Origin of the sequence: Corynebacterium singulare (assembly GCF_000833575.1) — a bacterium.
In the GTDB taxonomy this organism is placed as follows: domain Bacteria; phylum Actinomycetota; class Actinomycetes; order Mycobacteriales; family Mycobacteriaceae; genus Corynebacterium; species Corynebacterium singulare.
Genome location: NZ_CP010827.1, coordinates 227,652 through 285,322, shown reverse-complemented (window position 1 = coordinate 285,322; position 57,671 = coordinate 227,652). Strand labels below are relative to the sequence as shown.

The window sequence follows — 57,671 nt, the reverse complement described above, 5'->3', positions numbered from 1 at the left end:
TACTTATTGAAATTGCAATTAACTATGCAATTCAAAAGAATCCTCGTTTCAGCAAAGGGCAGAGCCCTTCGACCTTAATGTTGTTGATTTCAGCTAGTACATTAGGAGTTTGTGGTGGAGCCCTCCTTATTGGCAGTACATTTTTAGAGCTCTCGACCATTGCTTTATCGATCATTTTGATTGGTGTTTTTTGTTTGAATCACACGGCTCAAACCTTGGCAACAATAATGGCCTGGCAACTGCAATATGAAAAAGGAGATGACAAAGATCGGTCGTATATAGTTGCCATCTTTTCTATGGCTTCGTCGTTAGGCGTTGGCCTTGCAAATTTTATTGGTGCATCAATCTATGGCGGGTTGAGCCTGTAGCAGTAAATTCTGAGCAAGTCCAAAAATATCCTCACCCAAGATTCCAAGGGGTGGTATTGATACTGGAAGACCGTTGAGTCACCTCTGCTTAGAACGACTACATCGTCGTGGTCTAGTGGCGAAGTTGTAGCAGTTTGGCGGCATTCGTGAGATGCACCCTCAACGACTCGATTTTCGTTAATTCTCTCTAACCCACGGGATTAGGCCCACCGGCGGCATGACCTGTTCTTTAGACAGGAAGCTGAGCGCGCCAACAAGAAATGACTAACCCCCGGCCACGCATGAGTGAGTGGCCGGGGGTTTAGATGGAGCCGCCTGCGAGAATCGAACTCGCGACCTTCTCATTACGAGTGAGATGCTCTACCGACTGAGCTAAGGCGGCACGGCACAACATGTTTATGCACCGCGTGAGAGTTTAGCTTAGCTCACGGCTAAGAAAGAAATCGGGCTACTTACTGCGCCGCACGCGCAGCACACGTGCTGGTTAGCGCGCACCGCAGGCTAGGCGCAGGCGGCCCACCATGCCGTCGAAAGCCACCTGCGGGGTGACATTCTGCGGCAGCTGCTCGCGGCAGGTGCGGATAGCGGATTGGGCGGCCAGCAGGCCGTCCTCGCTCACCCGCTGGGAAAGTTCACCGGCCAGGCCCGCGAAGTCTGGGTGGGTCATCTCCACCTCAGCACCAACCTTGAGCATGAGCGCATCGCGGTAAATACCGGCGAGATCCACCAAGGCGATATCGAGGCCGTCGGCGATGCGTCGCTTAGCGCGCTTCTTATGGAGTTCCTCCAGGTCTTTCAGGGCACTGCGGGCGTCGCGCTGCGCCTTGCTTGCTCCCTTGCCCTTGGCACCGATGCCGAAGGACTGCTCAATCTTGGAGCGCTCCGCCTCCTCAGCTTCCGCATGGGAGTCCTTGGCGTCCTTCTCAATGAACTTCAGCAGCGCAGTGACAGACTGAAAGGCGACGGAACCGTGGAAGACATCCTCGGCCAGGTTGATGGCCATGGCGCGGCGCTTTTGTGCGGCCGGATCCTGCACAAGGTGCCGCGCGCGGCCCACATGCCGCAAGGTGGTCACGGCAGCCAGGCGGGCATCATCTTCACTAGCCCCCTCGGCGACGAGCTGCTTGACGACGCCCTCCACGCTCGGCGCCGGGATATAAAGGTGGCGGCAGCGCGAGCGCAGCGTCACCGAGAAATCCTCCGGATCCTCCGAGGGCGCCACCATGATGATGACGGTGCGCTCCGGCGGCTCCTCCACGGTCTTAAGCAACGCATTGGCAGCCTCGTTGCGCAGGCGGTCGGCTTTGTTAAAGATGACCACGCGCCACGGCGCCACACTGGGCAGGCTTGCCGCGCGCCCGATAACCTCACGGGCCTCGCCCACGGTAATGAACTGTTCCTTCGGGTCCACGTAGACCAAGTCTGTGTGCTCATGACTACCAAGAACACTCTGGCAGGACGGGCAGCGCCCGCAGCCGGGATCGCCATTCTCATCGGCCGAAGTGCACATGAGGGCGGCGGCAAAGCACTGCGCGGCCAGGGAACGGCCAGCCCCGGGAGGTCCGGTGAACAACCAGGAATGGCTCATTGCGCGCGGGTCGCCTTCGCCCCGCGCTGCGCGGGCAGCACTGAGGATGGTGCGGGCGACGGAAGGGGCGTCGGCAAGCCTTTCGGCAACGCTGGAGGTGTTCACTCGCCCTAGCCTACTGGGATAACTAGAGTTGTTAATCATGAACAGACTGATGCGTGGCGCCCGGTGGTTGTGGGGCACCCAATGGCCGATGTACGCCGCGCTTGTCTTGAGCTCCAACATCATCGGTGCCATCGCGATCATGACCTTCGTGGTCTTCTTCCTCCCCATGCCGGAGATTTCGGAGTTCATCTCCGATACACCGCACCTGTGGACTTACGGATCACTGTTCGTCCTCTTCGCCGTCATCATCGGCATTGCGGTGACACTGCGTATCTTCCGGCCGGTGTTGGACTGGCAGCGCGACCCTGACGCCCACGACCCCAACATGGTGCGCAACCTCGTTCTGCGCATCCCCATCTACCAGGCCGGGGTGGCCGCCATGGTGTGGCTGCTCGGCATCCTATTGGCCGTAGTCCTCGCCAGCCAACAGTCGGCACGCCTGGGAATCGTGGTAGGTGTGTCCTCCACGTTGGCCGGTGCGCTCGTGGTGTTGCTCACCTATCTGCAGGCCGAACGCCTTGTGCGGCCCGTAGCGGCACTGGCCGTGGCGCGGCGCTTCGAGGATTCCACGTTGGAACCGCCGATTAAATACCGCCTGATCTCCACGTGGGTGATGACCTCCGGAATCCCACTCATCGGCATCGTTTTGGTCCACGTGGGCCAGAAGATGGGGATGTTCACTAACGATACCTCCGATGTCATCCCCGCCATCATCGCTCTGAGCATTACGGCCCTGGGAACCGGACTCATCGGCACCATGTTCGCCATGATGAGCGTGGTAGACCCCATCATCGAACTGCAGGATGCCATCAACCGTGTGCGTCGTGGAGAAACGGATGTCCAGGTGGATATCTACGATGGCTCCGAGCTCGGCGTGCTGCAGGCCGGTTTTAACGAGATGATGCGTGGTCTGCGCGAGCGCCAGCGCGTGCGCGATATCTTCGGCCGCTATGTCGGTACCGAAGTGGCGCAACGCGCCCTGGAAGAACGCCCGGAACTGGGCGGTGAGGATCGCAAGGTGGCCGTGCTGTTTATCGACGTCATCGGCTCCACCACCTTTGCCGTCAACCACACCCCGGAGGAAGTCGTCGAAGAGCTCAACAAGTTCTTCGAGCACGTCGTCGAGGTGGTGCACCGCAACAAGGGCATCATTAACAAGTTCCAGGGCGATGCCGCGCTAGCCGTCTTCGGTGCCCCGCTTACCGTCTATGACGCTAACTCCATGGCACTCCAGGCCGCGCGCGAGCTGCGTCAGGAACTGCGCGGGCTGCAACTGCAGGCGGGCATCGGTGTGGCCGCGGGCCACGTGGTGGCCGGCCACATTGGTGGCGCTGACCGCTTCGAATACACCGTCATTGGTGACGCCGTCAATGAGGCCGCGCGCCTGACCGAACTGGCCAAGGATACCCCGGGCCAAGTGCTCACCAACTCCGCCACTCTGCGCGGTGCCAACGAGGCCGAGCAGGCACGCTGGACGCTCATGAAGTCCATTGAGCTGCGCGGACGCCGCCGCATGACGCAGCTTGCCCGCCCGATCCGCCCGACGCTGGCGGAGCGCGCCCTTGGATAAATAGAACATTGTGATTCTGGTAGCTTCGGGGCCATGCCCCACCAACCACATCAGCCGCCGAAGCCCCGCCTCCTCGTCCCCGACGTCGCCCGCGGCATAGCCTTGCTGGGCATCGCCCTGGCCAATGTCACCACCGGGTGGATTCTCACCAGCGGTAACGGCCCCGATGCCCACTTCGGCGGCGTCTACACGCTCGCGGACAAGATCTATGTCATCTTCGCCGCCATGTTCGTGCACGTGCGTGGCCTGCCGATGTTCTCCACGTTGCTGGGCTTCGGCGTGGGGCTTATCGCGATGAGCCTGTGGCGCCGCGGCTTCCCGCTGGGTCGCGCGCAGACCATCTTGCTGAAGCGCTACGGGTTGCTTGCCGTGTTTGGCGCCGTGCACTGTCTCTTCCTATTCATGGGAGACATCATGATGCTGTACGGTGCCATGGGCATTCTTATCTCGCTCGTGCTCACAGTGTCCGACAAAACCCTCATGCGCGTGGCCTATGTACTTCTCGGCTTCCAGCTTGTCCTCGGTATCTGCCTTGGAGCGCTTGCAGCTTTCGTTGATACCTCTACGTTCGATATGAGCTCCTCCTCCGCTGAGAGCTACTGGGAACTCCTCGGCGAGCAGGCCATCGGGGTGGGTGCCCAACTCGTCTCCATTCCTTTTACCGGTTTCACGGTTCTGCCCGTCATGCTGGTGGGCTTCGTCTGGGCGCGCCGCGGGACTCTGGCGGGCGGACACCGCCGCGAGCTGTGGATATGGACGTTGATTACCGCAGCCATCATTCTCTTCATCGGCCTGCCGTGGGGCCTTGCCGCCGCCGGGATCATTGATCCAGCCTGGGGCGGGGCTCTCAACCTGGCCAATAGCTCCATCGGCATGCTCACCGGGCCTGGCATCGTAGCGGCGGCAACGCTCGCCTTGGAGCCCCTGCAGCGCCGTGGCGCGCGCCCGTGGTACTTGTGGCCGTTGATTGCTTTGGGCAAGCGCTCCATGACCGGCTACGTGCTGCAATCGGTGTTCTTCCTAGCGCTGGTCTATCCCTTCACGCTCAACATTGGCCCGGATTACAGCGCCGCGGGTCAGGCGGCGGTGGCGGCCGGCGTGTGGCTGGCCACGCTCCTCATCGCCTGCGCGCTGGAGGCCGCAGGTCTACCCGGTCCCTTCGAGTGGGTACACCGCCGCCTGTCCTATGGCCCGACGATGCGCCCGGAATTAGGTGCGGCGCTTAAAAGCGGCCCCGGCGCGCCAACCCATCAACCAACAGCACCAGGCCTACCGTCTGGGCCGCAACCTGGCCCGCGGCCAGGACTCGGCCACGCAGGCCCGTATCCTGGCTCTTACCATCCGGGTTCAGGACCGTCAGCGCCTCAGAGGCCAGCAGAAGGTTAGCGCCGTGGCTTAGCCCCTGTGTAGCCGTGGTGGCGCGCAGGTTGGAGTCACCAGCAAGCGCGGAGAGAGCTGCAGCGGGGACGCCGGCCACAGCAGTAGCGAGTCGCTCGCCTCGGGTACGGGACAAGGCAATGCCCGCGGCCCACGCGCCGGCGCGCAAGCCCCAGCCGGTCGCGTCAGTGCGCGCACCGCGCAGTTCCCAGGTGAAGACTCCGTATTGGGCACTCACGCAGGCCACACCGAATGGCGTCGGCTCGCCGCGCTTGGCGGCTTGCCCCAGCGAGGCAGCGATAAGCCCCACGCGGGTCCCCGTTGAGCAGTCCGGGCGGCAGGCCAGCAAGGCTGGAGCAGCGGCCGTCATCGCCGTGCCAAGCGTGCGCCAGTTGAACAGACGCGACCACGCAGCGCTCTCCCCCGCGGCGAGCGCGCCAAGTGTGGGGTAATCGCGGCCGGAGAAGGCCGGTCCCACCGCGCGAAGGAGAGCCTCGGTGCCCTCCTGGGTACGGGACATCATGTCACCGAGAGCAAGCATGGCGGGTTACTTCTTCCTGGAGCCGGCCTTGACCACGTTCTTCGTGCCGGGCGAGGGTTTCTTTGCGGCCTTCTTCGTGCTCTTCTTCGTAGCCTTCTTCGTCGACTTTTTGGTCGATTTCTTGGCGGCCTTCTTCGTCGACTTCTTGGTCCCACCGTTGGCGGCTTCCTTGGCGCGGCGCTCGGAGAGGAGCTCGTTCGCGCGGGCGTCGGTAAGCTGCTCCGGATCGTCGCCACGGCGCAACGAGGCATTCGTGGTGCCGTCGGTGACGTACGGGCCAAAACGGCCATCCTTGACCGTCATCGGCTTGCCAGAGACGTCATTGTCACCCAGCTGCTTCAGCGGTGGCTGCGCGGCCGCACGGCCACGGCGCTTCGGCTCCGCGTAAATGCGGCGCGCCTCATCCAGGGTAATGGAGAAGATCTGTTCCTCATTAGCCAAGGAGCGTGAGTCCTTGCCCTTCTTCAGGTACGGGCCGTAGCGGCCGTTCTGCGCGGTGATGACCTCACCGTCAACCGGGTCGGTGCCCACCTCACGCGGCAGGCTCAGCAGCTTGAGGGCTTCCTCGAGAGTGACGCTGGCCGGCTCCATGGAGCTGAACAACGAGGCCGTGCCCGGCTTGAGCTTTTCCTCGATGTACTCGGCGATGCGCTTTTCCTTCTGCTTCGCCGCGGTCTTGGTCTCCCAGTTCTTGGCGCGCTTGCCTTCGGCGGCGCGCTCGGCGTCCTCCGCTGCGCGCTCCTGCTTGACCACCTCCTCGGCTTCGGCCTCAGCGGTCTCGCGTTCGTCGTCGCGCACCTGCTCGGTCACGTAGGGGCCGAAGCGGCCTTCCTTGGCCACGATGGTGCGGCCATTCTTCGGGTTCTGACCCAGCTCGCGCCCGCCCTGCGGGGTGGCAAAAAGCTTCTCCGCCAGGGCCTCGTTGAGCTCATCCGGAGTGACGGTTTCGGAGAGGTTGGCGCGCTGGTACTCCACCGTGCCGTCCTCGTTGGTGCCCACGGCGCGCTCGATGTAAGGCCCGTAGCGGCCCACGCGCACGAAGACATCGCGGCCTTCGGCGTCAGTGTAGAGGCGCAGGGAGTTGACCTTGCGGGCGTCGATGGCTTCCAGGTTGATGTCCACCAAGGACTTCAGGCCTCCGTGGCGAGCGATGGACGCCGCCTTCTGGTCACCTACCTCAGTGTTGCCGAAGTAGAAGTTGGTCAGCCACTCCGTGCCGTTCTCGCGGCCGGCAGCGATGGAGTCGAGCTCATCCTCCATGGAGGAGGTGAAGTCATAGTCCACGAGCTCGGTGAAGTTGTTCTCCAGCAGTCCGACGACGGCGAAGGCAACCCAAGAGGGCACCAACGCATTGCCGCGCGAGAGCACGTAGCCGCGGTCCTGGATGGTCTTGATGATGGACGCGTACGTCGACGGACGCCCAATGCCCAGGTCTTCCATCTTCTTGACCAGGCTGGCCTCGGTATAGCGCGCCGGCGGGTTGGTGGTGTGGCCGTCCGCAGTAACCGCGGACGTCGTCAGCGTGTCGCCTTCGTTGAGGTGCGGCAGGCGCGACTCTTCCTTCGAGCCCTTGGCAGCCACATCCTCATAAGCCTTGAGGAAGCCCGGGAAGGTAATGGTGCGGCCGGTGGCGGAGAAGTCCGCATCGCGGCCATCCGCAGTCACGGCGACGGTGACCTTCATCGAGGTTCCCTTGGCATCGGCCATCTGGGAGGCCACGGTGCGCTTCCAAATCAGCTCGTAGAGCTTGTATTCCTCAGCGTCGAGCTGGCCGGCCAGCTGGCCCGGAGTTGCGAAACGCTCACCAGCGGGGCGAATGGCCTCGTGGGCCTCCTGGGAGTTCTTCACCTTACGGTCATAGGTGCGCGGGCCATCGGCGACAAACTCGGCGCCAAAAATGGAGGTCGCTGCCTCGCGCGCCGCGCTCAGGCCCTGCGTGGACAGGGAGGTCGAGTCGGTACGCATATAGGTAATGTGACCGTTCTCGTAAAGACGCTGCGCAATGCGCATGGTGCGCTCCGAGGTGTAGTGCAGGCGGCGGCCGGCCTCCTGCTGCAGCGTCGAGGTCATGAACGGCGCGGCGGGTTTACGTGAGTACGGTTTGTGCTCAACGCTGGCCACGGTCATGGTGGAGCCTTCGAGTGCGCGAGCGAGGGCTTCTGCCTCTGCCTGCTTGACGACGACCACCTCGTCGCTCTTCAGCTGACCCCTATCGTCGAAATCACGGCCCGCCGCGACGCGCTTGCCGTCGAGCGCGCTCAGACGCGCATCGAAGTCCGGGGAGGACGTCAGCGTGGCGGTGAGATCCCAATACTCGGCCGGGATAAACGCCATGCGCTCGCGCTCTCGCTCGACGATGACGCGGGTAGCCACCGACTGCACGCGGCCTGCAGACAAGCGCGGCATAACCTTCTTCCACAGCACCGGGGAGACCTCGTAGCCGTAGAGTCGGTCGAGGATGCGGCGGGTCTCTTGGGCGTCGATAAGATCGGCGTCGAGCTCACGGGTGTTCTCTGCGGCCTCCAGGATTGCGGACTTGGTGATCTCATTGAAGACCATGCGGCGCACCGGCACCTTGGGTTTGAGCACCTCGAGCAGGTGCCAGGCAATGGCCTCACCCTCGCGGTCGGGGTCTGTTGCGAGGTAGAGCTGATCGCACTGCTTCAGCTTGGACTTGAGGTCCGCGACCTTCTTCTTCTTGTCCTGGCTGATGACATACAGCGGCGTGAAGTTATCCTCTGGGTTCACGCCCAGGCGTGCCCAGGATTCCTTCTTGTACTTAGCGGGGACATCGGCAGCTCCGCGGGGAAGGTCGCGGATGTGGCCGACGGAGGCCTCAACGATGTACTTATCGCCGAGGTAAGGCTGGATCTTCTTCGCCTTGGTTGCTGACTCGACGATGACCAGGGTTTTTCCCGGGCCGGAACCTTCTGCCACTTCGACTTCATCCCTTCCGATGGCTAGCCCTCTGCTGGGCAATTGCCCCTAGCGTACACAGGTAAAGGCTTACTGTAGTTATTAGGGCCACTGCGCGCCCACATGTGAGGGGTCTATACTTGCGCTCTGAGAAACCGCCCCACAGCGCGACGCAGGGAGTCAGCATGATCGCTTCTATTACCGCATGGTTCGAGGTCATCATGGCCACCCAGTGGATTTATCCACTGGTGGGTGTCCTGATTTTCCTCGATTGCTTCTTCCCCGTCCTGCCCTCCGAAATTCCCCTCAACATGGTGGGCGCGTGGTCCGGTTCGCAGGGTTTTCCCCACGTGCCCACGATGTTTTTCGTGGCCACGGTGGCCGCGATTCTGGGCGATAACTTGTGTTTCCTTCTGGGCACGCGGCTCATCACCCTTATTAATAGAGCCCAAAAAGGCACAAAGGCCTACGACGCCTTGGCATGGGTTAAGCGCAATATTCGGCGCAGTGGCGGCGCCGCCATCATCATCGCGCGCTTCATCCCGTCGGCCCGCCTCTTCATGACGATTCTGCTGGGCTCCATGCGTTATCCGTGGCCGCTGTTTTTCTTCTTCGACACCTGCGGAGTGCTGCTGTGGGTAGCCCAGGCGCTGGCCATCGGTTACCTCGGCGGCGTGGCCTTTTCTGGCTCACCGGCAATAGCCATGCTGATTTCCATCATCGCCGCAGTCATCATTGGCTTCGGCCTGCAGAAAGGCCAAAACAAGCTCATGGAGTGGTGGGATACCCGCCGCGGCTACGCGGAAACCCCCTAGACGGTTTCAACGTTGGTGGCCTGCGGGCCCTTAGGCCCTTCGCCCACCTCGAAGGAGACGCGCTGGTTGTCTGCCAACGTGCGGAACCCTGATCCCTGGATTTCGGTGTAATGCACGAAGAGGTCGCCGGAGCCGTCCTCCTGCTCAATGAAGCCGTAACCTTTTTCGGCGTTGAAGAATTTGACGGTACCGTATGCCATGATGAGTTGTCCTTTGCGGAAATAAAATGCTCAATCTGTTGCACCAGTGTGCCACGTTTTGGGCACGCGCGGCAGAACAGTGGAGGCGAGCGTGAACGAGAACCCCATGGGCGAGGAGCTCGTCGAGCACCTCGTCGAGCGCTTCGCCGAATCTGAACTGACGCATTCGACGACCCTTCCGGCCCAACCTGCCCAGTATGCGCCGTGGCCCGAGTGGGTCTTGCCGGAGCTCAAGACCGCGTTGGTGGAGCAGGGCGTGTCCCACCTTTATTCCCACCAAGTGGCGGTGGCGAACGCCGCGTGGTCCGGTCAGGACGTGGTGGTGGCCACTGGTACGAGCTCGGGAAAGTCCTTGGGCTACCGCCTGCCTATTCTCACAGCCTTGGCGCAGGACCCGACCGCCTGTGCGCTGTATATCACGCCGACGAAAGCGCTGGGGTCGGACCAGTTGCGCGCGGTTCTGGAACTCACACAGGGCATCGCCGCGCTTCACGACGTCCACCCCGCCCCCTACGACGGCGATACCCCCACCGAAGCGCGTGCCGGCATCCGTGACCACGCACGATTCATCTTCTCTAACCCGGACATGATTCATTCCTCCCTGCTCGGCGCGCATCAGCGCTGGGCACGCGTGCTGCGGCATCTGCGCTTCATCGTCATCGATGAGGCGCATGCTTATCGCGGCGTCTTCGGGGCAAACGTGGCCTTGGTTGTTCGTCGACTACTGCGGCTGTGCGCACACTATGGCTCGCAGCCGGTGATCGTTGCGGCCTCGGCCACGATGCGGGATCCTTCCGCCCACGCTCTGCGCCTAACTGGGCGTGACATGCTGGCCGTCACCGAGGACGGCGCGCCGACGGGTGCGCGGACTGTGGCTTTATGGGAACCCGGGTTCATGGAGGGAATCGAAGGCCAGAATGGTGCCCCAGTGCGCCGCGCCGCCACGACGGAAGCCGCGTGGATGATGGCCGCTCTGGTGGCTCAGGGAGCCCGAACATTGACATTCGTCCGCTCGCGGCGCGCGGCGGAAACCACGGCACTGCGAGCAGCCGAAGAGCTCTCCGGCAAACTAGGCCGCCCAGATTTCGCGCGGCGCATCGCTGCCTACCGCGCCGGTTACCTCGCCGAAGACCGCCGCGCGTTGGAGCAGGCGCTTGATGACGGCTCCCTGCTCGGCGTTGCCACCACCTCTGCATTAGAACTCGGCATCGACGTTGGTGGCCTCGACGCCGTCATCACCGCCGGATTCCCTGGCACCGTCGCCAGCTTCTGGCAGCAGGCTGGTCGTGCGGGTCGCCGTGGCCAGGGCTCGCTGGTGGTCCTCGTGGCTCGCGATGAGCCGATGGACACCTACCTTGTTCACCACCCCGAGGCTCTCTTGGGCCGGCCGGTCGAAGCCAGCGTGTTCAACCCAGCCAACCCCTATATCCTGGGCGGACACGTGTACTGCGCGGCGGTGGAAAAACCGCTCACGGATGCTGACGTTGCCGCCTTCCGTGCCGAAACCGTCGTCCACGATCTGGCCCAGCGAGGCTTCCTGCGCCGCCGCCCCCAAGGCTGGTTTGCTGCTCCCCTGCCTGCCGGATCGGCCGAACTCACCCCGGAGACCGCGCATGCAGCCGTCTCCCTGCGCGGTGGCTCCGGTGAGGAGGTCATGATTGTGGATTCCTCCGACGGCCGCCTGCTGGGCACCATTGATGCCGCCCGTGCCATAAGCCAGGTGCACCCCGGCGCGGTCTACTTGCACCGCGGCGAAAGCTACGTCATCGAGGACCTGCAGCTCAGCGACGACTCCGACCCCGGCGTGGCTCTCGCCGTGCCGAAGACCCCGGACTACACCACGCAGCCAAAGTCCACGACGGACATCCGCATCCTGCGCGAAGCCGATGAACTGGTCAACTACGCACCGGGCCTGTGGGTTGCGAGCTTGGAGGTAGAGGTAACCGACAAGGTAACCGGCTACCAGGTGAAGCTTCCCGATGGCTCCGTGGGTGAGGACATCCCTCTTGACCTTCCGGAGCAGCGCCTGGTGACCCGCGCGGTGGCCTACACCATCGATCCGCTGGCACTAGCAGCGATGGGAGTCACCGCGGGGCAAACACCGGGCACGCTACATGCAGCAGAGCATGCCGCTATTGGCTTACTGCCGCTCATTGCCACGTGTGACCGCTGGGACATCGGCGGTGTATCCACCGCACAGCATGCAGATACCGGCCTGCCCACGGTCTTTGTCTACGACGGCCACCCCGGTGGCGCCGGCTTCGCCGAGGAGGGCTTCCGCCGCTTCCCAGAGTGGATCGAGGCCACCTTCGAAGCCGTGCGCTCGTGTCCCTGCGAATCCGGCTGCCCGTCGTGCGTGCAATCCCCCAAGTGCGGCAACGGCAACAATCCGCTGGATAAGGCCGGCGCTGTGGCCCTCCTCGGCGCGCTGGTCACCATGACGTCTTAGTACAAACGAACTTCAGTAAAGTAAATGAAATTGTCATCGTGTGAAATTTCAAATCCATATTCGAAGGACCCCGTCTTCAGCACAGGAATATCATCAAAGGAATCATCGGAATATACAATGTCGAGAATCGGCCACCTCACGCTTCTCACATGGGTTCTTCCACCATCAAATTCACGAGTGAGTTCACCCGCCCATTCATCACCCACGGTGAAGGATAGCTCAGGCGTATTTTTGTGCTCTCGTGCTGCAAGATTCTCTGCCTTAACACTTGATTTACCGCCTGCTCGCTCAATGAAAGAGCGTGATTGCCGCTCCACGTCTTGAGTAACACGGTCTAGGTCGGCTTCATTGAATCCAAGCCGTTCCTTGAATGAAGGGGTGATGTCAATCTTCCTTGTTCCAACAAAAGTTCTTGTATCGGAAACAACGTTTGGTGCTGTTGACGGGGTGGTCGGCGAAGAAACATGTGAGTCATCAGGGTGCGAACCAGCCCCCTTGCTGCTTCCAGTTGTCACGCCAACGAGGGCACCGACAACAGCGATAGCTGCCAGAATCGCTCCGACTATTTGTTGCATACCGACACGGCCAAAGCCGGGGATCTCAATGCTGGGCATTGCTTAGACCTTTCGAGAGATAAGAGAACGAGAGACTCTTCAAGTATTTACTCTCCATTTGGGCCTGTCAATCACTTTAACCAGCATAAATAGTGAATTCTGTTACGGAATGCACCTCACGTGGACGTAACTCGTTGTTCCACTGGCACCTGTAGCAACGAAACCCCACGCGAGTGCATTTTCCCAACTCTAAATGCGCGGAATCCTCTTAGATTGGGCCGGCGCGGGCGATGGCACTGCGGCCGCGTATCAGCGCGGTGACTTCAACGTCGCGGTCATCAACGGCACAGGAGTCAAGGCGCGCGTTGTTTAAAGCGGCAACCTCCTCAGCTTTCGAGCAGGCGTCCCTGCCCTTGGCCAGATCCCACGCACCGGCCACGGCGGCGAGGTCCGCCGCCACCTGTGCAGTATGGCGTGCGGCAACGGCTGCACCTACTGCTGCGACCGCCAGTAACAGCGAGGTCACCGCGGCGATGATTCCGGCGGTGACGACGGTGGCATAGCCGTCCTCGCCGCCCAGAGGTTTCAAACGCCCGGGCTGACGACGCCTCACCGTCGAACCTCCTCTGCTGTGCCGGCACCCATCTCTGCGGGGAAGACCGCCTGCGCCCGCATGGTACCTAAAGGTGCAGGTACGGCAGCTTCTGCAGTAATAAGGCCGGAGCTTTCAGTGAAGGTGATGTCAACGCCATCGCGGTGATAGTCCACGCCGATGGCGGCGGATCGAGCAGCAGCGCCCGCGGCATCGATGGCAGCGAGGTGGGCAGACAGGGTTGCTATACCGCCCACGATTCCCGCGGCAACGATAACCAGAGAGGCCAACGAGAGGGCTGCTTCGATGGTGACGGAGCCGGCGTCGTCAAGCGCGCGCATTAGACCGGTGTATTGGAGAGCGCGTCAGTAATGATGGAGGTGATAGCGCTGGTGACTTGACCACCATTGACCACGGCGTAGAGCACCGCGGCAAGGGCTGCTGCGGCCAAACTTCCCATGGCGTATTCAATCGTGGACATCCCGTCCTCATTAGCCAATTGCGCCTGGATAGTGCGTGTTTTCTGCATGATTGTACCTAACTTTCGTGTGATATTTGTGCGTTGTGCTTTATAAGAGTTGCTGGCCCAGGCTGATGATGACGGGCACCAGGCCTAAGACCAGGAATGCGGGTAAGAAACAGGCGGCGAGCGGCGCGGCGATGAACACTCCGGCGCGCTCTGCCTGTGCGGTTGCCTGCGCCGAGGCTTCGGCGCGCAGCTGCGCCACCAGACGGTGGCACCCAGTAGCCATGGCAGTGCCGGATTCACCCGAGAGCTGTGCCAGCCGCACGAGCTCCACCAGGTGCGGCTGGCTCGCCAGTGCTTGCAATACGCTTTTCATCGGAACGCCAACCCCCACCAGGGCGGCTGCTTCCTTCCAGGGGGACGAGGCTTCCCCCACTGCCGCGACTGCCGTGCGCAGCGAAAGGCCAGCCTCCAGGCAGGCGGCGAAAAGCTCGAGGTCACTCGCGGCATCGAGCGGGCCATAGTCCGGACCGTCGCGGGGAGTTTTCGGCCGTGGTGTGCCGGTTGTACCCAGGCCCACGCGGCCAGCCGGAGAAGAGGTGGCCACAGCCAGGGCAGCCGCGAGGAGCACAGCAGCTAGGTAGCTAGTCATCGTCGCGCCGCCTTCCGCAGGATGAGGCGAGACCAGGTGAAGCCGATACACACGAGGGCCACGCCGACATCAAGAAGCACCCCGCCTACTCCACCACCCAAGAGGAAGCCGAGGGAATCCGCTCCCATGGCACCACCCATGAGAATTCCCGCCACCGGTAGAAACGCCAGAATCAGTGCTGTGGCCTGCGGCCCTTGCAGGGACGCTGCGGTTTCACGGGCATGCCGCTGTGCCGTATCGAGTTGGCTTTGGGCCTGTTCAATAAGGGAAGCCAGGGCCACACCATGGCGCCCGGAGACATTGAGCAGTGCGGCGAAGCGAGAAAGCTCTGTCGTGGTGAGTGCTGCCCCAGGCGACCCACCTTGAGCTGCCAAACCTGCCGCCGTGCTCAGTGCGCTGCGGAGGTTGTCCGGTGTGGATTCAGGAAGCGAGTCCGCACCGCGGCGCAAGGCACCGCTGGTAGTGGAGCCGGCGCGCAACTCCGCGGCAAGGGTGCCAAAGTAAGTGGCCAAGGCCTGAGCACCGCGGCGCTCACGACGTGAGGCGGCAAGGTCATGGGCAAACCACAGCGCGCACGCCAGGATGCAGCCAACAGCTATCACCACGGTTGGACGCCCAAAGAACACGAAACAGCCCACGGCAAGGAAAAGCACAGCGGGCGCTACTGACCGTGGCTTCGGTGCGCTCAACCGTGCCTTGGAACCCGGCGGCGACAAGAGGCAAGCCGCGGCGAGATACAGCCACATCATGGCTTAACTCCCATTCGTGCACACAGCTCGTCAAACCCAGGGCGTGGCCCATCGTCGGTGGTCCACACCAGCTGGGGTGTCACCGGATTGCCGTCCAGCACACCGATGTGTGCCAAGCGCCGACCTTCGGGGCCTCGTTCCATACCAAGTACCACGTGCACCGCGGCAGCCAGCTGCGAATGCAAGGCCACGCGATCCAGACCGCCGAGGGCAGCCAGCGCTTCCATGCGCGCCGGAACCTCGTCCACGGAGTTGGCGTGGACCGTACCGGCACCGCCATCGTGCCCGGTGTTAAGCGCCGCGAGTAGTTCCACGACTTCCGCACCGCGAATTTCCCCCACCACGATGCGGTCTGGGCGCATGCGCAGCGCCTGGCGCAACAGGAGCGACATCGAAATCTCGCCTCTGCCTTCCGCATTTGCCCGGCGCGACACCAGCGTCACCACGTGCGGATGCGCCGGCGCGAGCTCCGGGGTGTCCTCGATGATAAGCAGGCGCTCTGTCTCCGGGACACAGCCTAAAAGCGCTGCCAACAGCGTGGTCTTTCCTGAACCAGTGCCGCCGGTCACCAAGAAGGACGCGCGCTTATCGACGATCCCCCGAAGCAGCCCTTCCACCGATTTATCAATGCTGCCGTTGGCCACGAGCTGGTCCAGGCTCGTCTGGGCTTGGCGCAGCACTCGCAGGCTGATGCACGTCCCGCTCGCCGAGGGCGGTGCCAACAGCGCATGGAGGCGAATGTGAGTACCGTCAAGGCGGGTCAGGCGGCCATCGGCAAAAGGCTGCGCATCATCGAGCCGCACGCCGGCAACAGCTGCCAGCCGTGTCGCGAGCTGACGTACCTCTGCGTCGTCGGCGAAACCTACCTCCCTGCGCACCAGACCCTGGCCGCAATCCACGAAGCAGGAATCGGGCCCGTTGACCACGACATCGGTCAGCCCCGGCAGCGACAGCACCGGCTCCAGTAATCCCAACCCCAAGGAATCGTGGCGAAGGCGCTGAAGGAGATCGAGCACATCCACATCACTAATCACGCCGGCTTCCTCTCTAATCCGACGGGCCAGCGCCGACGCATCATGCGCTAGCTGTGGCTCCGTGGCCACGATGGTGCGCATCGTATCGATGAGACTCATACCAGCACCTCCCAGACGTCCTTCGCCGCGCGCGAAAGAGGGCGCGGCAGGCGCTGCGGAAGTCCCCCGGTCTCCACCACACGCGTGAGCCCACGTACCGTCGGCAACTCCGTCACAGGGTCAGCGTGCGTGAGCTTGGCGATATCCCCCTCATCAATCCCCGACCACTGCCTGTGCCGCAGCACCACGGAGCACTCCTGGGGCCGCGCGCGCAATTCAGCAACGATTTCCGCGCATGCAGCGGCCGAGCGCACCTCCGCTGCGGTCACCACCACAACGTGGTCCGCGGTATCCGGAATATCCCACGGCGGGCAATCCACCACCACAATGTCCGGATGCGCGCACGCTGCCTGCATAATTGCCGCGCGTCGAGTGGCACTCAGTGCGGTGGCACCGGCACTAGTGGTACGCGCTGCTGAAAGCACGGCAATCCCGTCCGGCGTAGTGGGCAGGGCGCGAGCAAGATCTCCTGGGTCCACCGTTCCTGTTCCTGCAGCAAGATCTGGCCAGCGCGCGCCGGGTTTGTTCTCCACACCAAGTAAGAGATCGAGGCCACCGGAATAGGGCGAGGCATCCACGAGTAGTGCAGCTCCCGCATGGCGCGCCAGCGCTGCTGCCAGTGTGGAGGTGCCTATCCCACCGGCCGAGCCAGTAACCGCAATGGTCAGCCCCGCGGACGCCGTTGGCGTCTCAGGGTGGGTATCGGCTGCTAGGGCTGCCAACAGTTCCTTCGATTGCGCAGGCAGAATAAACGCCGCCGATGCATGACAGCGCAATGCTGCTTCGTAATCAATGGGCCCCGGATCCGGTGCCAGAAAATAGACCCGCGGGTGGCTGCCCACGAGGCTTGCCGTCAGCGAATCTGCCAAGACCGCATCTACTTTGGGCAGGTAGCGCGGAAAATCACGCGGATCTTCGACGCTGCTGACCTCCGCGGTACTGGCCGCAGCGGTCGAGGCGGCTTCGGCGCGCAAAGCTGAGTCTCCGACGGCGATGAGAAGGTGAAATGTGCTCATGCCTGAAGCATGCGCGAGCGCTCTACACGGGTGCTAGGGCCACTTCGCTACCTGTGGATAACTCGTACCAAAACTGCACTTTCTGGTTGCTTTAGTTAGCCCTTCAACAAATACCCTGTGAAACTCGGAGCTCTGGTGGTGACCTAGAGCCCCAAATGAAGCATAAGAAGAGATTGGGGGTCGCGAATGAAAGCCGATCACGTTTCGCACTTTCACTACCTGCCTTTATTCGCCGATTAACCTTCAAAGTGAGAATTAAAGTGCGAAATGTTTAGCAGTTTCGCGCTTTGATCGGCGAAGGCGTCCTCGACGAAGTCGTGCTCCTTACGGGAGGCCTCCCACACTTCCTTGGCTGCGGACAGGTTGATCGCGGCGATGATCGCGCCGACGATGATGTCGAACCAGGCGGTCTCCCACACGAAGGTGAGCAGGCCGGCGGCGATGATGAGGATGTTCGCCAACGCGTCGTTGCGCGCTGCCAGCCAGGCACCAGTGGCGAGTGACGAGCCTTCATTGCGCAGCTGCAGCAGGATCGCGCAGATGACGTTGACAATCAGGGCGCCGATTGCGATACCCGTCAGCCCCTCCGGCGACGGTGCGACCGGGTTCATGATTTTGGCCACCAGGGTGACAATCGCGGCGATGGCCGGGATGAGGATCAGCGCGGCGAGCACGCTTCCCGCCGTGCGACGGCGGGCCGCAGGCCAGGCCACAGCGAAAACACCAGCAAGTTAATCGCGGTGTCTTCGAGGAAGTCCGCGAAATCCGCGAACAGGGACGCGGAGCCAATGGCCACCGAACCGGCGAACTCCACGAAGAAGTAGGCCAGGTTCAGCAGCGTCACAATCAGCACCGCGCGACGGATCTTCTGCGCACCCAACGAATCCGTCACGCCAACTGCTCCTTTTTGCGCTTTATACGGCGGGAAGGCAGCTTAGCCGATGCGCAAAACGCAGGCAGTTCCTGCCGGTTGCCGCGGTTGTCGCGGGCTGCTGACGACCGTCGCCGGTAGCGCCAGAGCGAGCGGCGGGTTCTTCGCACTTTGGCATAGTTCATCACTCGCTATATAGTTCAGCACATGCTGACTATTGCTTCACGCCTCGACGTCATGAACCGGCTCGGCCGGGCCATGGCCGATCCGACGCGTTCCCGAATTCTAATGACCCTACTCGACGGCCCGAGCTACCCGGCCGTGCTTTCGCGCGACTTGGACCTGACCCGCTCGAACGTCTCGAACCACCTGACCTGTCTGCGTGACTGCGGCATCATCGTCGCCGAGCCGGAGGGCCGCAAGACCCGTTACGAAATTGCCGATCCACACCTCACGGCAGCGCTCAACGCGCTGGTAAACGCGACGTTGGCCGTCGACGAAAACGCCCCGTGCATCGACCCTGAGTGCTCGGTGCCCGGATGCGGCGAGAAGGGAGCGGACGCATGAGTTCAGCATGTGGATGCGAACACAAACCCGCCACGGAGATTGACGAGCTCGATCGGCCATGGTGGAAGGACCCTGAGCTACTGCTACCGATCTTCTCCGGGGTAGCCCTCATAACAGGATTGGCGCTGGACTGGTCCGGGCTCGAGACACCCGCGACAGTACTGTTCTGGGTCGGTCTGCTGCTAGGCGCATACACGTTCGCGCCTGGAGCGATCCGAAACCTTGTCACGAAGCGCAAGCTCGGCATTGGTTTGCTGATGACGATCAGCGCGGTCGGCGCGGTAATCCTCGGTTACGTCGGAGAGGCCGCGGCGCTAGCGTTCCTGTACTCGATCGCCGAGGCACTGGAAGACAAGGCGATGGACCGGGCCCAAAGCGGACTGCGGGCACTGTTAAAGCTGGTACCGCAGACCGCGACGGTGTTGCGCGACGGCACAGCGGCCGAGGTCGCAGCGAAGGACCTCGAGGTTGGCGAGCTAATGCTCGTGCGCCCCGGGGAGCGGATCGCCACGGACGGCATCATTCGGTCCGGGCGCTCCAGCCTTGACACCTCAGCGATCACCGGAGAATCCATTCCGGAGGAGGTTGCGCCCGGCGACGAAGTGCCTGCGGGAGCGATCAACTCCGCCGGTTCGCTGGAGGTCGAGACGACCGCAGCTGGAACGGACAACTCGCTGACCACACTCGTGGACCTAGTCGAGCAGGCGCAGGCGGAAAAGGGCGACCGCGCCCGGATCGCCGACCGGATTGCCCGGCCCCTCGTGCCCGGGGTAATGATCCTGGCGGTGCTAGTCGGCGTGATCGGCTCGCTGCTGGGCGACCCTGAGACGTGGATCACCCGTGCGCTGGTAGTCCTGGTCGCAGCGTCGCCGTGCGCGCTGGCGATCTCCGTGCCGCTGACAGTCGTGGCCGCGATCGGGGCAGCCAGCCAGTTCGGCGTGGTCATCAAGTCCGGCGCAGCGTTCGAGCGGCTCGGCGGCATCCGTCACCTAGCGGTGGACAAGACCGGAACCCTCACCCGCAACCAGCCCGAGGTTACCAGCGTGGTCCCGGCAGACGGATTCAATCGGGCGCAGGTGCTTACTTTCGCGGCGGCAGTTGAGCAGCAATCGACGCACCCCCTCGCCGCGGCGATCGCGGCAGCGGGGCCCGAAGCACCCGCTGCCCTGGACATCAGCGAGGAAGCTGGGCATGGCATCGGCGGCACCGTCGAAGGCCGACGGGTGCTGGTGGGCAGCCCCCGATGGATCGACGCTGGACCACTGAAAGCGGACGTTGAGCGCATGGAGTCCGAGGGCCAGACCTGCGTCCTGGTCACCGTCGATGACGCTCTCGCCGGGGCGATCGGGGTCCGCGACGAGTTGCGGCCCGAGGTGCCCGAAGCCGTGAAGGCCCTGCACGACAACGACGTGGAAGTAAGCATGCTCACCGGTGACAACACTCGCACCGCCCGGGCGCTGGCTGAAATCGCCGGAATCGACGACGTGCGCGCCGAGCTGCGACCGGAGGACAAGGCAAGCATCGTCGCCGAACTCTCCTCCAAGACGCCGACGGCGATGATCGGCGACGGCATCAACGACGCGCCGGCACTGGCGGGCGCGACGGTGGGCATAGCGATGGGAGCGACCGGCTCTGACGCCGCGATCGAGTCCGCTGACGTCGCCTTCACCGGCCACGATCTGCGGCTGATCCCCCAGGCGCTGCAGCACGCCCGCCGAGGCAGCAGAATCATCAACCAAAACATCGTGCTGTCTCTGGCCATCATCATCGTGTTGATGCCACTAGCGATAACCGGCGTGCTGGGCCTGGCGGCCGTGGTGTTGGTCCACGAGGTTGCCGAGGTCATCGTGATCTTGAACGGTCTGCGCGCCGCACGAACGAAGCGCTGAGGCTGCGACCGGCGAGTGTTATGGCCTAACCCCGTTGAAAACGGGCAACCGCCGTTTCGGCAGAAATAGGTGATGGCCCGCGCCTCGGGGGGGTGTGCGCGGGCCATCTGTAACCCGGCATCGGGGGGGGTGCGCCGGGGCAGGCCGCACTGTATATCGGGGCCTTGCACCACACATTATGGCACGGCTGGGAAAAGATGACAACAGCACGACGCAATATTCCTTGAGAATCTTCTAAGATCGCCTGCCTTCTCCCTCTGTGCGCTGCTAACTGGCTACGATGAGCAGCGTAATCCGCACGCATATTGGCAGGCATTTCTCCATGATTGAACATCCCGTTACCCCCAGCGATAGCACTCGAATCGCTGCGTTCTTCGACTTGGATAAAACCATCATTGCCACCTCGTCGGCCTATGCCTTCGGCCGCGAGTTCATGCATAACGGTCTCATTACGCACACCGAGGCGCTGCAACTATCGCTCGCCAAGGCCAGTTATATGCTTGCCGGGCACAGCAGTGAGCACATGGATGCCACCCGCGATCAGCTCGCCGCCATGGTGGCCGGATGGTCAGTCAAGGAAGTCCACGACATCGCCGTGGACACCATGCACACGGTGGTCACCCCCGCGATCTACGCCGAAGCACGCGAGCTCATCGCCGCGCACCGGGAGAAGGGACATGAGGTGGTGATCATTTCGGCGTCGGCAAGCGTGCTGGTTGAACCCATCGCACAGGAGCTGGGCATCGAACACGTCGTAGCCACCGAACTTGCCGAAGAAGACGGTCGGTTCACCGGGGAAATACTGTTCTATTGCAAAGGCGGCGCGAAGGCAGAAGCCTTAGCCCGTATGGCCACGAAGCTCAACGTCGACCCCAATGCATCCTTTGCTTACTCCGATTCCGCCACGGATATCCCGATGCTGGAGCAGGTGGGCCACCCCATCGCGGTCAACCCCGACCGTCTGCTCAAGAAACATGCAGCGGACAACGGCTGGGAGACGCGCACCTTTAAACACCCGGTACCGCTATTCACCGCGCCCAGCGCCAAAGAGGTGGGCATCGGCTCAGCGGTCGTGGCCGGGGTGGCAGCGCTCGTGGTGGGTGGCGTGCTGCTGGCGCGGCAACGCGCGGACTAGGTCTGCGCGTCAGACTCAGGCCGCGCGGGCGATACCGTCAGCTTCCTCAGCACCCGCAGTCCACGCGTTGAACAGAAGCGTGAACAGCTCCGCGGGGGTGTCCTCATAGCCCATCAGCGCCTCACGGTACGCGGCGCGATGCCGGTTGAGGTAGGTCTCGGGAACCGCAAACCCTCGCGGATCAAAGCCGGTGTGGATAGCCGCCGCCCGCGCGGCAACGAGGGCGACGACGGTGCTGTTTTCACCGAAGAGCGAGCGCGCGGCAATCTCGGCATGAAGCACCACCGGCAGTAGTCGGTCAAAATCCACGCCGGCGCCGCGCGTGATGAGCTGCGCCAGCGCCTGCGCCACGGCCGAGTCACGTGCGGGACGCCCAGGACCGCCCGCAGCGACGTCGATTCGGGCCAAGACCTGCAGCGGAGCGCGCGCAAAGGTGCGCACGGTGGAGGCCTGCACCTCCGGGGCAAGGAGGGAGTAGGCGCTGACGGTTGGGGGGACTCCGTCACGCGCGAGCGGCGCGCCGTCGATCGCCGCACACGTCCGCGCCCCACGCAGCAAGGACTCTGAGGAGATGACCTCGAACTTGCGCAGACCCGCGGGCCGGCGGTGGACTCGGGCGATGGCATCGACCGCCGCAGCAGCACCCTCCTCTACCCCAGATAGGGTCATCAGCGGGGTCAGCGGGTCAGAACTAGGCATACCCATTACAATAACGCCGTACCCATAATTGCGGGCCGCACCACATGAACTCTGAAAAGTTCATTACTATGGCCGATATAGATTGCGACAAAACAGTAGGAGTTTTTAACCGTGAGCAACGACGGACTATTCACTGACGGGTCCAACCAGTTCGCCCCGAAGGTCGACAGCATCCCCTTGAGCGATGCCGACACCTCCCGCCGCGGCGAAGCATCCATCGGCCAGCTGGTCTCCAATGCCACCGAGCAGATGTCCCAGTTGGTGCGCTCCGAGGTTGAGCTGGCTAAGACTGAGCTCGCTGCGTCCGCCAAGAAGGGCGGCATCGGTGCGGGCATGTTTGGCGTTGCCGGCACCGTGGCGCTGTACAGCTCCTTCTTCTTTTTCTTCTTCCTGGCGGAGCTGCTGGCGAAGTGGCTTGACCGCTGGGCTGCCTTCCTCATTGTCTTCCTGATCATGGTGGTCCTCGCCGCCATCGTGGCCTTTATCGGCTTCAAGCAGATCAAGCAGGTGAAGGCACCGGAGAAGACCATTGAGTCCACGAAGGAACTTAAGAAGCTGGTTCCGGGCAAGGCCGAAAAGTCCATCGAGCGCGGCCTCTACACCTAAATCTTTAGGGTCCTTTCTCTCTCCTCCTCCCCGCCCCAAGCGCACAACCTCGCTGTGGGGCGGATTTCGTCTATAGAAAGGCCTGCGGCAATGACCTCCCTGTCCCCCTCTGTGGTGGAACTCGATGGCCCCTTTGAGCATGAGTTTCTCCACACGCGCGGTATCCGCCTCCACGCGGCAACCGCCGGTGATCCGGACAATCCCCTCGTCGTGCTGTTGCACGGATCCTTCGGCGGATGGTTCGACTTTAGGGAGGTCATCGCACTGCTTGCCGACGCCGGCTTCCACGTCGCCGCCCTCGACATGCGCGGCTTTGGAATGTCAGATAAGCCCCCACTGGAGCCAGGCCAAGACATCCGTGTTGCGGTGGGTGATGTCAGTGGCGCAATCCGAGCGTTGGGGCACGACGACGCTTTCCTCATCGGCGCCGATACCGGCGGCGCGGTGGCTTGGGCGTTGGCCACCGAACGCCCGGAGCGCGTGCGCGGGTTGGTGTCGGTCTCCGCTGCGCACCCGGCAGACCTGCGCCGCGCGGTAGCTGCCCGCCCCTGGGATTTCGGGTGGCTTTTGCTGCGTTCGACGCTGTGCCGCTTGGGTTGGCTGCACGCTCCAAGCCTGCTCATGCGGGAATCCACGTATCGCAGGGAGCTGGACCTCGATGCGCTGGGGTCCTTTGGGGGCGGTGAGCGTGAGGAGACGCTGCGCCTGAGGGTTGCGGCCTCCCAGATTGGTAACGTGCGCCGCGGTATTTTGTGGAACCACCGCCTCCGCACGGCCGCGGTGCCCTTGAGCTGGCTCGATCTGACGGTGAACGCACCGGTTCTGTTTATCCACGCCGATCAGCTGCTGTGGCGCCCGGTGGCACGCCGTGCGGCGCGGCGCTGCCGCGGGGGTTTTACAGCCACGACCATTCCGGGCACAAAGAATCTGCCGTTCCTGGAGAACCCGCGAAGTTTCGTGCACACCCTTACCCACTGGATGCGAAGTACGTAACATACACTCACGAGCAGTGCCCTACCCCACACAGGGGGTGGGGTACTTTTTTATTCTCCGAGGAAAACGCAGGTTGTAGGAAAATATCTAGCGAACTATAGCTTTTATCACAGGACATATTTTCCGATTCCTTGTATATAAGATGCGTCACGCGGTAGCTTCATAGCAAACCAAAACCACAGGTTTTCTACATCTTTCGCACCACGGAGGTCTAAGACCCACATGACGCTCAAGAAGACGCTTGCCGTCCTTTCCGCCGCTTCCCTGCCGCTCACCCTCGCGGCATGCGGTGGCGATGATTCCGGATCCAACTCCGCGTCCGGTTCCGGGGCCGGTGACAACTACGTCATCGTTAACGGCTCCGAGCCGCAGAACCCGCTGATTCCGGCGAACACCAACGAGACCGGCGGCGGCCGTATCGTTGACTCGCTCTACTCCGGTCTCGTCTACTACGACGGCGAGGGCGAAGCACAAAACGAGCTCGCCGAATCCATCGAGCCGAACAAGGACAACACCGAGTTCACCGTCAAGCTCAAGGAGTCCACCTTCTCCGATGGCTCCCCGGTCACCGCGAACAACTTCGTTGATGCGTGGAACTACGCAGTGGCTAACGACCAGCTCAATGCGTCCTTCTTCTCCAACATCAAGGGCTTTAAGGAGGGCGTCGAGAAGCTTGAGGGCCTCAAGGTCGTCGACGATCTCACCTTCACCATCGCCCTCAACAGCCCGGAGCAGGATTTCCCGGCACAGCTGGGCTACAGCGCGTTCTACCCGCTCCACGAGTCTGCGTACGACGACATGGACGCCTACGGCCAGAACCCGATTACCAACGGCCCGTACAAGCTGTCCGAGTGGAACCACAACCAGGACGCCACCGTCGTTCCGAATGAGGAATACAAGGGCGGCCAGACCCCGCAGAACGACGGCATCAAGTTCGTCTTCTACGCATCCCAGGACGCCGGCTACGCAGACCTGCTCTCCGGCAACTTGGACGTCCTCGATGCCGTCCCGGACTCCGCCTTCGACGTCTACGAGACCGACCTCGGCGAGCGCGCAGTCAACCAGCCCACCGCCGTGTTCCAGTCCTTCACCTTGGGCGAGAACCTCGAGCACTTCTCCGGCGAGGAAGGCGCCCTGCGCCGCCAGGCCATCTCCCACGCCATCAACCGCGAGGAGATCACCGAAACCATCTTCAAGGGCACCCGCACCCCAGCCAAGGACTTCACCTCCCCGGTTCTGCCGGGCTACTCCGAGGACATTAAGGGCAACGAGGTCCTTAAGTACGACCCTGAAAAGGCCAAGAAGCTCTGGGCCGAAGCGGACAAGATCAAGAAGTGGGACAACCCGAGCGTGGAAATCGCCTACAACTCCGACGGCGGCCACAAGAGCTGGGTAGACGCCACCGCCAACTCCATCAAGAACACCCTCGGCATCGAAGCCGTTGGCGCTCCGTACCCAGACTTCAAGTCCCTGCGCGATGAAGTCACCAACCGCACCATCAAGACCGCCTTCCGTACCGGTTGGCAGGCAGACTACCCGAGCCAGGGCAACTTCCTTGCCCCGCTGTACAAGACCGGTGGTTCCTCTAACGACGGCGATTACACCAACCCCGAGTTCGACAAGCTGCTCGAGGAAGCTCTGACCGCCAAGTCTGACGATGAGGCCACCAAGAAGTACAACGAGGCCCAGGCCATCCTGTTCAAGGATCTTCCGTCCATCCCGCTGTGGTACTCCAACGCCACCGGCGGTTACTCCGAAAACGTCGACAACGTTGTCTTCTCCTGGAAGTCCCAGCCGGTGTACTACAACATCACCAAGAAGTAACCTCCCGTTTCTTCACACGACCCCCGCGGCCACCGGCAGCGGGGGTCGCCCCGCGTTTTACCCCAGGGTGTGATCCGAAACGCCCTATAGATTTCTCAACGGCATGGATCACACACTAAAATTCTTATGAGCTACGTGGATGCCCTGTTAAGGAGGGCGTCGACAAGCACCTGCCCACAACGAGTAAAGGACCACACTATGCTGCGCTATATCGGGCGCCGAGTGCTCCAGATGATCCCGGTGTTCTTCGGAGCCACCCTGCTCATCTACGCACTCGTCTTCTTGATGCCCGGCGACCCCGTCGAGGCCCTCGGCGGCGACCGCGGCCTCACCGAGGCTGCCCGCGCCCGCATCGAAGCGGAATACAACCTAGACAAGCCGTTCATCATCCAATACCTGCTCTACATCAAGGGCATCTTCATGCTGGACTTCGGCACCACCTTCTCTGGCGTGCCCGTGACCCAGGTGATGGCCAATGCCTTCCCCGTCACCGTCAAGCTCACCATCATGGCGATCATCTTTGAGTCCATCTTTGGCATCTTCTTCGGCGTTGTTGCCGGCATGCGCCGCGGTGGTTTCTTCGATTCCACCGTGCTGGTCATCTCGCTGCTCGTCATCGCCGTGCCGTCTTTCGTCATCGGCTTCGTCTTCCAGTACATCGTGGGCATTAAATGGGGCGTGCTACCGGTGACCGTCGGGGCCAACGCCTCGGTGAAGTCGCTGCTCATGCCCGCCATGGTGCTCGGCGCCCTCTCGCTGGCGTATGTCATCCGCCTGACCCGCCAGTCTGTGGCGGAGAACCTGCGCGCCGATTACGTGCGCACCGCCCGCGCCAAGGGCCTGTCCAACGGCGCGGTGACCCGCCGCCACGTGCTGCGCAACTCCCTCATCCCGGTGGCCACCTTCATCGGCGCCGACATCGGTGCGCTCATGACCGGCGCGATTGTTACCGAAGGCATCTTCGGCATCAACGGCGTCGGCGGCACCATGTACCAGGCCATCTTGCGCGGTGAGCCGACAACGATCGTCTCCTTCACGACGGTTCTGGTGATCATCTACATCATTGCCAACCTGCTTGTTGACCTCCTCTACGCCGTACTTGATCCGAGGATCCGCTATGCCTAACTTCGAGAAAACCACCCATTACCCGGGCCAAGAGCACTTCGTCTCCGAAACCGACGAGACGGGCCTCGGCGCCGTCGACGCCGTCAAGGACGAATCCGCTCCCTCCTCCCAGTGGGGCGAGGCCTGGCGCTACCTGCGCCGCCGCCCACTGTTCTGGATCGCGGCCGTCATGATCCTCGTGGCTGTCCTCATGGCCGTTGTCCCTGGCCTGTTCACCAACACGGATCCTCGCCTGTGCGAGCTGTCCAAGTCCCTCGCCCCTGCAGAGCCAGGCCACCCCTTCGGCTTCAACCGCCAGGGCTGCGACATCTATGCGCGCGTCATTTACGGTGCGCGGGCGTCGGTAGCCGTGGGTGTCCTCACGACGATTCTTGTCGTGATTCTGGGCTCCCTCATCGGTGCTATCGCCGGCTTCTTCGGCGGCTGGATCGACTCCGTCCTCTCCCGTATTACCGATATCTTCTTCGCTATCCCGCTGGTGCTGGCCGCCATCGTGGTGATGCAGATGTTCAAGGAGCACCGCACCATCGTCACGGTGGTCTTGGTCTTGGGCCTGTTCGGCTGGGTGTCCATCGCCCGCATTACGCGCGGTGCGGTGGTCTCCATCAAGAACGAGGAGTTCGTCCAGTCCGCGCGCTCCATCGGTGCATCGAATTGGCACATTCTGTTCAGCCACATCTTGCCGAACGCTGCCGCCCCCATCATTTCCTATGCCACCGTGGCGCTGGGTACCTACATCGTGGCGGAGGCTACCTTGTCCTTCCTGGGTATCGGTTTGCCGCCGACGTTCGTGTCCTGGGGCGGCGACATCTCCGACGCACAGGCGTCCCTGCGCGTGGCCCCGGCAGTCCTGTTCTACCCGGCGGGCGCGTTGGGCCTGACCGTGTTGAGCTTCATCATGATGGGTGACGTCGTCCGCGATGCACTCGATCCGAAGGCGAGGAAGCGTTAATGACTAAGCCACTTCTTGAAATGAAGGACGTCCACATTTCCTTCACCACGTCCACCGGTGTGGTTGAGGCAGTGCGTGGCGTCAACATGTCCATTTACCCGGGCCAGTCCGTGGCCATTGTGGGTGAGTCCGGTTCCGGTAAGTCCACGACTGCCATGTCCATCCTGGGCCTGCTGCCGGGCACCGGTAAGGTCACCGGCGGCCAGATCCTTTTTGAGGGCGAGGACATCACTCACTACAACAACAAGCAATTCGAATCGCTGCGCGGTGACAAGATTGGACTGGTCCCGCAGGATCCGATGTCCAACCTCAACCCAGTGTGGCGCATCGGCACGCAGGTTGAGGAGTCTCTCAAGGCCAACCACGTGGTGGAGGGCTCTAAGCGCCACGAACGCGTGGTGGAGCTTCTGGAGGAAGCCGGGCTTCCCGACGCCGAACGCCGCGCCAAGCAGTACCCCCACGAGTTCTCCGGCGGTATGCGCCAGCGCGCGCTCATCGCTATTGGCCTCGCCGCACGACCGAAGCTGCTCATCGCCGACGAGCCCACCTCCGCCCTCGACGTGACGGTGCAGAAAACCATCCTGGATCACCTAGAGCACCTCACGGAGGAGCTGGGTAACGCGGTGCTCTTCATTACCCATGACCTCGGACTGGCGGCCGAGCGCGCGGAGCACCTCATCGTGATGCACCGCGGCCGCATCGTCGAGTCGGGCCCCTCGCGCGAGATCCTGCGCTCCCCGCAGCATCCGTACACGCGCCGGCTTGTCGACGCCGCCCCCTCCCTCGCCTCTTCCCGCATCCGCGCGGCCAAGAAAGCTGGTGTGAAGGCCAAGGAGCTGAAGTCAGGTGGGGCGATCGGCGCCGCCGTCAAGCAGGGCACCGCAACCGCGGACTCTGCTTCCGCGCAGGCTCCGGTGATTTCGGTCCGCAACCTCACCAAGGAATTCGATATCCGCGGCCAGCGCGGTGGAAAGAAGCTGCTCAAGGCTGTCGACGATGTCTCCTTCGACATCCGCCGCGGCACCACCCTGGCGTTGGTGGGCGAGTCCGGTTCCGGTAAGTCCACGGTGGCCAACATGGTATTGGGCTTGCTGGAGCCGACCTCCGGCACCATCGAGTTCGAAGGCCACGATACTTCGACGCTATCGAAGCAGGAACTGTTCAAGCTCCGCCGCAAGATGCAGGTGGTCTTCCAGAACCCCTATGGCTCGCTGGATCCGATGTATTCGATTTACAAGTGCATCGAGGAACCCATGGCGCTGCACAAGGTGGGCTCGCGCAAGGAGCGCGAGGCTCGCGTGGCCGAGCTTCTCGACATGGTCTCCATGCCCCGCTCCGCCATGCGCCGCTACCCCAACGAGCTTTCCGGCGGCCAGCGCCAGCGTATCGCCATTGCACGTGCGCTGGCGCTGCGCCCGGAGGTCATCGTCCTCGATGAGGCCGTCTCCGCCCTCGACGTGCTGGTGCAGAACCAGATCATCCAGCTCCTCGCGGAGCTGCAGTCAGAGCTCAGCCTGTCCTACCTCTTCATTACCCACGACCTCGCGGTGGTCCGCCAGACCGCCGACGACGTAGTGGTCATGAAGAAGGGACAGGCCGTCGAACAGGGCACCGCCGACGATATCTTCGAAAACGCCCAGCAGGAGTACACCCGCAACCTCATCAACTCGGTTCCGGGCATGCACCTAGAAATCGGTACCGGCCACTAGCTCACGCACCACCCACGCCGACTGACCCGTCAACCGTCCTCCGGTTGGCGGGTCTCGTTCTTTAAGAGCTTAAGAGTCCCGGTACACCCCGCAGCATGTTGTGGCACATTAACCGTGGTCAGGGATCCCCGAAATCCCCGCGTACCTTGTTGTGGTTTGTGGGTGGTGTTGTTTGAAGGATTGAGGTTTGCCCCACGCGATAGCCGCCAAGTGTTGATGGGTCCTTCAATGGGGTGGACGATGGTGGCATAGCCAATTTCGGCAAACTTGTGGGTGAGGAATTCCGCGCCTGTCATGCGCGCACCGTTGGTGAGGTTGAGTTCTATTTCGTCCCCGTCGCCGTTAATGATCTGGTCCAACTCATTCAATGTGATGATGACTTGGGTGCGCACTGCGGGTGTGGAACCAGTGCCTTCTTTGAAGAAGATGTCGTTGGCGGCTTGGAGTAGGTCGGTGGTGTTGGTGGATTCGAGTACTGCGCGCATGTTGGCAATCGTGGTCGCGTCATCGGTAATGGAGAGTGTGTTGGGGCCTTTGGCTCTGTAGGTGATGCGCACTCCTGGTTTGGCGGTTCTTTTAGCACGGAGTTCTTTCAGGCGCGTGGCGGCAACGTGTGGGATGCGGTGTGCGGGTGTGGCGGTGAGTGTGATTCTGAGGTTCCAGGCATCCAGGGTCTTTTTCACCTTGGATGTGTAGGTTTCAATCAGTGTGAGGGTGCCGAGGCTGTGGTGTTGGGCAAGCGCGGATGCACGGGCTGTGCGTTGTTCTGGCGTGGGGCAGCCATCGCATAGAACCATTCGGTGAACGATTGTGCGGGCTGCTCCCACCATTCGTTGTCGAGTGCGTCGTAGCGGCCGCACAAGACTCCGTCGGCGGTGCGCTGCAGGACGGCGTAGTCGTCGCCGTCGATGTACGCAATCGGAAAGAAGTCGCCCAACGTGGGGTACGTATCAAGGAAGTCCACCACCGCTGTCGCATCCTCTGTGGCGTAGAAAACCAAGAAAAACAGCCTCTACGAAACCCGGAGCTTGATACCTGCACAAGTTCATGGTCAGGGCCCTAGGTGGCTGGATGGACTGTGTGATAACGACCATCTTGCACCGTCTAGGGCCTCTTGCTATGCCACGACACCACCAAAACACCCCCTGCCTATCCTTTTGACCCGGCCCAACGACCCCTACCCCCAGCCAGGTAGCTATGTTGCTACGCACTCTAGATTGGGAAGAGCCGTTTTACCCTCTATCTATTGCAACTCATTGCCGCGCAGGGTAGCCTAACCTAAACAGGCCCTAGCTGGCGTTATGTGCTCGCTAAGAAAAGGACATTGAGTGGTTCGCACAGGAGAGACGGCAAGAGTGGGGGTTCTCGGTTCGCATGGCGAAGTAGGCCGCCAAGTAGCCACACTGTTGCGCGCTAGCGGACATATGGTGAACTGCGGGAATCGGTCTCACCACACATCAGATGAGCGCACCGCTATCGTTGACGCTCACGACGAGGAATCTGTCAACAAATTTTCCCGTGACCTTGATGTCGTCGTCAACTGCGCCGGACCGTCATGTCTTCTCAAGACCTCAGTAGCGTCGGCACTACCAGACTCAGTGGGCTATATAGACCCGTTCGGAGCCAACTCATTCGACAACTATCCCACCAACCGTCCGTGCGTGGTCAACGCCGGCGCTACCCCCGGTCTCAGCGGTCTATTACTACGCCACCTGGCGGGCCTAATCGACGACTGTCAATCGGTAACTCTCTACACTGGTGGACGCGACCGGGGCGGGCTGTCGGGTCTGGTCGATGTGGTGCTAAGTACCCACAACTCCTACGGACATCCTGGGAAGATGATTGTCGACGGCGACCTCGTGGCTTACCAACCTGGGAGCATCCACGCTGAAGATCTGGAACCTTTCCCAAGCGATGACGGACTCATAGCAAGCCCGTTCGTCACCAACGAGCTACGCAAGGTGGCCCAAGATTTCTCTATTCCGCGCCTCATAGGGGTCACGGCCATACCGGACCGGGACACCCAGCAGTTACTTTTACGTGCGCTCTCACAAACCGACATATCAGACCCAACCACGCTCATGAATTTGTGCGCAGACATAGCTGCAGCGAAGACCAAACTCGATGCCGGAAAGAACCACTGGTTTGCCATCCAAGCCACTGTCCACGGCACCCTACGGGGCCGCCCTGTTCGCGTCTCAGGCAGTGTCCACGCACCGGACTCCACCTTCATCACCGCTCTTTTTGTTGCGGAAGCGACAAAAAGCGTTATCCGCGACGAACTACTAACCGGGCCGAAATGGGGCTATGAGCTGCCGGCCCCTCAAACTGTCCTCTCGTCACTGGCCTCTTACAACGTCGACATTAAAATCGTCGGCCCTACAGCAACTACCGACGCACCTCAATGGAGTGATGACGACGATGCAGGCTTCATTTAAAACCCCGGTATTTCGGCTCAGAACCTAGAAAGGCCCGTCGCATGAACACTGTACGCGTCGTCGTATGCGGCACAACATTTGGCCGTATATACATCAACGGGATAAAAAAGCTTGCGGATAAATTTTCGCTGGTAGCAATCCTATCTCAGGGCAGCGAACAGTCGCGCCGGCTGGCAGAGCAGCTAGGCGTACCTCTGTGTACCAAGATCGAAGATCTCCCCGCTTTTGATCTTGCCTGTGTGGTGGTCAGATCTAGCGTCGTTGGCGGTTCCGGCACGCAGCTCGCCCTAGAGTTTTTAAGCCGTGGCAAGCATGTAGTGATGGAGCACCCGATCCACAAGAAAGACTCTGTAGATTGCTACCGGATGGCAGCGAAAAATAACGTGCAGTTCAAGCTCAACACCTTCTACCGCTGGAATCCAACCATATCCCGGTACTTGGAAATCACAACAACACTAACCAGGCAGTTCAAAATCATCCACATAGACGCCGAATGTAGCATTCACTTTCTATTCTCAACGCTCGATATCATCGGAAGGATTACCGGCGGTTTTACCCCATGGAGCTTTGATGACGACACCCAAGTTACCGGAATATTCACTACGCTCACCGGTTCGATACGCAAAACCCCGCTCTGCTTGCGCGTGGTTAATCACAACGACCCAGAAAAGCCAGACGATTTCGCTCACGTGGGGCATCGAATAACTGTTTTCACGCACGCCGGAAATCTGGTGCTCACCGAGACTGACGGAACCATCATCTGGCACCCAAACACCCCAATCCCACGAGATCAAGCTGGCTTGCTAAGCACTGCTGCCGATGATCGTTTGAGCACTCTACAGTTGCATGAGAATCTCCTTATCGAGCCGTGCGTTACCCGTGTCGCCCTCTACGACCATACCTGGCCTGCAGGCATTGCGGAGTTTCTGAACGAAGTATATGACAAGTTGGCGTGCTCCAAGAACGAAGCGCAAGAAGCCGAATACCTCCTGGCATTGTGCGCAGTCTGGGCGCGCACCGGACAATTACTGGGTCCCACATGTACCGTCCAAGCAGCTATGCATGCCGAACCACTCAGTCTCGAGAGTCTGATGTGGCCGCTGGGGGAGTCTCATACCTCCCCCATTGAGCGAAACAACCCCAACCACCGGAACACAGGAGAGATAACATGGATGTCACAGCGCTGATTAACGACCTTGAATCCCGCGGTATAGCGCTATGGGTGAACGGCGATCGACTCAACTACCGTTCACCCAAGGGTTCCTTGCGCGAGGAAGACCTCGCGGCCTTAAGGTCAAATAAGGAAAAGGTTTTGGCATGGTTGCGTGAGCGGGAGGCCGTTCCGCATGATGAGCAAGCACGGTTCGCCCCCTTCCCCATGACCGATATTCAGCGCGCATACGCAACCGGTCAGAACGAAGGCTATGATCTGGGTGGCACCGGGTGCCACAGCTACGCCGAAATACGAACGGAACGCCTTGATCGCAGCCGCCTTGAACAGGCCTGGCACGAACTCATCCAGCGCCATGACATGCTCTCTGCAGTGGTCGTTCCACCGGATTCGCTGCAGGTGGTTAAATCTCGCAGTTTGCCGGTGCTACAAGCTGTAGACCTCGCGGGCCACAACCCAGATGTCCCGGACGCCGAGTATCTTCGTCACCGCGCAAAATTGGAAAACCGTAGCTACCCGTTGGGCACCTGGCCACTGCACGAATTCCAGCTTTTGCAATTTGACGAATGCAGCATCCTACAGTTTTCGGTGGACATGATCATCGCCGACTTTGTAAGCGTGAGGGTGATGGTCGAGGAACTTCTAACTCTCTACGCAGGTAACGTTCTACCGGAACTAGAGGACACCACGTTTCGGGATATAATCACCTCCCGTAACCACCACAGCCAGAGTGCCGCTGGCTTCGCTGCACGCACCAATGCAAAAAAGTACTGGTCCGAGATCATCCCCTCGTTGTCCGGCAAACCCTTACTGCCGACGCTGACCTCAGCCGATCGCACATCCGAAATGCCGGTGCGTTTCACCCGGCGTACCTGGCGATGCTCGCCAGCAGCATGGTCAAAGCTCACCGACGCAGCAAGCACTCACGGCGTCACTCCTTCGGCGACGCTACTTACCGCCTACGCCGATGTACTGCGCCGTTGGTCCTCCACAAGTGACTTTTGCGTCAATGTCACTTCGATGAACCGAGATTCTGCCATTGCCGGAATCAACCGTATTATCGGAGACTTTACCGAGATGACCCTACATGCTTGCCATCCGCACACTGGAACCTTTAGTGAGCGCGTGCACGCAACCCAGGAGCAGCTATCCGAAGAGCTATCACACGCTGCGTATTCCGGGGTTGACGTGTTGCGCGATATAGCCCGCACTACCGGGCAGCCCGCGGTAATCCCGGTAGTATTCACCAGCGCGTTGGGTGCAGACACACCGCACAACAATGGTCCGGCCTACAACCTTGTCTCCGGCGTAAGCCGAACGCCGCAGGTATGGATTGACTGTCAGGCATTCCAGGACGGAGGCTCTTGCAACGTCAACTGGGACGTGCGAGAGGACGTCTTTGAACCGGCGTTGATCGACGACATGTGGGAGTCATTTACCGACCTACTCGATCGCCTGGTCGACGACGGTTCGGCGTGGCAGGAAACTGATTCAGTCCACTTGCCCGATAAGACGATCGCCATCCGTAACCGCATTCACAAAACCCACGTACAGCAGACCACCCGATGCCTCCACGACGGGTTTTGGGATAACGTCCAGCAGCACCCACACCAGCCAGCGCTGGTGTGTGGCGGAAAAACCTACAGCTACCAACATCTGGCTGGCTACGTCGGGGCATTACAGCATGAGCTCTCTGATGTCGGTCCCGGAGATTACATTGCCATCGTCCTAGGTAACGGAGTATGGCAAATAGCTGCCGCTGTTGCCGTGGTATCAACTGGTGCAGCCTACGTGCCGATCGATCACGAGCAACCCGCAATCCGCCAACGTTCAATGATAGAAGCGTGTCGTCCTGCCAACGTCATCACTAATTCTCATTTCTCCGAAGAAAATACCGATATCTCCAACATCAACGTCGATACTCTCAGCCCGATACAGTACAGTGGCACCATAGCCTCACCGGTTTCCCCCACCGAAACCGCCTACATCATCTTCACCTCAGGCAGCACCGGAATTCCAAAAGGTGTTGTCGTTACGCACTCGGCTGCAATGAACACCATAGATAGCGTGAACAATCTCCTCGGCCGAAATAAAAGACGCACGGTATTGGGGGTATCGAAGTTATCCTTTGACTTATCCGTGTATGACATCTTCGGTACCTTCGCAAGCGGTGGCACTTTGGTCCTGCCGTTAGACGAGGAATCGCGAAACCCCAGCAAATGGATCGATTTCCTTGTTGATAACAACGTCGATACCTGGAACTCTGTTCCTGCACTGTTCCAAATGCTTGTGCGAGAGGTAGAGGTGACCCGTCACCCGAACATCCTCAGCCTAGACCTGGTTATGCTGTCCGGAGACAGGATCCCGGGCACTCTCCCAGCGCATGCTGCACCCCACTTCCCTAATGCTGAACTCATCAGCCTCGGCGGCGCCACGGAGGGCGGAATATGGTCGATTTTCCACCCGATGACCTGTCACACAAATGAAACTAGCATACCATATGGTACCGCGTTACCCAACCAAGGAATGTGGGTGCTCGACGAGGCCTGCAATGAGTGTCCGGACTGGGTGCGAGGGCAAATCCATATTTCCGGGGAAAGCCTAGCCACCGGTTACCTCAACGATCCAACCTCCACAGCAGAGAAATTTTTCTTTTCCGAAAAGCATGGCACACGTATGTACGATACCGGGGATATAGGAAGCTACCGCCCAGACGGCGTAATCGAGTTTCACGGCCGTCGGGACAATCAACTAAAAATCAACGGCTATCGAGTGGAAACCGGCGAGATAGAAGGAGTCCTCGAATCCAACGACTTCGTCGAACGCGCTATAGTACTCACCCAGGAAACCAGTGACCCAATTAAACTACATGCTTTCGTCACTGATGCACAGAGCGACAAAGATGAGCTCAAGGATGCTGGGCAAATCAGAAACTCGGAGCTCCGTACAATGCTTGAGCAGCGCTGGACACCTGCAGATACGAGCCTTGACACGGGAATATTTGCCACATGGATGCGGCTGGGAAACGAAGCCGCGATGGCTGCTTTGCTCGCGGCTTTCCAACAAGCCGGTGTTTTCCTCGTTGCAGGAAAATACCACACTCTTACGGAAATCACCGCGGCGATCCATCCCTCCGAAGAGTATCGCGAACTCATAACCCGTTGGCTCAATATTCTGACTGGAGAAGGCTTAGCCACTAAGGATGATGAGGGTTGGACTGTCAGCCAACAGACCCTGGACTTCTTCGTGTTCGGAGAGGCCTGGGATCAGTTCGGCAACATGGAAGCGGAAATCAATAACAGTAAGGAATTATTCAATTACCAACGGCACGCAGCTGAGGCGCTTCTTTCCCAGTTGCGCGGAGAGATCAGTCCCACCGAGGTGTTCTTCCCGGAGGGAGATACCCATAACGCCCGCACCATTTACGGCGAAAACCGCATTAGCAAGGCGATGAATGCTGCGGCCGCAGAGGCAGTGATCGGCATTGCCGAGCACCACGCTGATCATCCGGTAAGGATCCTCGAGGTCGGCGCTGGCATAGGTGCTACGACGGAAAAAATTGTTAGCCGACTCCCCGAGAACGTAATCGAATACCGCTTCACCGATATTTCGACATTCTTCCTACATAAAGCCCAAAAAATGTTCGCGCATTGTGGTGCCATGACCTATGGCCTGTTTGATATGAACTCAGACTGCACATCGCAAGATGTAGAGTTCGGCGGTTACGACATCATTTTGTGCGCCAACGTACTGCATAATTCAGTAAATATCGAGGAGTCATTCACCCGCTTAAAGCAGCTGCGCCGCCCCGGGGGCGTGATCGTCATAGTAGAGCCGATCACTGAACTTTACGCAGCCCTTATCTCGGTGTCCATCAAGATGAATCTGGTTGATTTCACGGACCACCGTGCGGAATCACACAAGGTGTTCATCGAGGACGCGCAGTGGGATCAGGTCTTCAGGGATACCCAGATGCACCGCATCGCGGAGTACCCAAACACTAGTGACCCGTTGCGCGAATGCGGGCAACGACTCATCATCGTTGGTGCCGATGACGACGATGTCCCCACGCTCAACAGTGAAGACATTCTGGGCTACCTGCGTGCTCACCTACCGGGTTACATGGTTCCGGCTTCCGTCAATGTACTACCGGAATTGCCGTTAACCTCAAATGGCAAGGTAGACCGCAAGGCCCTAGCGCAACTCTGCTTAGAACCGGTGGGAAGCCCCAACAACCGGATCGATCCTCCACGCAACGAAACGGAAGAGCAGATAGCGACTATCTGGCGCGATGTCCTCGACACCACGGAGGTTGGGCGCAATGATGACTTCTATGCGCTTGGGGGTGACTCACTGCTCATGGCCGAAACGGTAACCCGGCTCCGCCAAGAAATACCTGGCCTACAGCAGCACACGTGGGACGCCCTTATGCGTGGCGTACTCAAGGTGCCAACCATCGCAGGCATTTCCGCGCTAGCACAGGCTGCAGGAAGTAGCTGTCAACCCGAAGCATTAAAAGCCGTTAATTCTGCTAATCATACCTCCCCTGAACTGACTGCTCTGTCTACTGTAGCCAGTGGCTCTCCAACTGGGTCTTCAAATCTGCATGTATACCGATTGCCGAAGGACGCAACGTTCTGCCGCGTGATGATCCACGCTGGCACTGGCCGCCTGAAGGACTACGAGTTCTTGATGCCCGAACTGCTTCAACGCCAGCCAGAGATTGCCCACGTTGGTTTTACCGCTGGTGACGCAGATCGATTCCTGGACTACACAACCCGTACGCTGATCAGGGATCTGGCCCAGAGCTACGCCCAGGAACTTGATGAGTTGGATATGGAATCTTATCAGTTGGTCGGCTACTGCATTGGCGGTATGTTAGCGCTGGAGACCGCGAAGGCGCTCACCGAACTCGGCCGCGACGTGCGCCAGGTAACTTGCATCAGCACCCACCAGTGCCCGCACCGGGTCACTAATGAACTGCTGTGTGAGCTCGCCTATGGGTGCATTTTCAACGCTGACCTAAGTGCAATGGGGGCGAACTTCGACCTCAAAACCCTCGCAGCAGCCCTGGAGCACACCCTTGATGGCATCAACCGCAATATCAGTGACGAAGAACTGTGTACCCTTGAAGGCCCATACGCAGATATCGGGGAATTCTTCCAAAAGATGGCGGTGTTGAGTCCCAGGGCGCGCCGCAAACTCATCTACCGAAGCATCCGTGAATTCGACACAGACTCCGAGTCCACTCGCGGGATGCTGGACATCCTATACGATGTCTTCCGGCATTCGTTACTCGGAACCATCGACTACGTCCCCGATGTCTATTTCGGTGATGTAGTCGTACTGCAGCCTACCGAAGGTGTAACTGGTTTTTACCCGAGCCTAGGCGGAGACATCGATTGGCCAGCGACCGTGCTCGGCAACCTGCAGATACATGCCGTGGCCGGTTCTCATGCCACCTGCCTGCTACAGGAGAACGTACCCTCACTACTTCCGTTCTTCACGGAGAGGGAACAACGAAATGGCTAATGTGGGACACATTATCTATAAAGCAGACGACCTAGAGAACTCAATTAATTACTTCCGTTCGCGCGGCTTTGACGTTGAACCAGGACAACAGAAAAACGCTGCAAGCGCGCTTATTTATTTCTGCGAGGGTCCCTACCTGGAGATACGAGAGCGAGCCGACGTACCACCGTTTTTCCGCCAACTTTTACACCTTACTGGCAATGGAAAATTCGTCGACTCCTATGACAGATTCGCCACCATGTCACAGGGGTACTCACGGGTGGTACTGGAGGCGCAGCGCAAGGAATTTGACCACATAAAGGAGATTTTTGATTCTCATCAAACCAAGAGCCTGACAATCCCGTTCTCCCGCAAGGATCCCGCTGGCAGACGGCTCGCCTGCTGGTGTCTGTCACCCGACGACTGGGCGATCCCGCTTTTCGTGACCCCCTTTGCCATTGATACCCATCGCAGCACCCCGCATCCTAACGGGATTACCCACATAACCGACATCGATTTTGCGGCCAGTGAGAAGACATTAAGCATTTGTAAGCACGTTGGTGTCGACGGCGGCCTCACCTGCCGTTCCGGCACAGGCACGATTGATTTGGAGTTTGCATGAGAGGGCGCGATATCGACCGCAACAGTGTGTTGAAGCATTACGAAGGCACCGGCCACCTGGCCCGAAAAAGCCTGTGCCAGGAACTGTTCGAATCATCCGAGATTTATTCGGACCATGTAGCTGTCATCGCTGACGACGCACACCTGACCTACGCACAACTCGAGCAATCACTTTGTGTGTTCACCGAGGAGCTACGAGAAAGCGGCCTCTCGCCAGGAGACCACGTGCTACTGCAACTGCCAAACACCGCAGCGTATGTGGTGACTCTGCTTGCGCTGATGCGCGTGGGTGCTATCCCAACCCTGCTGCTTCCCGCGCATAGAGAGGCCGAAGTTGCAGCGTTGTGTGAGTCTTTACACCCAGTTGCTTATATCGGTGGCCGCGACCATCTCGGTTTTGACACCGTAGCCATGGTAGAGGCTATGGGACCCGGCGAGCTCGGACTCAAAGAACTGTGGGCCGATAACGGACCCACGCACGACAAGGAGTCCTCGTACCGAGTTCTGCCAGGTCTCTTCACTGCCCCGATTTCTACCAAATGTTCTCCGCCTACTAAGTGGCCGGATCCACGCAGCGTTGCGCTGAATCTTTTGTCTGGCGGAACCACGAACATGCCAAAAATAATTCCCCGGGTACATGAGGCGTATGCATATAACACCCGTGCGGCGGCACAGTGCTGCGGCGTCGGGCCAGATACGGTATACTTGGCGGTTCTATCTACCTCTCATGATTTCGCCTTAGCTCAGCCCGGGATTCTGGGCACCTTGCTTTCGGGCGGCACTGTGGTTCTGTGCACCAGCGCAGCCTTCGATGAGGCGTTTCCGGCCATTGCGACCCACGGGGTCACGCTGACTGCACTAGTTCCTGCGGTAGCCGAGGTGTGGGTGGAGGCCGCAGAGTGGTTTCCCGCAGATTTCTCTTCCTTGGAGCGAATTATCATTGGCGCAGCGGCGCTTAACGACGGCTTAGGTGAGGCAATACAGGATCGTTTCGGTGTGCGTATCCACCAGGGTTATGGCATGGGTGAAGGCATCACTACGTTCACGCGTATTGATGACCCTCCAGCGGTGATTCTTGGCACGCAAGGTCGTCCCATCTCTGATGCTGACGAGTTGGTAATCGATGGCCCGGGAGGCGAGCCGGGAGAGATACTAGAAAAGGGCCCTTATACTTTCTTCGGCTACGAAGGAAACCGCGATACCCCGGACTGTTTCACCGAGGATGGTTTCTTCCGCACCGGTGACCGTGGCTACCTTACCGAGGACGGCAACCTGGTGCTGTACGGGCGCGTGGTTGAACAGATCAATCGCCTGGGCGAAAACGTCTCCCCTTCTGAGGTCGAGACACTCTTGTCTGGAACTCCAGGCATTAGTGCTGCAGCCGTCTTCCCAATGCCAGATAGAGCACTGGGAGAGCGCACCGTTGCAGCCATCGTCGCCCAACCAGGCGTTAACCGCTCCGCCATTCTGGATGATTTCCTCACCCGAGGCGTAGCCCGATACAAGGTGCCGGACCAGGTGATCACTGTCGACGAAATTCCACTGATCAACATCGGCAAGGTCGACAAGAAAAAGCTGCGTGCTCTCGCGGCAGCGCAATTTACTGACCGTGAATCCGAACAAAGCTGAGAGGACAAGACCATGATCAAAGAGGAACAAATTCGCGAAGAACTCCTCGCCTCGCTCCACCAGATCCTCGGCGAAGATGCCGAAATCGGCATCGACGACAACCTGCTCTCCCACGGCCTGGAGTCACTTCCAACAGTCCGTCTGCTCGCTGATTGGATGAAACAGGGACACCGCGTCTCCTTTGGAGATTTCATGCGCGCCCCAACGGTAAGGCAGTGGGCGAAGATGCTTGTAGAATCCACACCAAACCACAGCACTGACGCCATTGAGTCCCCCAAAGATGGGTTTGCCGCTCCCATCGACGATTCCGTACCCTTTGACCTCACAGATGTCCAATACGCCTATTGGATTGGCCGCAATTCCTCGCAGCAACTGGGCGGGGTGGGCACCCACGGCTACGTAGAGGTCGAATCCCGCAGTATCAATATCGACCGATTGCAACAAAGCTGGCTGACGCTGCTACGTTCCCACCCGATGTTGCGCGCCTGCTACACCGAAGATGGCAAGCAATATGTGCTGCCAGAGCCGCCCCACCCCACCATCCTCGTTCATGACCTCACCAAGATGGACGAGTCCACGCGCGAAGAAGCTCTGCTATCCACGCGCGAACGCCTTTCGCACCGACTGTTGGACATAGCTACCGGCCATGTGGTATCTTTAGAAGTCAGCCTCCTCCCTCAGGATGTAGCAGTTATTCACTTCGATATCGACCTGCTTGTGTGCGATGTGCAGAGTTTCCAAATTATCTTGCACGACCTCGCCCACCATTACGCCACCGGTGAAGCCCCCGACGCCGACCCGTCGTGGAGTTTCGCTCGCTACCTCGCTGGACACGCTCGCGAAGGCGTCGCCGATATCGACCGTGACCAGGCATACTGGCGCAATCGCCTCTCCGAGTTGCCGGGTGCCCCAACCTTGCCGATGAGCCACGGCACCAACGAGGAACAAGCACACCGGTTTGTACGCCGCAGTCGATCATTCGATTCGGCAACTTGGTCGCGCTTGCGTGAGGTGTGTGAACACCACGCTACTACCCCAGCAATGGTGTTGCTGACCGCCTACGCCCGCACCATCGGCCAATGGAGCGAGAATAAAAAATTCCTCATGGCCGTACCTCTGTTCAACCGCGGTTCAGACACAGCGATAAAGAATGTCGTCGCAGACTTTACCGCCCTGACACTCACCAGTATCGATCAGTCCACACGCCGCACTTTCAGCGAGGACCTCAAGGATATACAGGCCTCTTTCTATGAGGATTCGTCACATTCACAGTATTCGGCGGTGCGGGTGCTGCGAGACCTACGTGCTTCCAGAGGTGAGCAAGTTTTGGCTCCCGTGGTGTTCTCCTGCAACCTGGGAGACCCACTGGTTGGCCAAGAGTTTATAGATACCTTCGGAGAGATTAGCTACATGATCTCCCAGACCCCCCAGGTGTGGATTGACCTCCAAGTCTTCACCACCGTCAACGGCTTCCTAATCGTCTGCGACGCAGTTGAACAGTTGTTCCCCGAGAAGATGCTGGACGATCTCTTCGCCACCCTAGTGATGGAGATTGACAAGGCAATCACCGACGATCTCTCGCATTCAGACCCGGTAGAGAGCCCAGGAGCGCAGGCCCGTCGAGCGTCACGTGCCGAAGTTGCCTCTTGGCGGCTGCCTGACACCACCCTTGTCGATGAGGTGATTGCCGCTGCACGGTGCCACCCCCAGGCCACGGCCATTCGCAGTGCAAGCGGCGACGTTATTACCTACCAAGATTTGGAAGAGCAAGCCACCACCATCGCCTCTGCTTTGGTGAATTCCGGGGTTGGGCGAGGCGCTTTGATTGCAGTGATGGTGGAGCGTGGTCCTCGCCAGATTATTGGTGCGCTAGCCGCGATGATGGCGGGCGGAGCATATGTACCGGTGAGTCTACAGCAACCGGAATCTCGTATTGCCGCTCTCTTGGGGGCAAGCCAAGTAACGCATCTGATTACTGACCGACCCGATAAGGTTCTGAGCGAAACTGCAGTTCAGGTAGTAGATTTCACGAGCGCTACCGGCACAGCCAATCTTCCGCAGCTGCATCCACAAGACCCAGCCTATGTAATCTACACCTCTGGGACCACTGGAACACCAAAAGGAGTCGAGATTTGCCACGGTGCTGCATGGAACACCATTAGCGAGATCAACCGTCGCCTGGGCGTTGGTCCGACAGACCGCCTACTAAGCGTATCTTCCTTTGATTTCGATCTCTCGGTGTACGACGCCTTCGGGCTCCTTTCTGCTGGCGGCGAACTGGTAACCATCCCAGATGATGCGCGCCGCGACGCCAAGAAGTGGGTATCGCTGGTGGATAGTTTAGGCATAACTATCTGGAATTCGGTGCCTACTTTGTTTGAGATGCTTTTATCTGCGGCTGATCGGACACCGGGCAAGCTCAGCAGCATACGCCATGTTCTGCTATCTGGCGACTGGATTGATACCAGCCTGCCTGAGCGCATGCGCACGGTTACCCCGCAGGCACACCTATTAGCTATGGGCGGTGCGACGGAGGCATCTATCTGGTCCAATGGTCTCGACCTCGATGTAGTGTCACCCGAGTGGACCTCAATTCCCTATGGTCGGCCGCTTGCCAAACAGATGTACCGGGTGGTGTCCAGCAATGGCCAGGACTGTCCCGATTATTCTGTGGGGGAGCTGTGGATTGGCGGCCTGGGCGTAGCTACACAATATGTCGGCGACCCCGGACTCACCGAAACTAAGTTCGTAATCTCGGAGGACTCACGTTGGTACCGCACAGGCGATATGGGCCGGTTCTGGGCCGATGGGACGATCGAGTTTTTAGGCCGCTCGGATAACCAAGTCAAAGTTCGTGGCCACCGCATCGAACTCGGCGAGATCGAGTCCGCGTGTGAAGCGTTGCTGCCAATAGAGCGTGCCGTGTGTATCACGCACCAAGGTGCATCATCGTCACCATCTTTGGTTACGTTTGCTCAGTTCACACCGTCACATGTTGCCCGAACTACTCCGGAGCAGTTTGCGACGTCATTGCGCGCCAAAGTCAACGACGTGCTGACCGAGGGCGACATCCGCACGTCCGTCGAGCACGATGAGCATTTACAGACCGCATATGCCTTCTCAGTGATGCGACGCTGGGAGGAGCAACTCACCGGCGTGGGGACCCCAAACCACCTCCGCGAACACCGTAATCGCTGGCAGACATGGCTAGGCAAAGCAGATGAACACCCGGCTACCGCAGACTTGCTTCTAGACGACGAGTCGTTCGGCGCGTTAGAGCGTTTTGTCACCCCCTTCGAGCAAGCCTTCGTAATGGCGGAGAAGCAGCGCAGTATCGCTGAGTTCATCCAAAGCCCAGATTCGATGTCGGTGGAGCAATTCCTCGCAACCCGTCCGTTGGGTCGGTTGGTTCACCGGGTCCTCGGCGCGGTTGTGCGTGAATGCAGTACCCACTCAACCAGCGAGCTCAAGATTCTTGAGATCGGGTCACGCCGGCCCGAGGCCTCTGCGGACTACGCGGCTATCGCGGGGACGAGCGCATACGTGCTCGCTGATCCCTATCGTCATCACCTCGAACATGCCGGACAACGTGTTGGTAACACCTTCACGTACCGCCAGCTCGGAGTCACTAGCACGCCCCAACCGACTCCTGGGGAGGCAGTGACGAAGGCGGACTTGGTGCTGTGCAACCAGACGCTGCACCAGAGCGAGGACATCGAGAAAACGCTCTGTGAGGCCTGGGGCCTCAGCGCCCCTGGAGCAACGATGGTGGTGGTAGAGCCCACTGCCCCCTCCCCGATGTCCGATATCACCGCCGCATTTATTGCCAACAATACCACGGACGCTCGGGCCGAAACCGGTACAGTACTACTCAGCGCCCGCAGCTGGAAAGAAATCCTGCAGCGCACTGGGTGGAAACCTGTAGAGCATGTAGAGATCACTAAAACGACGGCGCTTATCATCGCCGAACGCGCTAGTTCCAACGAATCGGTCACACTATGCGATTCTGACTATGCCAAGGCTACAAACCTACTGGCCACCCGCCTTCCGGAGTACATGCTACCGAAACGCATCCTGGAGCTAGCGAAGTTTCCACTCACCAGCAACGGCAAGATTGACCGCAAAGCGCTCACAGCATTAGTGCCGGAATACTTCGACAACGAGCCCGCTGTCACCGAACTTCCGCACACCGCCACCGAGAAACGGCTCATCGATATCTGGGATGAGCTGCTGCACACCAGCTCCAACGTGAACTCAGACTACTTTCGCTTGGGTGGTGATTCTCTCACAGCAACACGCCTGCGCCGTACCATCGAACAGTGTTTTGGCGTGGAATTTCCGTTAGAGAATATCTTTGACGTTCCGTTGCTGCGCGACATGGCCGCCCGAATTGACCAGATAGCCGAAGTCCCCCACCAGCAATCGGATCTTCCCAAGATTGTTCACGGGTCTGAACAGTACGCTCCGTTCCCGCTGACTGAGGTGCAGCAGTCCTATCTCATCGGCAGCTCTGGAGCCATCGAACTCGGCGACGTTTCCAGCCACTGTTACTTTGAAATGTCCACTGCCTGCTTAGACCCGGAGCGAGTGGAAGACGCGTTCAATGCCCTGATTAAACGCCATCCCATGCTGCGCACCGTCGTGTGTGAGGACGGATTGAGTCAGCGTGTGTTGCCCGAAGTACCACGCTACCGCATTGCCCTCATTCGCTCCGGCAACGCCGACAATGAGGATACTCTCGATGAAATCCGAGAGGAAATGTCCCGCCAGAAGTTTGATCCCACTCAGTGGCCATGCTTTGACGTGCGCTACGTAGCCGAGCCCGACGCGGGTCGACTGCTTTTAAGTTTCGATAACTTGTTTATCGACGGCTGGAGCATGTTCCACATTTTCCGTGAGTGGAAGCAGGCCTACGACCACGGCGTAGACAGTCTCGATCCGGCAATCCCCTATTCATTTAAAGACTATGTCGAAGCCACGATTGAACTGTCACACAGCGACATCCATAAGCGTGACCAAGCCTACTGGGAATCGGCAGTGGATACTATTTATCCTGCACCGCAGTTGCCGGTGACCGACACAAACGGCGCTAATACCTCGCAGTTTTGCCGCCACCACGCCCTGGTGGACGCTGCGAAGTGGCGCCGTATTAAGCAACGGGTACGTGAGGAGGGGATGACCGAAGCCGTATTCCTAGCCGAGGTATACGCCGAAGTCCTAGCGAGGTACAGCGATGAGCCGCGACTTAGCATCAACCTGACCCGGTTCGACCGCACTCGGTTCGCCCCCGAGGTTGACCACATAGTTGGCGACTTCACCAGCCTATCTATTCTCAGCGTGGATACCCAGTGTGCACCATCGTTCCGGGACCGCGCTGCAGCGCTACACAGGCGCATGTTCAGCAATCTCGATCACGGCAGTGTCTCCGGCGTGTCGGTGCAGCGAATGCTTACTAAGCAACGCGGTGCTCGGGTAACCATGCCGGTGGTCTTCACGTGTGGCCTGGGCGTCGTGGAGCACCCCGAGTCAGATCAGAGTCCTTACCTGGGCGTAATCGATCATGGCCTATCGCAGACGCCACAGGTATGGATGGACCTCCAGGTCTATGAACACGATGGTGGCCTGATGCTGAATATGGACGCGGTCGAGGCGATCTTCCCCGACGACATGGTGGCGGAGCTTTTCACCAGCCTTACAGCCACTCTCTCGCACCTCGCAGAGTCCCCTGAACTCTGGAACGCGCCCACCAGTACCATAGCTCCGACGACCAACGCGCCCACCGCAGATCGAATCAACGACACAGACCGGGAACTCCCCGGAGCGGATAAGAGCCTACTGGGGCTGTATCAGAAGGGACTTGCCGAGCATGGTGACAACCTCGCGGTGATAGACGCCACCACGCAATGGACATACGAGCAACTCAATGAGCAGTCGGATAAGTGGGCCCAGCTTATTGCTGCAACTGACCCGGCGCCTGGTGATCTCGTTGGCATCATGATGGAAAAGTCCGCACAACAGATCGCAGCGGTACTAGGCGCAATGAAGGCCGGATGCGCCTACTTGCCGCTGAGCGTGGACCAACCGGTGGGGCGTAACACTTCCATCATCAACGATGCGGGTGCATCCATTGTTGCGATGGACCATCCGGACGATGATTTCGCTGCGTTAGCCGAGCACTGCACAGTCATCACTCTGGCCGATGTCGCCCGGCATCGGCCAGGTGACCAGGCCTTAAGCGAATCGAGTCCGACACCCAGCTCGCTTGCGTACGTCATCTACACGTCTGGTACGACGGGCACTCCCAAAGGAGTAGCCATCACCCACGAGTCGGCGGTCAATACGATTGTCGATGTCAACGAACGCCTCGGGGTGACTCCGACCGACCGGATATTGGGGATTTCAGAGCTAAACTTCGATCTATCGGTATACGACATCTTCGGGATGTTCGCGCGGGGTGCTACCTTGGTGTTGCCATCTCCAGCAGACAAACGTGATCCGCAGTGCTGGGCAGATGCCGTAACTACGCACTCGGTGACGCTGTGGAACTCTGTGCCAGCACTTTTTTCGATGTACGTGGAACACCTCCGCGAACGGAGCCTCATTGGTTCCTCCGTACGGTCGGCACTACTCAGCGGAGATTGGATACCTGTAAATATCGCTTACCAGGTCAGCACCCTCTTCCGGGACTGCACAGTTTTCGCTGCTGGGGGTGCTACCGAGGCATCGATATGGTCAAACTGGTACGAGGTAGGCGTCGATGATGCCTCGCGTACCAGCATTCCCTATGGAACGCCGCTGGCAAATCAGCGAATGTACATCCTCGATGAGGCCCTGAACCCCCGACCCACGCATGTGCCGGGAGACCTTTACATTGCCGGACGTGGCCTGGCCATGGGGTACTGGAAGGACCCAGAGAAGACCGCAGCATCATTCATCACCCACCCCCGCACCGGCGAACGAATGTACCGCACGGGCGACAAGGCCCTCTACAATCACCTTGGTCACATCATCTTCCTGGGGCGCGAGGACGGTCAGGTTAAGGTCAACGGCTACCGCATCGAACTCGGTGAGATCGAGTCAACAGCACGAAAATTCAACGAACTCCGCGATTGCGTCGCTGTCAACGACCATGGCATTGTTCTCTACGTTGTTACGCATGAGGGCTTTAACATGGCAGCACTCAATAACCACCTCGCCGAGTCTCTCCCTGCCTATATGCGTCCACGCGTGATATCACGCATTGATGGGCTACCACGGTCTTGGAACGGCAAGATTGATCGCAAGAGTTTAGAAGGAAAAACCTTTGAACAACCACAAACAAGGGAACGCTCTCGTAATCACCGAGATTCGGGTATCATTACCATCTTGCAAGATCTCCTCGGGCCCAAGGAGATCAGCATCGACGATGACTTCTTCACCATCGGTGCCGACTCGCTCACGGCCGTGCGGCTTACTAACTCGATTCGTCGAGAAATGTCAGTAGAGATCTCCATACGTGACGTATTCAACCATCCAACGGTCCGAGAATTGTCCGACCTGATCGCCGACATCGTCGGCAGCGACGTAGAAGAAGGCGAAATTTAGAGTTCATGCCACACCTGTTTCACTCACCTGACAAGCCACTTGCCCCCAACCCAGTGCTACGCACAAGCAGCCTAATCTGAAAGGAAACATCATGCCCAGTACTCCCCACACCACCCCGAAAGATGCAAAAGCAGGACGGCTGAACATCACCGACCTGATGAACATCGGCATCTTCTTCGTCATCAACTTGGTAGCCGGCGTGGTCATCGCCTTCATCGGCATCACCCCCATCACCTACGTGATGATCACCAGCGTTCAGGCCCTCATCCTGGGCATCCCGATGATGCTGTTCTTGGCCAAGGTGCACAAGCCCGGCATGGTCTTCATATTCCTTCTTCTCAGCGGCCTCGCCAGCCTGCTGCTTGGTTTAGGCATATGGCCACTGCTGCTCAGCTTGGTCATGGCCGTGTTTGCCGAGTTAATTTTGCGCGCCGGCAAGTATACGAGCGCAATACACAGTGTGATCGCCTATGCCTTTATAGCAGTGTCACCCACCGCATCATATATTCCGCTTTTCTTCACCACTCGGCGCTACATAGAGAGCAGCGGCATGCAGACCAAATATGGTGCTAGTTTCGCGGATGGCCTCACCTCTATTGGCCAGATGACTTGGCTATTCCTCATCATTGTGATAGTAACCTTCGTCTGCGGGATCCTCGGCGGGATCCTCGGCCGGCGCATCTTCACCAAGCACTTCCAGCGAGCAGGAATCGCCTGATGTCGCCCACTTTGCCCGGATCAGGCACGCACACAGCGGGACTCCATCTGGACCCACGCACCACGGTGCTGGTCATCCTCGTGGTGTCCTCGGTGCTCATCTCACCGGCCGGGTCCAGTGGGGCGCTGGGCAGCACCGCCCGGTGGATGCTCATTGCCGTTCCCGGGGCACTTTTCCTCGCCTCCGGCATGGTGGCCGCTGCACTGCGATACGCACTCACCTTCGCGGTGCTCGCCGGCTTTCCTGCGGTGGTGGTACAGGCCCTGCCCGAGCGCCACATCATCGTGGACGTGTGCGCTACGTGGTTCGCAGGGCTTTCGCTCATCCTCCCTGGCATCACGTGCTGCTGGTACCTACTACGCACCGTCTCGGCCAGCGAATTCATGGCCGCGATGCAGCGCATGCGGAGCCCCGACGCCCTGACCATCCCCACGTCCATCATGTTCCGGTTCTTCCCGACGATTCTCGAGGAATACCGCGATATCCGCACCGCCATGCAGATGCGTGGCATCTCGGGCCTGCGCAACCCGATCGCTATGCTCGAATACCGCTTTGTGCCACTGTTGGCGTCCGTTGTGAGCATCGGCAACGAGCTGGCTATGTCTGCAGTGACCCGCGGATTGGGCTCGCCTCGCCGACGAACCACGCTGTGCGAGATAGGCTTCCGCGTAGGCGACGCAATAGTCATAAGCGTGCTCGTCGTGTCCCTGATCCTACTACTGGTAAATATAGTGATGCTGCCGTGATAAAGCTGCACGATGTGTCACTATCCTATGGTCAAAACACAGCGGAGCCGGTGCTGCACCACGTAAATCTCACCGTGGCGAAGGGCGAACTAGTTCTAGTGTGTGGCGAATCAGGCTGCGGTAAGTCCAGCCTGCTACGCCTGATAAACGGCGTGGCGCACACGTTCTGCGACGCCCAGATTTCGGGGGAGGTGCTGCTGGACGACGAAGACATCACTCATGCCCACCCACACGACATCGCCGAACGCGTAGGCTCAGTGTTCCAAAACCCCAAGTCGCAATTTTTCACGCTGGAAGTAGCCAGCGAACTCGCCTTTGGCTGCGAAAACCTCGGCGTGGCGCCCAACGAGATTCGACAGCGTATTGGGGAACTTTCCGCAGATTTCGGCATGGTTCATCTCCTCGACCGGCACCTGTTCACACTTTCCGGCGGCCAGAAACAAAAAATAGCATGCGCTTCAGTGGCCGCGATGCACCCACAGGTACTACTACTAGACGAACCATCATCAAATCTCGACCTCGCCGCCGTCGATGAGCTGCGCCGCATCGTCGCGCAGTGGAAGACACAGGGCCGCACCGTCCTGATCGCTGAGCATCGGCTTTCCTACCTAGTTGACATCGTGGACCGAGTGCTGGTTATGCAGGACGGGCAGATCGCTCATGATCTCAGCGGCTCGGAGTTTCGCACCCTAGACAAGGCCGAACTGTACCGCATGGGCTTGCGCTCAGCGCAGCAGGTCCCCGAGGTGACCCGCGAGCCACGCCCTTCAAGTGGCACGATGGTGCTCAAAAAGCTACAGTTCACCTACCCCAAGGCTACAGAGCCATCCCTGAGCATCAGCCACACGGAGTTGCCGCAAGGACAAGTCATCGGCGTGGTAGGACGCAACGGGGCCGGAAAATCTACCTTTGTGCGCGTTCTGACTGGCCTGGAATCTAAGGCCACCGGCGTGGTGGACATCAATAACCGCTCGCTCTCGGGTCCCCGGCAGCGCCTGCGCCAGTCCTATTTAGTAATGCAGGACGTAAACCACCAGCTTTTCGGGGAGAGCGTGGAGTCCGACGTAATCATCGGCACCAGTGGACCGGATGGGAAAAACGAAGCGCGCCTTACCGAGGTGCTTGGTGCACTTGATCTCGCGGACAAGCGGGCCCGGCACCCGATGTCGCTTTCGGGCGGCGAACGCCAGCGCGTGGCCATCGCCTCAGCAGTCCTAAGTGAGCGCGAGGTAATCGTCTTCGATGAACCCACCAGCGGGCTGGACCTGTGCCGCATGCACCGGGTGGCCCACCTGCTAGACGCCCTAGCCCGGCAGGGCAAGACCGTTTTGGTAGTAACCCATGACATGGAGCTGGTGGCGCGGTGCTGCGATCTTCTCCTGCGCGTGGAAAAAGGCCGCCTTACCGCCTGCGAACCGTGCGATGATCTCGCACTGGCGCGCACGGTGCGGTATCTACGCGGCCGCGACAGCTAGTCCCTACAGCTTCCAGCTGGTGGCGTCGCTCTTTTCACCCCAGAAGCTGCGGTAGCGTGGGGAACTCTCCATGAGTTCCTCGTGGTTGCCGATAGACTCCACGGTGCCGGAGGGACTCATCATCACAATCTGGTCCGCGTCGCGGATGGTGTGCAGCCGGTGCGCAATGACGACGATGGTGCGCTCGGCAGAAAGCGTTTTCATACCGCGCATCACAAGGTGCTCATTCTGCACGTCTAGAGAGCTAGTCGCCTCATCAAGCAGCACGATCCGCGCGTCCTTCAGTAGCGCACGAGCGATGGAGACACGCTGACGCTCACCACCGGAGAGATTCTGCCCGCCCTCGCTAATCAGGGTGTCAAACCCCTGCGGCAGCTGCCGGGCAATCTCGGTGACACCGGCCAACTCCGCTGCGCGGAGCACCTCCTCCCGCGTTGCATTGTGGCAGCCCAGGCGGATGTTTTCATACAGTGTGTCCTCGAAGAGGTACACGTATTGGAACACCATAGCCAGCGAATCCAACACCGACCGGGAGCCAAGATCGCGAATATCCACACCACCGATACGGATGGTCCCCTGGTCAACGTCATAGAAGCGTGCCGCAAGTTTTAGCAAGGTGCTCTTGCCGCAGCCGCTGGGACCCACCAACGCAGTAGTAGTTCCGGGCGCCACGCGGAAACTCACGTCGCGGACCACTGGGGTGTTGGGTTCGTAGCCAAAGCCCACCCCATCGAACTCGATGCCATAGTCGCGTGGCGCCGCCGGAACCGCAGGCTCCGGCAACACCCGCGCATCGAGGATCTTTTGGATCTCATCTAAGGTATTGCGCGCGGATTCCAAGCCCTCGCCGTAGGGTATGCCCGACATAGCAACGCGAGCCAGGATGAACACCAACACAATGACGCCAATGTAGGTGCCTGCTTCTAGCCAGTGGTTGAGAAGTAGCACGGTGGCCAGGGCATCAATGACCACGGTACCGACCATGATGATTAAAGCCAGACGACCCATGATCATCTCACCTGTCTTCTGGGTGTGCTGCTGGGCGCTAAGCTGCTCTCGAATCGAGGCGCGCACGGCGCGCTCCCCCAGCGAATCCGGCCCAGCCATGCGCAGCACCGGCTGCACCTGGGCGAACTCCAGCACCTCCGCGGCGCCGTGCTCGTTGCGCTCGCCCTTCTGGCGCTCTGCCACGCGGTACTGCCGCATTAGGCGGTTATAGGCGAACCACACCACGGCAGCCACTGCAACGGTAACCAGCCCCAGCCGCCAGTCCACGGCGATGAGAAACACGCAAGCCAAACCGGCCGAGGCAGCACCGTGCAGCATGGGCCGCAGCATCATTGCCGGCGCGTTAGCGGCAAACAGCGCACCGCTGGTGGCTACAACACCGATCTGGCCGGCGCGATCTTCTTCAAAATAGCCCAGGGGTAGCTGTGCCGTGCGATCGGCGATAAGCCGGTGGATGCGCAGCACGTAATCATGCCCCAGGTCCTGGGCAATAACCTCAGTGGGCCAGTCTGCGGCGGCGTAGACGAGGACGGAGATAATGATCCAGGGCAACCATGCTGCGGCCTGCGCGGGATCTTCGCTAAACAGCGTGTCCAAAAACAGTGCAATGAGGATAAGGCCAATGGCCAACGCCACCGCGGAAATCCCAATTAGCGTAAGGACCAGCACCAGACGGCGACGATCAGCCGGACTGCCCAGTGAATAGAGCGTGCGGATCATTATTTTTCCTCCCCTTGGATGCCCGCCTGCGCGGTTTGGTAGCGTGCCCACATCGTGGCGTAGCCCTTGCCTGCCGCCACTAACTCTTCGTGAGTGCCTGCTTCGGTGACCTCACCGTTTTCCAGCATGAGGATCCGGTCAGCGCCGGTGATCGTGTGGAGCCGGTGTGCGATAACTACTAGCGTGCGCCCGGCCACCAGCTCGGTAATGGCCCGCTGGATCGCGGCCTCGGAGTCCGGATCCGCAAAAGCGGTGGCCTCATCCAACACGAGGATCGGCGCGTCGAGCAAGATGGACCGGGCAATAGCCAGCCGCTGCTGCTCGCCACCGGAAAGCTGCGCGTCCTCTCCCACCACCGAGTCGTAGCCGCGCGGCAGATGGGTAATGCGCTCATGAATCTGGGCGGCGCGGGCGGCGCGAACCACGTCTGCGTCGGTGGCCTCCGGGTGAGCGAGGCGAATGTTATCCCGCACGCTCATCCGCATAAGGTAAGGGTCCTGGAAGACGAACCCTACCCTACGGTAGAGCTGGTCAGATCGGAGATCAGTACTAGGGACGCCACCAATGCGCACCGACCCCTCCGTGGGGTCTAATAGCCGGGGGATGAGCGCGGCTAACGTGGACTTCCCCGAGCCGGAAGGTCCCACCACCGCAGTGATGCTGCCGGCGGTAAGTTTTTGGTTAATGCCGGAAAGCACCGGGGTGTCCGGCACGTAGGAGAAGCTTAAATCTTTCAACTCAATTCCGGCGTTTGCAGGCTCCCTGCCGCCAGCAGCGGGCGGCAATACCGGGATGTTGAAGAACTCGGTGAGATCCGCCGCGGCAGCCTTCGCCTCCGAAAACATGATGTTAGTGCGCGAAAGCATAAGCAGAGGCGCGGCGATGTTGTTGATGAACAAAAACGCTGCCAGCACATCGGCCACTGGTACGCCCGCAGACGTGATGAGCCACGGGCTGGCCGCGGCTACCACCAGCAGGCCAAACCCGGTGGAGGTGAAGATCTTCATCAAAGCGGTGGGGTGTACGGTGGCGTGCAACCACTCGCGATAGAACCCACCAAAACTCCGGGAACGACTAAGGAAAATGCTCTCGTCGTAGCCTTCCGGAACAAACACCTTGATAACCGGGATGCCGCGCACCAACTCTACGACGGCGGCGTCTAGCTGCTTCTGGCTGGACTTAAATTTCTCCGCCTTTTCTTGAAACTCGCGCATCATAAACGGCATGGTGGCCACTGCCAACAGCAGTGGTACCAGGCCCAGCAGGCCTATCCGCCAGTCCACCACGAACATGTATCCCAGGCTCAATAGCGGTACGAGTACACCGGCCGAATAATCGTGCGGCGCGTGGGCGATGAGCTGGTGGATCTTGGTGACGTCGTCTTCGATGTAGGTTTTCACAGTCCCCGAAGGTGTCCGCGTAAACCAAGACAGCGGGAGCCTACCCAGCTTGGTAATCTGCTGCTGGCGTAAGTGCTCGCCCAAAAGGCCGTCGGCCTGGTGGCTTACCTGGAGGCTCTTCACGGTTGCCTGTCCATGTAGGACGGTGGCCACCATGAGCGCCGCGACTAGCAGCCACAGCTTTGACGCATCTATCGGCTCTCCCTGGAAGGACAGCATTACGGTGCGCACCAGCTCAACCAGCACGATTACCGGCACCAGCGACAAAACCGCCGCCAGCACCGCCAATAGCAGCGACACCGTGATCTGCCGGTGGGCAGGTTGAGATATTTGCCTAAATGTAATGGGTGGTTTTTGTTCGGTCATCGGGGCCTCTTTACTTAACAGTCACAATCACGCATTGTTCCGCGCTAACCAGGCAGTGTTCCCAGTAATTCCCGCTAGAAAACCGGCAAGCAGGTCGAGGAACTCGGTTCCAGTATCGAGCGGGAAGAAATGCCCACCCGGCAGGACCTTCAGTTCAAAACTACCGCTGGTAAAATTTTCCCACCGGGAAAGCATCTCTGGGCTGACAGCTGGGTCGCTATCCCCCGCCAATGCCAGCACAGGAGAGCGAAGCACCGTGGTTGCATGGTGAAAGCCCTCGTGTAACACATAATCGCGACGAATGTCAGCGAGCAGCAGCTTCATCACATCATCATTGGCAAGGATCTCAGGTGGTGTGCCACCTACCTTCTCAAACTCCCTGCGCAGCGCACCGAACCCCATTGACGAGTGGTATTCCCCAGGCACGGTTTCTCCGGGCGCCTGCCGTGCGGCCACCACCACGGCTTCCGGTATAGTGGGCCGATGCATCTGCTGCAGGCAGGCAGCAACCTGGTAGGCCAGCGCTGCCCCCATGGAGTGGCCGTACAACGCAATCGGCGCGCCCGCCGCCAGATCTACTATCTCGGTTGCGCACATATCGGCGAGCTTGTCAAAGTCGCTTACCCATTTCTCTCGGCGACGGGTTGCCTTTCCGGGAAGCTCCACCGGCACCACGTCAATGCTTGGGTTGACCCCCACCCATCCACGATAGACGGAAGCGCTGCCTCCTGCGTGATGGAAGCAAAACAAGAGGGTTCCAGTGCGATGTCCGGCCACAAACGGAAAGACTCCCTCGCAGCTGATTTCTGTCATTTTTCGCCTTTCGCTAGGTCGGACTGATTAAGCACGATTTCTACTGCTGCGACGGTACCCGGGTCTGTGGCAAGCAACTCGGGCATCCTGCGGGCTGCGGAGTCGTATGCTCCACTTACCAAATCGGCAATTCCGGCGGCCAGGGACTGGGCACTCAGTTCGCCTCGCTGGGCGTCAATATAGTTCGGCCCGGCACCGTTTCGACAAACTGCGTTGGCATGGAAGTGTTGGTCACCACCGAATGCAACCGCAAGGCACGGCTTGCCGGCGCGCAGGATCGCCCCGGTGGTGCCCAGTGAGCCGTGGCAGATGCCTGCACGGCACCACGGAAGCACAGTCGCGAACGGGACCCGGGCGACGGTGAGGATTCCTTCTCTCACACCAGGCTCATGATCGGGATCGACGATTATCGCCCGCAGACCATGCTCGATGCACGCGTCTCGAGTCCATCGTTGAAGGTCATAAACGCGATCTGAGACCATACTCCCAAAGCTTGCCAGAACCGGGGCCGAGCCGGCAGCCACAAACTCCTCGACTGCTGGGTCTAGGGCGAGTTCACTGTGGTGCGGGTCAAGCCACTCGCCAGTGACGTGAATGTGGTTTTTCCATTCCGGCGCCGGCGGACTCAACGCGGGACTGAATTGGTAGATCGTGGTTGGTGGAGAGGAGAGCGCTCGCTGACGCAGCCCCAACCTACGGCGCCATGCCGCTATCACTGGGCGCATCGCCCAAGCCATCAGAGTATTGGACATCCAGTGGGTGACCAGAGCTCCGACAGAGCCGTCCAGTTTTCGCGGATCCACGAGGCTGTAACGGAGGCAGGGTTCGGTAGGGAAAACCTGCACCCGAACGCTGGGGACTCCGCGTGCAGCCCCTAACAACCGAGCAACTTCACTGAATTGGGTGTACATGACCACGTCAACGCCATCCATGGCATGCTCTAACACATCGAAAACGTGGGCGTCAGATATCATCTCACGGATACCTAAGACAGTGTCCATCATGCCTTTACTATCGCCCAAAAGGCGCTTCATTAACGCCCGGTAATCACCGGGTAACTCGATGTAGTCCACCCCGTTTGCACGAAAACTCCCGCCGAATTCGCTAAACCCAGCCAAAACAAACTGGTGGCCACGATCTCGAAGTGCGACACCAAGGTGCGCAAATGGCAGCATATCACCCTCAGAACCCAGGACGACCGCGAGAACTTTCACAGCCGTCTCAATCCGTAATCCAACTAGGCCACTCAGGAACCCAAGACTCCCCCATGAGCTTATCTTCCGGGCCAATATCACGAATGACTCGGCACGGATTACCGGCTGCGAGTACCATGGGCGGAATATCTCTTGTCACAACACTGCCAGCACCAATTACTGCACCATGCCCAATCGTGACACCCGCAGTTACCGTGCAATTGCCACCAAGCCACACATGGTCTTGTATGGTGATCGCACCCCCGGTACACACCATGTATTGCCGCTCTACGGGGTCTAAGGCGTGATTGCCAGCAAAGAAGGAACACCATGGACCAACCATGACCTCATTGCCAAATGTCACCGGGGCCATATCAAGTACCGTCGTTCCTCGATTGAAGGTCACGCCATCTCCGACCTTGATTTTCGAGCCATATTGGACATGAAATGGCAGGAAAACCATTAAGCGCTCCCCCAGTTCACCAAGCAGGTCTGCCATCACTGCCTGCTTCTCCGCTGTTTGAAGTGGACGAAGCTGGTTGAGATCGTGACACTTCTCCGCCGCCTCCATCATCTCGTAATAGAGATCCGGGTCCTCAATAGGGCGGAAGGGCTGACCGCAGAGAATCTTATCTTCGATTTGCTCTCGAGAATCCATGGATACTCCTTTGTGCTTGAGAGGCGCGAGCCACAATACGAATTACGGTCAGCCACGCGGTTTGACCCTGACTAGTCGGAATACCCAGATTCTTAGCTCACACTTGGTAGCTTACAGGCCTTCGACTTAATTGTCAAGCATGCCATGCCTAATTATGGT

At 59.8% G+C, this 57,671-nt stretch carries 44 protein-coding genes and 1 tRNA gene (1 of these 45 only partly in view); 23 read left to right on the top strand and 22 right to left on the bottom strand.

The window, feature by feature from the left end; translation table 11 throughout:
• Positions 1-368 carry the 3' end of a hypothetical protein gene (locus CSING_RS13500; protein ID WP_144403094.1) on the top strand. It extends 742 nt beyond the left edge of the window, so only the last 368 of its 1,110 coding nucleotides appear in the window; the start codon falls outside the window, past its left edge; it ends in the stop codon at positions 366-368.
• A gap of 306 nt (positions 369-674) precedes the next feature.
• On the opposite strand, the gene CSING_RS01305 is transcribed toward CSING_RS13500, so the two are convergent.
• Both CSING_RS01305 and CSING_RS01300 read right to left on the bottom strand, forming a co-directional pair.
• A tRNA-Thr gene (locus CSING_RS01305) sits at positions 675-750 on the bottom strand.
• A 102-nt stretch (positions 751-852) separates the two neighbouring features.
• A complete protein-coding gene (locus tag CSING_RS01300) occupies positions 853-2,100 on the bottom strand; it encodes a DNA polymerase III subunit delta' (protein WP_084226133.1) in 1,248 nt (415 codons plus the stop codon).
• On the opposite strand from CSING_RS01300, the gene CSING_RS01295 reads away from it, so the two are divergent.
• Together CSING_RS01295 and CSING_RS01290 are read left to right on the top strand one after the other, a co-directional pair.
• Positions 2,099-3,631 carry an adenylate/guanylate cyclase domain-containing protein gene (locus tag CSING_RS01295; protein WP_042529021.1) on the top strand — a complete coding sequence of 511 codons (1,533 nt, stop codon included), beginning with the start codon at positions 2,099-2,101 and terminating at the stop codon, positions 3,629-3,631. The genes CSING_RS01300 and CSING_RS01295 overlap by 2 nt on opposite strands.
• A 33-nt stretch (positions 3,632-3,664) precedes the next feature.
• On the top strand, positions 3,665-5,017 hold the full coding sequence (locus tag CSING_RS01290; protein ID WP_042529019.1) for a DUF418 domain-containing protein: 1,353 nt from the start codon (positions 3,665-3,667) through the stop codon (positions 5,015-5,017).
• A 538-nt stretch (positions 5,018-5,555) separates the two neighbouring features.
• Here CSING_RS01290 and topA read toward each other — a convergent pair.
• Complete coding sequence (gene topA / locus CSING_RS01285) at positions 5,556-8,486, bottom strand: type I DNA topoisomerase (RefSeq protein ID WP_042529016.1); 2,931 nt, start codon at positions 8,484-8,486, stop codon at positions 5,556-5,558.
• Between the two features lie 164 nt (positions 8,487-8,650).
• On the opposite strand from topA, the gene CSING_RS01280 reads away from it, so the two are divergent.
• On the top strand, positions 8,651-9,280 hold the full coding sequence (locus CSING_RS01280) for a DedA family protein (protein ID WP_042529015.1): 630 nt from the start codon (positions 8,651-8,653) through the stop codon (positions 9,278-9,280).
• Here the strand turns inward: CSING_RS01280 and CSING_RS01275 are convergent.
• Positions 9,277-9,480, bottom strand: coding sequence for a cold-shock protein (locus tag CSING_RS01275; protein WP_042529013.1), 204 nt, complete (start codon positions 9,478-9,480; stop codon positions 9,277-9,279). The genes CSING_RS01280 and CSING_RS01275 overlap by 4 nt on opposite strands.
• A gap of 106 nt (positions 9,481-9,586) precedes the next feature.
• Between CSING_RS01275 and CSING_RS01270 the strand changes: the two genes are divergently transcribed.
• Positions 9,587-11,929 (top strand): DEAD/DEAH box helicase, encoded by a 2,343-nt coding sequence (locus tag CSING_RS01270; protein ID WP_201773977.1) that lies wholly within the window; start codon positions 9,587-9,589, stop codon positions 11,927-11,929.
• Here CSING_RS01270 and CSING_RS01265 read toward each other — a convergent pair.
• The 10 genes from CSING_RS01265 to CSING_RS13975 all read right to left on the bottom strand — a co-directional run bounded on the left by CSING_RS01265 (position 11,926) and on the right by CSING_RS13975 (position 17,983).
• Entirely contained in the window at positions 11,926-12,543 is a 618-nt protein-coding gene (locus tag CSING_RS01265) for a hypothetical protein (RefSeq protein ID WP_042529009.1), read from the bottom strand. The genes CSING_RS01270 and CSING_RS01265 overlap by 4 nt on opposite strands.
• Positions 12,544-12,751: 208 nt before the next feature.
• Complete coding sequence (locus CSING_RS01260) at positions 12,752-13,096, bottom strand: Rv3654c family TadE-like protein (protein ID WP_084226132.1); 345 nt, start codon at positions 13,094-13,096, stop codon at positions 12,752-12,754.
• Positions 13,093-13,416: a hypothetical protein gene (locus tag CSING_RS01255; protein WP_042529006.1), complete on the bottom strand. Its 324-nt coding sequence runs from the start codon at positions 13,414-13,416 to the stop codon at positions 13,093-13,095. Before CSING_RS01255 ends, CSING_RS01260 begins: the two co-directional genes overlap by 4 nt.
• Positions 13,416-13,604: a DUF4244 domain-containing protein gene (locus tag CSING_RS01250; RefSeq protein ID WP_042529004.1), complete on the bottom strand. Its 189-nt coding sequence runs from the start codon at positions 13,602-13,604 to the stop codon at positions 13,416-13,418. The genes CSING_RS01255 and CSING_RS01250 overlap by 1 nt, the downstream gene beginning before the upstream one ends.
• 40 nt (positions 13,605-13,644) lie before the next feature.
• The gene (locus CSING_RS01245) at positions 13,645-14,193 is read right to left on the bottom strand and encodes a type II secretion system F family protein (RefSeq protein WP_042529002.1); all 549 of its coding nucleotides are present in this window, start codon (positions 14,191-14,193) and stop codon (positions 13,645-13,647) included.
• Positions 14,190-14,942: a type II secretion system F family protein gene (locus CSING_RS01240; RefSeq protein ID WP_042529000.1), complete on the bottom strand. Its 753-nt coding sequence runs from the start codon at positions 14,940-14,942 to the stop codon at positions 14,190-14,192. Before CSING_RS01240 ends, CSING_RS01245 begins: the two co-directional genes overlap by 4 nt.
• The gene (locus CSING_RS01235; RefSeq protein ID WP_042528998.1) at positions 14,939-16,075 is read right to left on the bottom strand and encodes a TadA family conjugal transfer-associated ATPase; all 1,137 of its coding nucleotides are present in this window, start codon (positions 16,073-16,075) and stop codon (positions 14,939-14,941) included. The genes CSING_RS01240 and CSING_RS01235 overlap by 4 nt, the downstream gene beginning before the upstream one ends.
• A complete protein-coding gene (gene ssd / locus CSING_RS01230; protein WP_042528996.1) occupies positions 16,072-17,091 on the bottom strand; it encodes a septum site-determining protein Ssd in 1,020 nt (339 codons plus the stop codon). Before ssd ends, CSING_RS01235 begins: the two co-directional genes overlap by 4 nt.
• A 236-nt stretch (positions 17,092-17,327) precedes the next feature.
• On the bottom strand, positions 17,328-17,765 hold the full coding sequence (locus CSING_RS01225) for a cation transporter (RefSeq protein WP_236684000.1): 438 nt from the start codon (positions 17,763-17,765) through the stop codon (positions 17,328-17,330).
• Entirely contained in the window at positions 17,750-17,983 is a 234-nt protein-coding gene (locus CSING_RS13975; protein ID WP_236683999.1) for a cation diffusion facilitator family transporter, read from the bottom strand. The genes CSING_RS01225 and CSING_RS13975 overlap by 16 nt, the downstream gene beginning before the upstream one ends.
• Positions 17,984-18,169: 186 nt before the next feature.
• Here CSING_RS13975 and cmtR point away from each other — a divergent pair, with 186 nt between their 5' ends.
• The 3 genes from cmtR to CSING_RS01210 all read left to right on the top strand — a co-directional run bounded on the left by cmtR (position 18,170) and on the right by CSING_RS01210 (position 21,553).
• Positions 18,170-18,529: a Cd(II)/Pb(II)-sensing metalloregulatory transcriptional regulator CmtR gene (gene cmtR, locus CSING_RS01220; protein ID WP_042528994.1), complete on the top strand. Its 360-nt coding sequence runs from the start codon at positions 18,170-18,172 to the stop codon at positions 18,527-18,529.
• Positions 18,526-20,418 (top strand): heavy metal translocating P-type ATPase, encoded by a 1,893-nt coding sequence (locus CSING_RS01215; RefSeq protein ID WP_042528992.1) that lies wholly within the window; start codon positions 18,526-18,528, stop codon positions 20,416-20,418. Before cmtR ends, CSING_RS01215 begins: the two co-directional genes overlap by 4 nt.
• A 322-nt stretch (positions 20,419-20,740) precedes the next feature.
• Complete coding sequence (locus CSING_RS01210) at positions 20,741-21,553, top strand: HAD family hydrolase (protein ID WP_042528990.1); 813 nt, start codon at positions 20,741-20,743, stop codon at positions 21,551-21,553.
• A gap of 15 nt (positions 21,554-21,568) precedes the next feature.
• On the opposite strand, the gene CSING_RS01205 is transcribed toward CSING_RS01210, so the two are convergent.
• The gene (locus CSING_RS01205) at positions 21,569-22,258 is read right to left on the bottom strand and encodes a hypothetical protein (RefSeq protein WP_052471355.1); all 690 of its coding nucleotides are present in this window, start codon (positions 22,256-22,258) and stop codon (positions 21,569-21,571) included.
• A gap of 105 nt (positions 22,259-22,363) precedes the next feature.
• Between CSING_RS01205 and CSING_RS01200 the strand changes: the two genes are divergently transcribed.
• The 6 genes from CSING_RS01200 (at position 22,364) to CSING_RS01175 (ending at position 29,461) form a co-directional block, all read left to right on the top strand.
• The gene (locus tag CSING_RS01200) at positions 22,364-22,858 is read left to right on the top strand and encodes a phage holin family protein (protein WP_042528987.1); all 495 of its coding nucleotides are present in this window, start codon (positions 22,364-22,366) and stop codon (positions 22,856-22,858) included.
• 90 nt (positions 22,859-22,948) lie between these two features.
• Entirely contained in the window at positions 22,949-23,851 is a 903-nt protein-coding gene (locus CSING_RS01195; RefSeq protein ID WP_042528985.1) for an alpha/beta fold hydrolase, read from the top strand.
• 222 nt (positions 23,852-24,073) lie between these two features.
• Positions 24,074-25,675, top strand: coding sequence for a peptide ABC transporter substrate-binding protein (locus tag CSING_RS01190; RefSeq protein WP_042528983.1), 1,602 nt, complete (start codon positions 24,074-24,076; stop codon positions 25,673-25,675).
• 198 nt (positions 25,676-25,873) lie between these two features.
• Positions 25,874-26,800 (top strand): ABC transporter permease, encoded by a 927-nt coding sequence (locus CSING_RS01185; protein WP_042528981.1) that lies wholly within the window; start codon positions 25,874-25,876, stop codon positions 26,798-26,800.
• Positions 26,793-27,752, top strand: coding sequence for an ABC transporter permease (locus CSING_RS01180; RefSeq protein ID WP_042528978.1), 960 nt, complete (start codon positions 26,793-26,795; stop codon positions 27,750-27,752). Before CSING_RS01185 ends, CSING_RS01180 begins: the two co-directional genes overlap by 8 nt.
• Positions 27,752-29,461 (top strand): dipeptide ABC transporter ATP-binding protein, encoded by a 1,710-nt coding sequence (locus tag CSING_RS01175; RefSeq protein WP_042528976.1) that lies wholly within the window; start codon positions 27,752-27,754, stop codon positions 29,459-29,461. Before CSING_RS01180 ends, CSING_RS01175 begins: the two co-directional genes overlap by 1 nt.
• A gap of 29 nt (positions 29,462-29,490) precedes the next feature.
• Here the strand turns inward: CSING_RS01175 and CSING_RS01170 are convergent, their stop codons facing one another.
• Together CSING_RS01170 and CSING_RS13495 are read right to left on the bottom strand one after the other, a co-directional pair.
• Positions 29,491-30,144, bottom strand: a complete 654-nt coding sequence (locus tag CSING_RS01170) for a hypothetical protein (RefSeq protein WP_369816007.1) — start codon at positions 30,142-30,144, stop codon at positions 29,491-29,493.
• 20 nt (positions 30,145-30,164) lie between these two features.
• Positions 30,165-30,461: a hypothetical protein gene (locus tag CSING_RS13495; RefSeq protein ID WP_144403092.1), complete on the bottom strand. Its 297-nt coding sequence runs from the start codon at positions 30,459-30,461 to the stop codon at positions 30,165-30,167.
• A gap of 838 nt (positions 30,462-31,299) precedes the next feature.
• Between CSING_RS13495 and CSING_RS13970 the strand changes: the two genes are divergently transcribed.
• The 9 genes from CSING_RS13970 to CSING_RS01125 all read left to right on the top strand — a co-directional run bounded on the left by CSING_RS13970 (position 31,300) and on the right by CSING_RS01125 (position 51,354).
• Complete coding sequence (locus CSING_RS13970) at positions 31,300-31,899, top strand: hypothetical protein (RefSeq protein ID WP_232218841.1); 600 nt, start codon at positions 31,300-31,302, stop codon at positions 31,897-31,899.
• A 41-nt stretch (positions 31,900-31,940) separates the two neighbouring features.
• Entirely contained in the window at positions 31,941-33,086 is a 1,146-nt protein-coding gene (locus CSING_RS01160; RefSeq protein WP_042528971.1) for a Gfo/Idh/MocA family oxidoreductase, read from the top strand.
• Positions 33,068-38,602, top strand: coding sequence for a non-ribosomal peptide synthetase (locus tag CSING_RS01155; protein WP_042528969.1), 5,535 nt, complete (start codon positions 33,068-33,070; stop codon positions 38,600-38,602). The genes CSING_RS01160 and CSING_RS01155 overlap by 19 nt, the downstream gene beginning before the upstream one ends.
• On the top strand, positions 38,595-39,203 hold the full coding sequence (locus CSING_RS01150; RefSeq protein WP_014303369.1) for a VOC family protein: 609 nt from the start codon (positions 38,595-38,597) through the stop codon (positions 39,201-39,203). Before CSING_RS01155 ends, CSING_RS01150 begins: the two co-directional genes overlap by 8 nt.
• Positions 39,200-40,831 carry an AMP-binding protein gene (locus tag CSING_RS01145; protein ID WP_042528967.1) on the top strand — a complete coding sequence of 544 codons (1,632 nt, stop codon included), beginning with the start codon at positions 39,200-39,202 and terminating at the stop codon, positions 40,829-40,831. The genes CSING_RS01150 and CSING_RS01145 overlap by 4 nt, the downstream gene beginning before the upstream one ends.
• A 12-nt stretch (positions 40,832-40,843) precedes the next feature.
• Positions 40,844-48,415, top strand: a complete 7,572-nt coding sequence (locus tag CSING_RS01140) for a non-ribosomal peptide synthetase (RefSeq protein WP_042528965.1) — start codon at positions 40,844-40,846, stop codon at positions 48,413-48,415.
• 91 nt (positions 48,416-48,506) lie between these two features.
• Entirely contained in the window at positions 48,507-49,133 is a 627-nt protein-coding gene (locus CSING_RS01135) for an MptD family putative ECF transporter S component (protein ID WP_014307391.1), read from the top strand.
• Entirely contained in the window at positions 49,133-49,879 is a 747-nt protein-coding gene (locus tag CSING_RS01130; RefSeq protein ID WP_014303365.1) for an energy-coupling factor transporter transmembrane component T, read from the top strand. The genes CSING_RS01135 and CSING_RS01130 overlap by 1 nt, the downstream gene beginning before the upstream one ends.
• Positions 49,880-49,893: 14 nt before the next feature.
• Complete coding sequence (locus CSING_RS01125; RefSeq protein ID WP_227917020.1) at positions 49,894-51,354, top strand: ABC transporter ATP-binding protein; 1,461 nt, start codon at positions 49,894-49,896, stop codon at positions 51,352-51,354.
• A 3-nt stretch (positions 51,355-51,357) separates the two neighbouring features.
• Here CSING_RS01125 and CSING_RS01120 read toward each other — a convergent pair whose 3' ends face one another.
• The 5 genes from CSING_RS01120 to CSING_RS01100 all read right to left on the bottom strand — a co-directional run bounded on the left by CSING_RS01120 (position 51,358) and on the right by CSING_RS01100 (position 57,512).
• Positions 51,358-53,082, bottom strand: coding sequence for an ABC transporter ATP-binding protein (locus CSING_RS01120; protein WP_042528963.1), 1,725 nt, complete (start codon positions 53,080-53,082; stop codon positions 51,358-51,360).
• On the bottom strand, positions 53,082-54,848 hold the full coding sequence (locus CSING_RS01115) for an ABC transporter ATP-binding protein (RefSeq protein WP_034970331.1): 1,767 nt from the start codon (positions 54,846-54,848) through the stop codon (positions 53,082-53,084). The genes CSING_RS01120 and CSING_RS01115 overlap by 1 nt, the downstream gene beginning before the upstream one ends.
• 27 nt (positions 54,849-54,875) lie before the next feature.
• Positions 54,876-55,661: a thioesterase II family protein gene (locus CSING_RS01110; RefSeq protein WP_023018093.1), complete on the bottom strand. Its 786-nt coding sequence runs from the start codon at positions 55,659-55,661 to the stop codon at positions 54,876-54,878.
• Positions 55,658-56,665, bottom strand: a complete 1,008-nt coding sequence (locus CSING_RS01105) for a glycosyltransferase (protein ID WP_224784049.1) — start codon at positions 56,663-56,665, stop codon at positions 55,658-55,660. The genes CSING_RS01110 and CSING_RS01105 overlap by 4 nt, the downstream gene beginning before the upstream one ends.
• Before the next feature lie 217 nt (positions 56,666-56,882).
• Positions 56,883-57,512 carry a sugar O-acetyltransferase gene (locus CSING_RS01100; RefSeq protein ID WP_014303359.1) on the bottom strand — a complete coding sequence of 210 codons (630 nt, stop codon included), beginning with the start codon at positions 57,510-57,512 and terminating at the stop codon, positions 56,883-56,885.
• Between the last annotated feature and the right edge of the window lie 159 nt (positions 57,513-57,671).

Coding starts and splice junctions, on each gene's coding strand:
- CSING_RS01295 (WP_042529021.1), top strand. CDS start 2,099: ATGAACAGACTGATGCGTGGCGCCCGGTGGTTGTGGGGCACCCAATGG.
- CSING_RS01300 (WP_084226133.1), bottom strand. CDS start 2,100: ATGATTAACAACTCTAGTTATCCCAGTAGGCTAGGGCGAGTGAACACC.
- CSING_RS01290 (WP_042529019.1), top strand. CDS start 3,665: ATGCCCCACCAACCACATCAGCCGCCGAAGCCCCGCCTCCTCGTCCCC.
- CSING_RS01280 (WP_042529015.1), top strand. CDS start 8,651: ATGATCGCTTCTATTACCGCATGGTTCGAGGTCATCATGGCCACCCAG.
- CSING_RS01275 (WP_042529013.1), bottom strand. CDS start 9,480: ATGGCATACGGTACCGTCAAATTCTTCAACGCCGAAAAAGGTTACGGC.
- CSING_RS01270 (WP_201773977.1), top strand. CDS start 9,587: ATGGGCGAGGAGCTCGTCGAGCACCTCGTCGAGCGCTTCGCCGAATCT.
- CSING_RS01265 (WP_042529009.1), bottom strand. CDS start 12,543: ATGCCCAGCATTGAGATCCCCGGCTTTGGCCGTGTCGGTATGCAACAA.
- CSING_RS01255 (WP_042529006.1), bottom strand. CDS start 13,416: ATGCGCGCGCTTGACGACGCCGGCTCCGTCACCATCGAAGCAGCCCTC.
- CSING_RS01250 (WP_042529004.1), bottom strand. CDS start 13,604: ATGCAGAAAACACGCACTATCCAGGCGCAATTGGCTAATGAGGACGGG.
- CSING_RS01245 (WP_042529002.1), bottom strand. CDS start 14,193: ATGACTAGCTACCTAGCTGCTGTGCTCCTCGCGGCTGCCCTGGCTGTG.
- CSING_RS01240 (WP_042529000.1), bottom strand. CDS start 14,942: ATGATGTGGCTGTATCTCGCCGCGGCTTGCCTCTTGTCGCCGCCGGGT.
- CSING_RS01235 (WP_042528998.1), bottom strand. CDS start 16,075: ATGAGTCTCATCGATACGATGCGCACCATCGTGGCCACGGAGCCACAG.
- ssd (WP_042528996.1), bottom strand. CDS start 17,091: ATGAGCACATTTCACCTTCTCATCGCCGTCGGAGACTCAGCTTTGCGC.
- cmtR (WP_042528994.1), top strand. CDS start 18,170: ATGCTGACTATTGCTTCACGCCTCGACGTCATGAACCGGCTCGGCCGG.
- CSING_RS01215 (WP_042528992.1), top strand. CDS start 18,526: ATGAGTTCAGCATGTGGATGCGAACACAAACCCGCCACGGAGATTGAC.
- CSING_RS01210 (WP_042528990.1), top strand. CDS start 20,741: ATGATTGAACATCCCGTTACCCCCAGCGATAGCACTCGAATCGCTGCG.
- CSING_RS01205 (WP_052471355.1), bottom strand. CDS start 22,258: ATGGGTATGCCTAGTTCTGACCCGCTGACCCCGCTGATGACCCTATCT.
- CSING_RS01195 (WP_042528985.1), top strand. CDS start 22,949: ATGACCTCCCTGTCCCCCTCTGTGGTGGAACTCGATGGCCCCTTTGAG.
- CSING_RS01190 (WP_042528983.1), top strand. CDS start 24,074: ATGACGCTCAAGAAGACGCTTGCCGTCCTTTCCGCCGCTTCCCTGCCG.
- CSING_RS01185 (WP_042528981.1), top strand. CDS start 25,874: ATGCTGCGCTATATCGGGCGCCGAGTGCTCCAGATGATCCCGGTGTTC.
- CSING_RS01180 (WP_042528978.1), top strand. CDS start 26,793: ATGCCTAACTTCGAGAAAACCACCCATTACCCGGGCCAAGAGCACTTC.
- CSING_RS01175 (WP_042528976.1), top strand. CDS start 27,752: ATGACTAAGCCACTTCTTGAAATGAAGGACGTCCACATTTCCTTCACC.
- CSING_RS13970 (WP_232218841.1), top strand. CDS start 31,300: ATGATTGTCGACGGCGACCTCGTGGCTTACCAACCTGGGAGCATCCAC.
- CSING_RS01160 (WP_042528971.1), top strand. CDS start 31,941: ATGAACACTGTACGCGTCGTCGTATGCGGCACAACATTTGGCCGTATA.
- CSING_RS01155 (WP_042528969.1), top strand. CDS start 33,068: ATGGATGTCACAGCGCTGATTAACGACCTTGAATCCCGCGGTATAGCG.
- CSING_RS01150 (WP_014303369.1), top strand. CDS start 38,595: ATGGCTAATGTGGGACACATTATCTATAAAGCAGACGACCTAGAGAAC.
- CSING_RS01145 (WP_042528967.1), top strand. CDS start 39,200: ATGAGAGGGCGCGATATCGACCGCAACAGTGTGTTGAAGCATTACGAA.
- CSING_RS01140 (WP_042528965.1), top strand. CDS start 40,844: ATGATCAAAGAGGAACAAATTCGCGAAGAACTCCTCGCCTCGCTCCAC.
- CSING_RS01135 (WP_014307391.1), top strand. CDS start 48,507: ATGCCCAGTACTCCCCACACCACCCCGAAAGATGCAAAAGCAGGACGG.
- CSING_RS01130 (WP_014303365.1), top strand. CDS start 49,133: ATGTCGCCCACTTTGCCCGGATCAGGCACGCACACAGCGGGACTCCAT.
- CSING_RS01120 (WP_042528963.1), bottom strand. CDS start 53,082: ATGATCCGCACGCTCTATTCACTGGGCAGTCCGGCTGATCGTCGCCGT.
- CSING_RS01115 (WP_034970331.1), bottom strand. CDS start 54,848: ATGACCGAACAAAAACCACCCATTACATTTAGGCAAATATCTCAACCT.
- CSING_RS01110 (WP_023018093.1), bottom strand. CDS start 55,661: ATGACAGAAATCAGCTGCGAGGGAGTCTTTCCGTTTGTGGCCGGACAT.
- CSING_RS01105 (WP_224784049.1), bottom strand. CDS start 56,665: ATGATGGACACTGTCTTAGGTATCCGTGAGATGATATCTGACGCCCAC.
- CSING_RS01100 (WP_014303359.1), bottom strand. CDS start 57,512: ATGGATTCTCGAGAGCAAATCGAAGATAAGATTCTCTGCGGTCAGCCC.